The 57,671-nt window shown below is 64.8% G+C and carries 49 protein-coding genes and 4 pseudogenes (1 of these 53 running past the window's edge); 27 read left to right on the top strand and 26 right to left on the bottom strand.

All coding sequences use genetic code 11. The annotated features are described in order from the left end of the window. A protein-coding gene (locus tag CK206_RS19360; RefSeq protein WP_096907633.1) for a hypothetical protein crosses the window boundary here: on the bottom strand, positions 1-403 show its 5' portion. It extends 278 nt beyond the left edge of the window; only the first 403 of its 681 coding nucleotides appear in the window; it begins with the start codon at positions 401-403; its stop codon lies off the left edge, out of view. A gap of 114 nt (positions 404-517) precedes the next feature. Then, complete coding sequence (locus tag CK206_RS19965) at positions 518-673, bottom strand: hypothetical protein (protein ID WP_159981229.1); 156 nt, start codon at positions 671-673, stop codon at positions 518-520. A 356-nt stretch (positions 674-1,029) separates the two neighbouring features. Here CK206_RS19965 and CK206_RS19355 point away from each other — a divergent pair, with 356 nt between their 5' ends. After that, positions 1,030-2,493 carry an N-6 DNA methylase gene (locus tag CK206_RS19355; RefSeq protein WP_096907566.1) on the top strand — a complete coding sequence of 488 codons (1,464 nt, stop codon included), beginning with the start codon at positions 1,030-1,032 and terminating at the stop codon, positions 2,491-2,493. Between the two features lie 98 nt (positions 2,494-2,591). Here the strand turns inward: CK206_RS19355 and CK206_RS19350 are convergent, their stop codons facing one another. Continuing rightward, the gene (locus CK206_RS19350; RefSeq protein WP_096905723.1) at positions 2,592-3,992 is read right to left on the bottom strand and encodes an IS1380 family transposase; all 1,401 of its coding nucleotides are present in this window, start codon (positions 3,990-3,992) and stop codon (positions 2,592-2,594) included. Between the two features lie 492 nt (positions 3,993-4,484). Between CK206_RS19350 and CK206_RS20580 the strand changes: the two genes are divergently transcribed. Continuing rightward, positions 4,485-4,724 (top strand): hypothetical protein, encoded by a 240-nt coding sequence (locus CK206_RS20580; RefSeq protein WP_254050717.1) that lies wholly within the window; start codon positions 4,485-4,487, stop codon positions 4,722-4,724. A 90-nt stretch (positions 4,725-4,814) separates the two neighbouring features. Next, positions 4,815-5,321, top strand: a complete 507-nt coding sequence (locus tag CK206_RS20575; protein ID WP_254050716.1) for a helix-turn-helix domain-containing protein — start codon at positions 4,815-4,817, stop codon at positions 5,319-5,321. A 408-nt stretch (positions 5,322-5,729) separates the two neighbouring features. Here the strand turns inward: CK206_RS20575 and CK206_RS19335 are convergent, their stop codons facing one another. The 3 genes from CK206_RS19335 to CK206_RS19325 all read right to left on the bottom strand — a co-directional run bounded on the left by CK206_RS19335 (position 5,730) and on the right by CK206_RS19325 (position 9,913). Beyond that, positions 5,730-7,139 (bottom strand): IS1380 family transposase, encoded by a 1,410-nt coding sequence (locus CK206_RS19335; RefSeq protein ID WP_069389547.1) that lies wholly within the window; start codon positions 7,137-7,139, stop codon positions 5,730-5,732. A gap of 123 nt (positions 7,140-7,262) precedes the next feature. Continuing rightward, the gene (cydB, locus tag CK206_RS19330; RefSeq protein ID WP_096907666.1) at positions 7,263-8,312 is read right to left on the bottom strand and encodes a cytochrome d ubiquinol oxidase subunit II; all 1,050 of its coding nucleotides are present in this window, start codon (positions 8,310-8,312) and stop codon (positions 7,263-7,265) included. Positions 8,313-8,332: 20 nt separating this feature from the next. After that, complete coding sequence (locus CK206_RS19325; protein ID WP_096907664.1) at positions 8,333-9,913, bottom strand: cytochrome ubiquinol oxidase subunit I; 1,581 nt, start codon at positions 9,911-9,913, stop codon at positions 8,333-8,335. A gap of 143 nt (positions 9,914-10,056) precedes the next feature. Between CK206_RS19325 and CK206_RS19320 the strand changes: the two genes are divergently transcribed. Further along, positions 10,057-10,416: a BlaI/MecI/CopY family transcriptional regulator gene (locus tag CK206_RS19320; RefSeq protein WP_070719688.1), complete on the top strand. Its 360-nt coding sequence runs from the start codon at positions 10,057-10,059 to the stop codon at positions 10,414-10,416. Positions 10,417-10,430: 14 nt separating this feature from the next. After that, positions 10,431-11,222: a M56 family metallopeptidase gene (locus CK206_RS19315; protein ID WP_096907662.1), complete on the top strand. Its 792-nt coding sequence runs from the start codon at positions 10,431-10,433 to the stop codon at positions 11,220-11,222. 33 nt (positions 11,223-11,255) lie between these two features. Here CK206_RS19315 and cydC read toward each other — a convergent pair whose 3' ends face one another. Both cydC and CK206_RS19305 read right to left on the bottom strand, forming a co-directional pair. Further along, positions 11,256-14,690: a thiol reductant ABC exporter subunit CydC gene (gene cydC / locus CK206_RS19310; RefSeq protein WP_143337798.1), complete on the bottom strand. Its 3,435-nt coding sequence runs from the start codon at positions 14,688-14,690 to the stop codon at positions 11,256-11,258. A gap of 266 nt (positions 14,691-14,956) precedes the next feature. Further along, positions 14,957-15,653 (bottom strand): annotated as a pseudogene (locus CK206_RS19305) (IS3 family transposase); the annotation flags it as partial. Positions 15,654-16,049: 396 nt separating this feature from the next. On the opposite strand from CK206_RS19305, the gene CK206_RS19300 reads away from it, so the two are divergent. The 4 genes from CK206_RS19300 to CK206_RS19285 all read left to right on the top strand — a co-directional run bounded on the left by CK206_RS19300 (position 16,050) and on the right by CK206_RS19285 (position 17,544). Then, positions 16,050-16,301, top strand: coding sequence for a toxin HicA (locus CK206_RS19300; RefSeq protein WP_096907677.1), 252 nt, complete (start codon positions 16,050-16,052; stop codon positions 16,299-16,301). Beyond that, complete coding sequence (locus CK206_RS19295; RefSeq protein ID WP_096907659.1) at positions 16,298-16,633, top strand: type II toxin-antitoxin system HicB family antitoxin; 336 nt, start codon at positions 16,298-16,300, stop codon at positions 16,631-16,633. Before CK206_RS19300 ends, CK206_RS19295 begins: the two co-directional genes overlap by 4 nt. A gap of 117 nt (positions 16,634-16,750) precedes the next feature. Continuing rightward, the gene (locus CK206_RS19290; protein WP_096907657.1) at positions 16,751-17,017 is read left to right on the top strand and encodes an XRE family transcriptional regulator; all 267 of its coding nucleotides are present in this window, start codon (positions 16,751-16,753) and stop codon (positions 17,015-17,017) included. Continuing rightward, positions 17,014-17,544 carry a GIY-YIG nuclease family protein gene (locus CK206_RS19285; RefSeq protein ID WP_096907656.1) on the top strand — a complete coding sequence of 177 codons (531 nt, stop codon included), beginning with the start codon at positions 17,014-17,016 and terminating at the stop codon, positions 17,542-17,544. Before CK206_RS19290 ends, CK206_RS19285 begins: the two co-directional genes overlap by 4 nt. 104 nt (positions 17,545-17,648) lie before the next feature. On the opposite strand, the pseudogene CK206_RS19280 reads toward CK206_RS19285, so the two are convergent. Both CK206_RS19280 and CK206_RS19275 read right to left on the bottom strand, forming a co-directional pair. Next, positions 17,649-17,892, bottom strand: a pseudogene (locus CK206_RS19280) (sensor histidine kinase); the annotation flags it as partial. Between the two features lie 146 nt (positions 17,893-18,038). Continuing rightward, positions 18,039-18,428: a heavy metal-responsive transcriptional regulator gene (locus CK206_RS19275; RefSeq protein ID WP_096907655.1), complete on the bottom strand. Its 390-nt coding sequence runs from the start codon at positions 18,426-18,428 to the stop codon at positions 18,039-18,041. A 92-nt stretch (positions 18,429-18,520) separates the two neighbouring features. Between CK206_RS19275 and merA the strand changes: the two genes are divergently transcribed. The 6 genes from merA to CK206_RS19245 all read left to right on the top strand — a co-directional run bounded on the left by merA (position 18,521) and on the right by CK206_RS19245 (position 24,369). Next, positions 18,521-19,915, top strand: a complete 1,395-nt coding sequence (merA, locus tag CK206_RS19270; RefSeq protein WP_096907653.1) for a mercury(II) reductase — start codon at positions 18,521-18,523, stop codon at positions 19,913-19,915. Between the two features lie 81 nt (positions 19,916-19,996). Then, a complete protein-coding gene (gene lspA, locus CK206_RS19265; protein ID WP_254050726.1) occupies positions 19,997-20,560 on the top strand; it encodes a signal peptidase II in 564 nt (187 codons plus the stop codon). Between the two features lie 606 nt (positions 20,561-21,166). After that, positions 21,167-21,730: a copper chaperone PCu(A)C gene (locus tag CK206_RS19260; RefSeq protein ID WP_254050643.1), complete on the top strand. Its 564-nt coding sequence runs from the start codon at positions 21,167-21,169 to the stop codon at positions 21,728-21,730. A 6-nt stretch (positions 21,731-21,736) separates the two neighbouring features. Then, positions 21,737-22,975, top strand: coding sequence for a Dyp-type peroxidase (locus CK206_RS19255; RefSeq protein ID WP_096907652.1), 1,239 nt, complete (start codon positions 21,737-21,739; stop codon positions 22,973-22,975). A gap of 118 nt (positions 22,976-23,093) precedes the next feature. Further along, positions 23,094-23,738 (top strand): thioredoxin domain-containing protein, encoded by a 645-nt coding sequence (locus CK206_RS19250; protein ID WP_096907651.1) that lies wholly within the window; start codon positions 23,094-23,096, stop codon positions 23,736-23,738. Further along, positions 23,722-24,369: a vitamin K epoxide reductase family protein gene (locus CK206_RS19245; RefSeq protein WP_096907650.1), complete on the top strand. Its 648-nt coding sequence runs from the start codon at positions 23,722-23,724 to the stop codon at positions 24,367-24,369. The genes CK206_RS19250 and CK206_RS19245 overlap by 17 nt, the downstream gene beginning before the upstream one ends. A 174-nt stretch (positions 24,370-24,543) precedes the next feature. Here CK206_RS19245 and CK206_RS19240 read toward each other — a convergent pair whose 3' ends face one another. Next, complete coding sequence (locus CK206_RS19240; protein WP_216824198.1) at positions 24,544-25,506, bottom strand: SURF1 family protein; 963 nt, start codon at positions 25,504-25,506, stop codon at positions 24,544-24,546. A 223-nt stretch (positions 25,507-25,729) separates the two neighbouring features. Between CK206_RS19240 and CK206_RS19235 the strand changes: the two genes are divergently transcribed. Continuing rightward, positions 25,730-26,872 carry an Ig-like domain-containing protein gene (locus CK206_RS19235; protein WP_254050725.1) on the top strand — a complete coding sequence of 381 codons (1,143 nt, stop codon included), beginning with the start codon at positions 25,730-25,732 and terminating at the stop codon, positions 26,870-26,872. A gap of 122 nt (positions 26,873-26,994) precedes the next feature. On the opposite strand, the gene CK206_RS19230 is transcribed toward CK206_RS19235, so the two are convergent. After that, complete coding sequence (locus CK206_RS19230) at positions 26,995-27,744, bottom strand: M23 family metallopeptidase (RefSeq protein ID WP_254050724.1); 750 nt, start codon at positions 27,742-27,744, stop codon at positions 26,995-26,997. Positions 27,745-28,245: 501 nt separating this feature from the next. On the opposite strand from CK206_RS19230, the gene CK206_RS19225 reads away from it, so the two are divergent. Beyond that, entirely contained in the window at positions 28,246-28,950 is a 705-nt protein-coding gene (locus CK206_RS19225; RefSeq protein ID WP_096907646.1) for a M23 family metallopeptidase, read from the top strand. A gap of 76 nt (positions 28,951-29,026) precedes the next feature. Here the strand turns inward: CK206_RS19225 and CK206_RS19220 are convergent, their stop codons facing one another. The 7 genes from CK206_RS19220 to CK206_RS19190 form a co-directional block, all read right to left on the bottom strand. Next, the gene (locus CK206_RS19220) at positions 29,027-29,530 is read right to left on the bottom strand and encodes a hypothetical protein (RefSeq protein ID WP_216824197.1); all 504 of its coding nucleotides are present in this window, start codon (positions 29,528-29,530) and stop codon (positions 29,027-29,029) included. Between the two features lie 39 nt (positions 29,531-29,569). Beyond that, a complete protein-coding gene (locus CK206_RS19215; protein ID WP_096907644.1) occupies positions 29,570-31,612 on the bottom strand; it encodes a cytochrome c oxidase assembly protein in 2,043 nt (680 codons plus the stop codon). 192 nt (positions 31,613-31,804) lie between these two features. Next, positions 31,805-33,205, bottom strand: a complete 1,401-nt coding sequence (locus CK206_RS19210; RefSeq protein ID WP_096905723.1) for an IS1380 family transposase — start codon at positions 33,203-33,205, stop codon at positions 31,805-31,807. A 241-nt stretch (positions 33,206-33,446) separates the two neighbouring features. After that, positions 33,447-34,388, bottom strand: a complete 942-nt coding sequence (locus CK206_RS19205) for a cation diffusion facilitator family transporter (RefSeq protein WP_096907643.1) — start codon at positions 34,386-34,388, stop codon at positions 33,447-33,449. A gap of 7 nt (positions 34,389-34,395) precedes the next feature. After that, complete coding sequence (locus CK206_RS19200) at positions 34,396-34,773, bottom strand: helix-turn-helix transcriptional regulator (RefSeq protein WP_143337797.1); 378 nt, start codon at positions 34,771-34,773, stop codon at positions 34,396-34,398. Positions 34,774-34,899: 126 nt separating this feature from the next. After that, a complete protein-coding gene (locus CK206_RS19195) occupies positions 34,900-36,894 on the bottom strand; it encodes a heavy metal translocating P-type ATPase (RefSeq protein WP_371607177.1) in 1,995 nt (664 codons plus the stop codon). After that, positions 36,891-37,253: a helix-turn-helix transcriptional regulator gene (locus CK206_RS19190; protein WP_096907641.1), complete on the bottom strand. Its 363-nt coding sequence runs from the start codon at positions 37,251-37,253 to the stop codon at positions 36,891-36,893. Before CK206_RS19190 ends, CK206_RS19195 begins: the two co-directional genes overlap by 4 nt. Positions 37,254-37,552: 299 nt before the next feature. Between CK206_RS19190 and CK206_RS19185 the strand changes: the two genes are divergently transcribed. From CK206_RS19185 to ccsB, 4 genes are all read left to right on the top strand, one after another. After that, the gene (locus CK206_RS19185; protein ID WP_096907670.1) at positions 37,553-38,173 is read left to right on the top strand and encodes a TlpA disulfide reductase family protein; all 621 of its coding nucleotides are present in this window, start codon (positions 37,553-37,555) and stop codon (positions 38,171-38,173) included. Beyond that, positions 38,170-39,069 carry a cytochrome c biogenesis CcdA family protein gene (locus CK206_RS19180; RefSeq protein WP_096907640.1) on the top strand — a complete coding sequence of 300 codons (900 nt, stop codon included), beginning with the start codon at positions 38,170-38,172 and terminating at the stop codon, positions 39,067-39,069. Before CK206_RS19185 ends, CK206_RS19180 begins: the two co-directional genes overlap by 4 nt. Before the next feature lie 73 nt (positions 39,070-39,142). After that, a complete protein-coding gene (locus tag CK206_RS19175) occupies positions 39,143-40,837 on the top strand; it encodes a cytochrome c biogenesis protein ResB (RefSeq protein ID WP_096907639.1) in 1,695 nt (564 codons plus the stop codon). Further along, positions 40,834-41,871, top strand: coding sequence for a c-type cytochrome biogenesis protein CcsB (gene ccsB, locus CK206_RS19170; protein WP_173674857.1), 1,038 nt, complete (start codon positions 40,834-40,836; stop codon positions 41,869-41,871). Before CK206_RS19175 ends, ccsB begins: the two co-directional genes overlap by 4 nt. Positions 41,872-42,177: 306 nt before the next feature. Here ccsB and CK206_RS19165 read toward each other — a convergent pair whose 3' ends face one another. The 3 genes and pseudogenes from CK206_RS19165 to CK206_RS19155 all read right to left on the bottom strand — a co-directional run bounded on the left by CK206_RS19165 (position 42,178) and on the right by CK206_RS19155 (position 44,797). After that, positions 42,178-42,738: a cadmium resistance transporter gene (locus CK206_RS19165; RefSeq protein ID WP_096907561.1), complete on the bottom strand. Its 561-nt coding sequence runs from the start codon at positions 42,736-42,738 to the stop codon at positions 42,178-42,180. A gap of 131 nt (positions 42,739-42,869) precedes the next feature. Next, a pseudogene (locus tag CK206_RS19160) lies at positions 42,870-44,270 on the bottom strand (IS1380 family transposase). 167 nt (positions 44,271-44,437) lie between these two features. After that, positions 44,438-44,797 carry a helix-turn-helix transcriptional regulator gene (locus CK206_RS19155; RefSeq protein WP_096907563.1) on the bottom strand — a complete coding sequence of 120 codons (360 nt, stop codon included), beginning with the start codon at positions 44,795-44,797 and terminating at the stop codon, positions 44,438-44,440. Positions 44,798-45,013: 216 nt separating this feature from the next. On the opposite strand from CK206_RS19155, the gene CK206_RS19150 reads away from it, so the two are divergent. Together CK206_RS19150 and CK206_RS19145 are read left to right on the top strand one after the other, a co-directional pair. Further along, a complete protein-coding gene (locus CK206_RS19150) occupies positions 45,014-45,373 on the top strand; it encodes a helix-turn-helix transcriptional regulator (protein WP_096907560.1) in 360 nt (119 codons plus the stop codon). Further along, positions 45,370-45,969, top strand: coding sequence for a cadmium resistance transporter (locus tag CK206_RS19145; protein ID WP_096907559.1), 600 nt, complete (start codon positions 45,370-45,372; stop codon positions 45,967-45,969). The genes CK206_RS19150 and CK206_RS19145 overlap by 4 nt, the downstream gene beginning before the upstream one ends. 244 nt (positions 45,970-46,213) lie before the next feature. Here the strand turns inward: CK206_RS19145 and CK206_RS19140 are convergent, their stop codons facing one another. The 3 genes from CK206_RS19140 to CK206_RS19125 all read right to left on the bottom strand — a co-directional run bounded on the left by CK206_RS19140 (position 46,214) and on the right by CK206_RS19125 (position 51,873). Then, positions 46,214-47,281: a hypothetical protein gene (locus CK206_RS19140; protein ID WP_143337782.1), complete on the bottom strand. Its 1,068-nt coding sequence runs from the start codon at positions 47,279-47,281 to the stop codon at positions 46,214-46,216. A 184-nt stretch (positions 47,282-47,465) separates the two neighbouring features. Beyond that, positions 47,466-50,549, bottom strand: coding sequence for an N-6 DNA methylase (locus CK206_RS19135; protein ID WP_096907638.1), 3,084 nt, complete (start codon positions 50,547-50,549; stop codon positions 47,466-47,468). A 469-nt stretch (positions 50,550-51,018) separates the two neighbouring features. Beyond that, positions 51,019-51,873 (bottom strand): TIR domain-containing protein, encoded by an 855-nt coding sequence (locus CK206_RS19125; RefSeq protein ID WP_254050715.1) that lies wholly within the window; start codon positions 51,871-51,873, stop codon positions 51,019-51,021. A 261-nt stretch (positions 51,874-52,134) separates the two neighbouring features. Here CK206_RS19125 and CK206_RS19120 point away from each other — a divergent pair, with 261 nt between their 5' ends. From CK206_RS19120 to CK206_RS19110, 3 genes are all read left to right on the top strand, one after another. Continuing rightward, positions 52,135-52,380 carry a type II toxin-antitoxin system Phd/YefM family antitoxin gene (locus CK206_RS19120; protein WP_033098516.1) on the top strand — a complete coding sequence of 82 codons (246 nt, stop codon included), beginning with the start codon at positions 52,135-52,137 and terminating at the stop codon, positions 52,378-52,380. Positions 52,381-52,401: 21 nt separating this feature from the next. Further along, positions 52,402-52,659 carry a type II toxin-antitoxin system RelE/ParE family toxin gene (locus CK206_RS19115; protein WP_032375740.1) on the top strand — a complete coding sequence of 86 codons (258 nt, stop codon included), beginning with the start codon at positions 52,402-52,404 and terminating at the stop codon, positions 52,657-52,659. Positions 52,660-52,832: 173 nt separating this feature from the next. Next, positions 52,833-54,233 (top strand): IS1380 family transposase, encoded by a 1,401-nt coding sequence (locus tag CK206_RS19110; protein WP_096905723.1) that lies wholly within the window; start codon positions 52,833-52,835, stop codon positions 54,231-54,233. 849 nt (positions 54,234-55,082) lie between these two features. Here CK206_RS19110 and CK206_RS19105 read toward each other — a convergent pair. Continuing rightward, a complete protein-coding gene (locus CK206_RS19105; RefSeq protein ID WP_096907553.1) occupies positions 55,083-55,658 on the bottom strand; it encodes a ParA family protein in 576 nt (191 codons plus the stop codon). 843 nt (positions 55,659-56,501) lie between these two features. Here CK206_RS19105 and CK206_RS19830 point away from each other — a divergent pair. Then, positions 56,502-57,671 (top strand): annotated as a pseudogene (locus CK206_RS19830) (hypothetical protein); the annotation flags it as partial.

Genomic DNA, 57,671 nt, shown 5'->3' with positions numbered 1-57,671 from the left:
CTCGGCCAGCGGCGAGTTCTTCCGCTAACGATCGATAGCAGGCGCGACGAGCGTCTTCTGCATCATGGTCGACAGGGTCTACGGACACCTGATGGGCAATCACGCAGGTCTCCTTCCCGTCAGCGAGATACCCGAGCATGTCCTCAGTGGCCCGTCGCCCTCCTGCCGTGAGCAGAGCCTCGGTGGTGTGCCAGTGCGGCGAGCCCGCAATCTCGAGAAGCCCTCCACGCAACTCGTCCATGTCATCTTGAGCAACAACAACCGCGGTGAAGAGGTAGAACGTCTTGCGGTGGTGCTCTATCGGGTCCGGCGCCTGATAGGACTCGTCGAGGTAGGCGACGTGACTCTTCGTTCGGCGGTACGCCTCGGCGACAATCGACGCCTTGCGGTCAGAGAAGCCCATCTGGGGCATCTTAGACGCGCGCCGGCAGCACGCCTTCGACTTGGCCGCAATGTAAACGACGACAACATTAGAACGGCAGACTTCTCCCTACGAGAGTGTTAGGTGCGATTTTTCCTAGTCGTCCTGCTTCTTCTTCGCCTCAATCAGTCGGATGGCGCGTGCGTTAACGCGATCCGAGATCAAGGGAAGGAGGCGGAGCACAAAGTGCCCGGCCCCAAGGAGCAGGACGGCCGCGAGGTCCAGCTTGTCGACGATGTCGAGAACCTGCATATCGCAACCTCCCGTCATGGTGGAGAGATGCCACACCTGGCCGATTGCCAGGCTGAGTGCCGCGGCCAGGTATTGGCCAGCGACCTGAATTGCGCCTAGGCGCGGACTGCCAGCGTCATGGCCAGCAGGTTGCGGCGGGCGAAATGACGAAAACCCGGTCTGTGACCGGGTTTTTGAGCGCACGAATCCGCAACAAGAGAAATATAGCATTTTCGACTGTCAGGCTCGGCGAATACTCTAAGCCCAGTCGTTGCGCGAGAATAGGCAGTCTCTAGCGGTGCGTCCACGAACTTCCCGACGGGGAATGAAGGACAATCGGAGCAACCCCACCGCTTGCATCCTGAAAGGTTGCTCACGTGTCATCGCCTTGGCTCACTACTGCTGTTTCGGAGTTCGGGCAGCGTTGCAAAGCCAAGTTGGCCGGTCCGGGTGAGGCAGAAGCAGCGATCCGGGCTCCGATCGAACAGCTACTCGCCGCCGCTGGCGAGCACCTTTCCTTGGATGTGGTCCCACACGACGAGGTCCGCGACGACGACCGTGGAGTTCGTCCCGACTACGCGATCAGCGTCGGCGGTGCGATCACTGGGTACGTCGAAGTCAAGAAGCCTGGTGCCAACTTGGACCCGGACTCCATGCGAGGCCACAACCTCAGACAGTGGACGAGGCAGAAGGACCTGCCGAACCTGATCTACACCAATGGCACGGAATGGCGGCTCTACCGAGATAGCGAGCCGGTCGGAGATCCGATACACCTTGCCGGCGGGCCGCTCCGCACGGCTGGAGCGGAGCTTTCCGCGCCCGCAGAGTTCGAGCAGTTCCTGACCGACTTCCTGCGGTGGGAGCCAGCGCCCATCACCAGCGTGATCGCTCTTGTTCGGGCTATCGCGCCGCTGACTCGACTTCTGCGCGGTGAAGTCTTGGACCAGCTCGCCACCGAGCAGCGCAAGATCAAGGCAGGAGCTCGACGCGAAGATCAGCCATTCCATGGACTCGCCAGGGACTGGCGACACCTGCTATTTCCGACCGCTGACGACGCGACCTTCGCCGACGGCTACGCGCAGACCGTCACGTTTGCCCTCCTCCTTGCCCGAACCGAAGGCATCACACTCGCCGATGCCGGCGGCCTGCACGCAGTGGGCACGAAATTGGCGGGACAGCACTCCCTCATGGCCCGGGCGCTTCAGCTGCTGACTGACTACGTCGCAGCTGACTTCAAGGTCACCATCGACCTCCTGGTGCGTGTCATCGACGCCGTGCAGTGGCCGAAGGTCCGCGCCGGCCGCCGCGACACCTATCTCCACCTGTACGAAACCTTCCTCGACGTCTACGACCCGCAGCTGCGGCAAAAATCCGGCTCGTACTACACACCACGTGAAGTGGTCGAGCAAATGGTCCGCCTCACCGAAGAAGTACTCGAAACACGATTGGGTAGAACCGCAGGATTCGCAGACCCGGATGTGGTCGTGGCCGACCCCGCGATGGGCACGGGCACATTCCTACACACGATCATCGAGCACGTCGCGGCCCGAGTGGCCGAGCGAGACGGGCAGGGAGCCGTTGCGGGGGCAGTAAGCCAGCTCGCCGAGCGGATTGTGGGATTCGAGCTCCAGACGGGCCCATTCGCCGTCGCCGAACTACGAGCCACCGACCTACTCGCCGATCTTGGAGCCAGCCTCCCACCGGCAGGCCTGGGAATGTACGTCACCGACACCCTCGACGATCCCCACGCCGAGCAGACCCAGCTCGGATCCGGTCTTGAGTTGATCAGTCGGTCTAGCCCCGCTGATTCACGGGCCGGTGTGACTGCTGCTGTCGGGTGACGGCGGGCTTGTTTTCGCGTAAGGGCGTGCGGGGGTGCCGGCTGGCGCTGCCGGTGGGCGGGTCTCCGGGTGGTGATGTCGAGGGCGGGCAGGTGAGATCAGGCTGGTTTGGGGATCGCGGCGATCTTGTTGAACGCGGCGACGATGGCGGTGGCCCAGGGCCACGTTTCGGGGATCTTCACCCGGCGTCGCCGGCCGCTACGGGTCAGCCGGGCTGCGACGTGCAGGAAGCGGTAGCGCAGCGCTTTGGGCTCGCACAAGGCCAGAACCGCAGCCTCGCCGGTACAGGCCAGCATCCGTGTCCACGCCACCAGATCTGCGGCGAGCATCACCGCCACCAACCAGGCCTGGTTGAGCGCGAACTCGCGTGAGGGCAGACGGCCAAGACCGGTGTCCTTGGCGTGACGGATCCGGTCCTCTACCCGGGCGTGCGCCCGATGCCGTGCTTCAAGAAACTGCAGTTGCCCGGTGGTGGTGTTGGTGGCAAACGCCTGGTAGCGCCACCCGTCGATCTCCTCGAACATCGACAACTGGGCGCCGGGGTGGGGTCGTTCGCGGCGGACGATGACCCGCATCCCGTCTGGCCACTTGGCGAGCATCCCGGGAGCGAGAAATCCGGTCAGCTCGGCAACCTCGGCCCCGTCCCGGATGTCACCGGAGGGATTGAGCGCTGGTCCCCACGCGGCCTCGGGGCAGGTCACGATGGCCCGGCGAATCGGGGCGGTGATGGAGAACCCGACCGAGTACTCCACCCGTCGACCACGGACGCGGTTCTGCTCGGTGATCCAATCCAACAGGTCGTGAGAGGCGCCGGCGCCGTCCGAGCGGATCAGCAGGTCACGCCGGTGAGCAGCGGGGATCTGCGCGATTGCCTGGCCCAGGACGTCGATGTGGTCGGCAGCGGTGTTGGAGCCAGCATTGCCCGGGCGCAAGCTCGCGGCGAGAAACTCTTCTGTGTTGTCGCACCACACGCCGATCGGGTGGTAGCCGAACGTGCGCTTATACGTCGGAGCTGCATGTTCCTTCTCGCTGTGGGTGACCACGATGGTGGCATCCACATCGAGCACGACCGTCGATCCCAGATCCCGCCCCGCACACGCCGATGCGGGCACCCCGCCGGGCAGGTGCGACCACACGTGCCGCCGGGTGCGGGCACGCGCGACCTGGATCTTCTTGCGCTTGCCGGCAGTGACCTCATCGAGCGTGCGCCACACCGTCGGCGCCGACGCCACTGGGCCCAGGGCCCCGGACTGGTGGCGCAGGACGCCGATGTCGGAGATGGACTCGCCGCCATCGGCGAGCATCACCGCGGTATCGATCAGCACACGGCCGCGGTCGTGGATCGGGATAAATTGTCGGCGAGCCATGGCCCCTGACAGCTCGGCGGTCAGACCGACCTGATCAGCCAGAAGTCGAGGCGCGATGGCCCCGGCGTGGGCGATCACCCCGACACCATCAGCAGTAACGGACAGACCGGCCGACCACGAAGTACGCTTCACCTACCGAGTGCTTTCTGCTGGAGAACATGGAACCTTAGACAAGTCCCAGTTTCCCCTGTTCAGGAAGCACTTCGGTCTATTTTCGCCCAGCGATCCGCAGATCCCCGTGAATCACCGGGGCCTACGGGGAGGATTCCGTATGCGCGATTGGTGAGCATCGGTGCAATGAGCCGTTGTGCGTTCGCGTCGACCAGGAGCACGTCATCGTCTCCACCCAAAGAGCGAATCTGCGCTATGCCGTCTCGCTCGGTCGCGCCGGCGCACACCGCGCCCCGACCGATGGACGCACTCGTGTCGAGCGGTCCCTCGCCGTCCGTGCCGCCCTCGCGGGCGGCTGGGACCCCATCGCCTACGCACAAGCGGCCGGAGAAACTCTGCCCTCACCGACACCGCGACTGTTCTAAAATCGCTATCCTCACAGAAGCAAAGCCCCGCCGGCCGGGCGGGTTCACGTGATCGTCGCAACACTCTCAACGAGAGGTTGCGGCGATCATGTCGTTTCAGCAGGACTGTGCTCGGTTCGGCGACGAGCTCGCCAGGCTCGTCGACGGCGGCACATCGGTGAAGGACGCAGCGATCCTGGTCGATCAGGGTCTGGTGCCCAGCGAGAAAATCCGTCCGCGAGGCAAGAGCGAGGCCAAACGGCGCTTCGATGAGCTAGTGGTGCAAGGCTGGTCGACAGCGCGAGCTGCCCGCGAGGTGGGCGTGCACCCGCGTACCGGCCGTGACTGACGCAAAGGCATCCGCAAGGTCGGCGACACGCGAGTCCACCCTGATGGCAGGGTTGTGGACTACCGGCGCGAATCCGGCTACACACAGACGGTGACCAGTGCGATCTGTGAAGCTGTCGTCAGTCCCGCGGTTAGTGACCGCTACTTGTCGATCGAGGACCGGGTTGCCATCGCCGACGGTCTCGTGGTTAAGGACTCGCTTCGCACGATCGCGGCACGAATCGGCAAAAACGTCTCCACGGTCTCGAGGGAGGTCCGCCGGCACAGCAGCACCGGCCGGCATCTGCCGTACCAGGCCGATCGAGCTGCTGCCGTGGCCAGGTCACGGCCCAAGCAGGCCAAACTGGTGACGAACGCGGTCCTGAGGGCAGCGGTCGAGGAAGGTCTGTTCCGAAAGCTGTCCCCGGAACAGGTCTCCAATCGTCTGCGCCGGGATCACCCCGACGACGAAAGCATGCGGGTGAGCCACGAAACGATCTACCAAGCGCTGTACTTCCAAGCCCGGGGCGGCCTCAAACGTGAGGTGAAACTGGCACTGCGGACCGGTCGCACCAGGCGGAAACCGCAGCGCAAAGAAGGTGAACGGTATCAGCGGTGATAGTGCCCCATAGAGTGGGACCTTATAGGAGCTTGTGCAGCGGCCCCATCACTGTCTTGTCCACCTCGTGGTCTGGAGTGTTCCCGCTACCGAGTGCTATTGCCAGCCTCAGCAGCCGCGCCCTGATCTCACCAACCCGCCCGCACTACCGGAGAACCTCAAGTGGACGAGCCGGACCCGACCGGCCGATCCCGCACGCCCAAAACCCCTCGACCGGCAGACCGAGAGTCACACCGCCCTCACGCTCGACATCGGTGGAACGAGTCTCTTAGCCTCAATTCACCGATGAAGTAGCCGGGGCGGTCGCTGGCATGGTCGTGGGTCGTGACCGTATGGAGGGCGTGTGAGGTCCGCCGGTCTGCCCGGCTTTCCACTTTGGTTCCTGGTCGTAGGTGCTGGAGTTGGGAGTCAGATCGGCACGTTGGGCCGGCGCGGGGAGAAGACGGTGTCGTAGAGCGCCTGCCAGGCTGTTTGCCATGGCCAGCTTTCGGGTAGATGGAGTCGGAGCCGCCGGGCTGAGGAGGCGATCCGGGCCGGGATGTTGATGAGTTTGCGGCGGATCGTCGCGGTCGTCGCGCGTGCCAGGCTCGAGCTTGTGGTCAGGGTGGCGGCGGCGCGGGTGAGGTTGAACGCCATGACGGCGCAGGTCAGCCAGGCGGCGTTGGCGTTGAACACGCCCGAGGGCAGGTGCGCCAGCGCGGAGGCTTTCAGGTCAGCGTGGACGTTCTCGATGATCGCGTGTGCGCGGTGGGTCTTGTCGGCCGCCACTGTGTCGTACTGCTCTACGGATGTAGTGGTGAAGAACGCATGGAACCGCCAGGTATCGAACAGGCTCGCCTGCCCACTTGCAGCCTTGGGATTCAGGTCGGGGATACGGCGCACCACGAGCCGACCCGGCACCTGGTCGTTCTTGGGCTTCGAGGTGAATGCGGTGAAGTCGACCTCGGCGACTTCGGCGCGGGAGATCCAACGGTTGGTGTGTTCGTCGAAGATCGCGTCGGTGTAGTTGATCGTGGTCCACGCGTCGTCGTCGATGGTGGCGATGGCACGTTTGACCGCCGGGTCCATGCGTACGGTGACCGAGACCTCGGCTCCGGCGGCCAGGCAGGCGGTGACCATGCTGTGGGAGTAGAACGCCGAATCGCCTCGGACCAGCACGTCACGGCCGTGAAGGTGGGTGCGGCGGATCAGTGCCAGCGTGTCGGTGGCCAGCCGGGCAGCCCCTCGCGGGGACCCGGCAGAGCCCTTGCGCAGCCGTTGAGCGGCGATCACCGGAGCAGCCTGCTCGGTGGAGACCGTGGCCAGCAGCGCGTTCAGGCCACGTACCCCGGAGTAGCCGAACGAGGCGCCCTGCTTGGCGTGTCCGTAGACCTCCACGATCGTGTCGTCGATATCGACCATCACCGTCCCGGTGTCCGACTCATGACCGAGCAGTCCGGTGTGTTCGGCCAGTGCGCGCACGAACCGCGAGGCGATCGCATCGGTTTGGCGGACGTGGCCGAAGGTGAACTGCCGCAGGAACGATCCCAGCGTCGAAGGGGCGTACGGGCGGTCGAAGAGTGTGCCCATCGCCCCGTGGCGCAGCAGGGCCATGTCGTCGATGCTATCCGCGCCTGCGGCCATCCCGGCCACGAGCGAGGCCAGTTTCACTCCACCGTTGGAGCCCTTGTCGGTGGGCACGCTCAGATGCTCGTCACCGAGCCGGTGCAGGCCCGCCCGGTCGGCGAGTTTCATCAGCGGCACGAGGCCGGCGCCCGACACGAGGTTGGGCTCATCGAACGTCGCGAAGCTTACGGGCAGAGTGTGAGATAGTTGCATCTGCGGGATGCCCTTCTTGAATTGGCGATACGGACCTTAAGCAAGTCGTATCTTGCCAGTTCAGAAGGGCATTCTCGCGTTCCCACACCGCGCTAGAAGTTCATCTCATCGGTGGATCCAGGCTTAGCGCCCGCCGGTCTCGGCCCGCAGAATCGCCGGCAGAACCACGTGTGGCTCGGGGATCATCCCGGGTGTGACGCGGTGCCGGAATACCCAGTAGCTCCATGCCTGGTAACAGAGGATCACGGGCAGCGCCACGACCGTGATGGCGGTCAACACGCCGAGGGTATACGTACTGTGCGCCGCGGACTGCACCGTGATGTCGAAGGCACTGTCGATTGTGGACGGCAGCAGAACCGGGAACATGGCCAGGAAGATCGCGGCCAGCCCGAACAGGCCGGTGCCGGCATAGCCGGTAAACGCGAGCCCTTCCCGGCCCGCGCGTGCCTGAGCCCATCCGACGCCACCGGAGACCACGGCGAGAAGGGCGACCGTCCACCCCGCCGGTCCGGCACCGTGCTCGAATTGCACCATCGCAATCCAGACGAGCAGCGGCAGCAGGCAGAGGGGAGCCCACCGGACGGCGAAACCGGATGCGCGCCGCCGCACTGGGCCGTCGGCCTTGAGCGCCAGGAACGTGGCGGAGTGGGCCAGGGCAAATCCCACCACGGCGAGGCCACCGACGAGGGCGGGCCACGAGAGCCAGGCAAAGGGACCGCCGACGCGGTCGCCGTTGCCGTCGATAGGCAGTCCGATCGAGGTGAGCGCGAGCAGCGCGCCGATGAAGAACGCGACGGCCGCGGAACCGAGGCCGATCATGTACGTCCAGAACGTCGCCCAGACCCTTGTGCCGACCTTGCCCCGGTACTCGATACCGACGGCCCGCACGATGAGTCCGAGCAACGCGAGGGTCAGCGGCACGTAGAGGGCGGACAGTAGCGCGGCGTACCAGGGCGAGAACGCGGCGAAGAGGGCAGCGACGGCGGTGATGAGCCACACCTCGTTGCCGTCCCAGACGGGGCCGATGGTGTTGAGCATGACGCGGCGGTCGCGTTCGCTGCGGGTCGAGAAGATCATGTGCATGCCCACGCCCAGATCGAATCCCTCGAGCAGGAGGTACCCGGTCCACAGGAGGGCGATGGCGACAAACCAGATGATTGCAAGGGGTTCCATGGTTGTTCCTCGTCTCGTGGTCAGTAGGCAAACGACAGCACGTCGTCGTGCTCGCCGTCCGGGTCGTCGACGTCGTCGTCGTCCTGACCAACGAGTTCGGGCATCGCACTGGCGACTCCACCGCGCGTATACCGCACCAGCAGGTACACCTCGACGACCAGCAGAACCCCGTAGACGGAGCCCAGGGAGATGAGGGAGAACAGCAGCTCCCCGGCGGTCACACCGGGAGATACGGCGGCCTGGGTGTACATGTACACGGAGTCGGCTCCGGTCACGGCGGGGTTCGGGGCCACGACGAACGGCTGTCGGCCCATCTCGGTGAAGATCCATCCGGCGATGTTCGCGGCGAACGGTGCGAGGATTCCGGCGAGCGCGAGTCGCATGAGCCCGCGGGATCCGGGGACGGTGCCGCGCCGGGTGAGCCACAGGGCAACCGCTCCGGCGGCGGCGACTATCCCGCCGAGGCCGATCATGAGGCGAAAGCCCCAGTAGGTCACCCACATGACGGGGACGTACTCGATCTGCGCGCCCGCCCGGTCGCCGTACAGGGCGTCGTCCGGAATCGTCTCGCCGTAACGGTCCACGTACTCGGGTTCGAGGTCGCGAATACCCGGCATGTCGACGCCCCACTCCCCGGTGGCGAGGAAGCCGAGAACGCCGGGGACCTCGATGAGAGTGGTGACGTCGCGGCAGTCCGTGGATCCCGGGTTGCCCAGCGAGAGCACCGAGAAGGAGGAGCCGGAGTGGCAGGCGGCCTCTGCGGCAGCCATCTTCATGGGCTGCTGCTCGTACATGAGTTTGCCCTGGATGTCGCCGGTGACGACTGTGCCGAGGAACCCCACCATGGCGACTATCGCGCCGAATCGCAGGGACCAGATCCAGACGCCGTGGTCGGTGCGGTCGCGTCCTGGTATGTCCTGGGCCTGCCCCACGATCACGTGCCCGCGCTCGTCGACGGTGTCGATCCCGTCATGCCGGCGGCGCCACAGGTGGTACCAGGCGATCCCGAGCAGGAACATCCCTCCCACCACGAGCGCACCAAAGACGGCGTGGGTGAACGCTGCCAGTGCGGTGTTGTTGGTGAGCACGGCCCACACGTCAGTCATGACCGGCCGGCCGTCCTCGCCGAGCTCGACGCCCACGGGGTGCTGCATCCACGAGTTGGCGACGATGATGAAGTACGCCGAGACCCAGGATCCGATCACCGCGCACCACAGGGCCGCGAGGTGCACGCCCTTGCGCAGCCTGCCCCAGCCGAAGATCCAGATACCGAGGAAGGTCGATTCGAGGAAGAAGGCGAGCAGACCCTCGAGCGCGAGCGGGGCACCGAACACGTCCCCGACGAACCGGGAGTACTCGCTCCAGGCCATTCCGAACTGGAACTCCTGGACCAGGCCCGTGGCCACGCCGAGGATGAAGTTGATGAGGTAGAGCTTTCCCCAGAATTTGGTCATCCGGAGAAATTTCTCCTGGCCGCTGCGCACCCAGGCGGTGTGCATCACGGCAACCATCGCCCCGAGTCCGATAGTGAGCGGGACCATGAGGAAGTGGTAGACGGTCGTGATGCCGAACTGCCAGCGTGCGATCTCGACAACGTCCATAGGACGCCAACCCCTTTCACCGGATCGGGTGTCGTGTTCACCCGCCATCGGCATTCTACATAGCGTAGAAATATTTCTACCGAGAGTCGAATTTCTTTCGCCACTGATAGAATCCGGCTACAAAGCAGGAGGAGAGGATCACCGTGGCGACCCTGGGCGAGTTGGAGCGTGCCGTTATGGACGTGATCTGGGACCACAGTGGGCCGGTGACGGCGTACGACGTCAAGGGCGTGCTCGACAGCTCCCGGGAGCGCCCACCCGCCGTGACCACCCTGCTCACGGTCTTGAGCCGCCTTGCACGCAAAGGTCTGGTCGTCTCGGATCGCACCGCGCGCCCCCACCGCTACCGCGCTGTGGCCTCGCGGGAGGAGTACACCGCGGAACTCATGCACGAAGTCCTTGGAGACTCCCGGGACCGGCACGCGGTACTTGCACGGTTCGTCGGCGGGGTCTCCAACGATGAGGCGGCGGCGTTACGCACGCTACTGAAGGGAAACGGCTGATCCCCCAGTCGGCGATGTCCACCGGCGCCGTGGGGCTCCTGTTGGCCGGGGTCGCCCTGGCCCTGGCCTGGCCGGTGCCGGTTCTGTTGGCTCGCGCGCGCTGGCCGATGCACGCCCCGGCCCGCGCGCTCCTTCTCTGGCAGGCCATCGGCCTGGCCGGCGGGGTCTCGATGATCGGGGCACTCGCGCTGATCGGCCGCGCGGTCGCGCCGGAGCATCCCCTGGCCGCGGTGATCCCTGCGATCCTGCTGGGCTGTTATCTTCTCGCTCACCTCGGTGCGACCGTCGTCCAGGTCACGCGGCAACGGCGCCGACATCTGACGCTGCTCCAACTACTCACGGCGCCCCATCCGACCCGCGCGCGAACGCGCGTGATCGACGAGGCCGCACCGGTGGCATATTGCATCCCCCGTGGCGCCGGTTCCGTCACGGTGCTCTCCCAGGGGCTGCTCGACAACCTGGATCCCGACGAGCTCGCGGCCGTGATTGCCCACGAACGCGCGCACGTGGAGCAGCGGCACGACATCCTGCAATTGGCGTTCCGGGCCTGGCGGTCCGCACTACCGGGACTTCCCACCGCGGTCCTCGCGGAGACGGAGGTCGCCGCGATGGTGGAGATGTTGGCCGACGACCGAGCCCGCCGAGAGGTACGGGACGAAGTGGTGGCCCGCGCGATCCTGAGGGTTGGTGCGGCCGACGGTAGCGGCTATGGCGACCACGACGACCACGACGACTACGACGACGGCGGCCGCATGAGCGATCGACTCCGCCGTCTCGGCGCGCCGGCTCCCGGCCACGAGTCATGAACAGGGCGGGCCAAGCGGCTCGCTCCGGCCCGTTCAGCTGAGTCGGCCCGCCTGGTCCTCGGGCCGCCGGTCATCGTGGCGGTGCGAGACCAGGATCACCACCTTGTCATCGGCGGCGGTGCGGAGGTCGCTCATCATGGCGTCGGCTGTCGGCGTGTCCAGGTGCGCAGTCGGCTCGTCGAGCAGGAGGACGTCGGCGCGAGTGAGCAGTGCTCGCGCCACCGCCAACCGTTGACGCTCCCCTCCCGACAACGCCCGACCACCGGCTCCGACCCGGGTGCCCAGACCGTCCGGGAGCGCGTCGAGCAGCGGGGTCAGGCCGACCTGCTCGAGGACCCGTCGCATCGCGGCGTCGTCGGGGGCCTGCGCGGACGGCCTGGACAGGAGAAGATTGCCGCGCAGGGTGGAGTCAAAGACGTAGGCGTCCTGCGGGCACCAGGCCACGCGGGATCGCCATGCCTTTTCGGCGAACGTCGTGATCGGAGAGGTGTCGGCCCGGATCGTTCCGCCGCTGAGGGGCAGTGCCCCCATCACGGCGGACAGGAGTGTGGACTTTCCCGATCCGGACGGCCCGTCGAGGAACAACCAGCGCCCCGTGCGCGCAACAGCATCCACACCCGCCACGGCCGGGCGCGCAGAGTGCGGATACCGAACACTCACTTGCTCCAGCGTCACCGAATTTACGGGCCCGTTCGGCGCACCAACGCCCCACGTGGCCTGCGGGAAGGGTCCCAGTACGGAGCCGAGGCTGTGCAGCAGTGAGCGCACGGACGGCACACGGTGCACTGCCGCGACCCACGCGGCGAGAGGCTCGCCCAGCGCCAGGCACAGTAGAGCAATCACACTGGCTCGTTCCGCGTCCACCGCCGGATCGGTCACTGCCACGAGCACCGCCAGGATGCCCGTGCCTGCTGTCACCGCCGCCGTGCCGAGCCCGGCGCCGCGGGTCGCGCGCCGTTCGTCGGCGGACTGCTTCCGGTTTATCTCGTCGAGTCGGGCGACCGCCGCCGCTGCCACCCCGTTACCGCGCAGGTCCGCAGCCGCTGCACTCAATGACGCCGATCCCCGCACCAGACGAGACCGACCCGCGACCCTGGCTACGTCACCCCCACGTTCGACCGTTGCCACCAGGCCCGCTCCGAGTGCCATGGTCGTGACCAAGCCCGCCCCCACCAGCACGGTGAACTCAGGAGTGACCAACCAGGTGGTGAGCGTGGCCCCCAGCAGTACGGCCACTCCGGAGATCAGGGGCGTAACGACCCGGGGGAGTTGATCCCGCAGTTCATCGGCCTGGGTCACGAGGTAGTCCAGCGGCGCCCCACCTTCGAGCAGTCGCCGGGACCCGGTACCTCGTGCTGCGATCGCCCGCCAGAGCCGCAGTCGGAGATCGTCGATGGTCCGGAAGGCGGCGTGGTGGGTGAGCAACTGCTCAGCGTATGTGGCCACCGAGCGTCCGATCCCGAACGCTCGGACTCCGACGATCGCCACCAGGAGATACATGATGTATTCCTCGACGCTCGATCGGACGATCAACCATCCCGAAAGCGCCGTGAGAGCCAAGCCCAGGGAGGTGGCGAGCACCGAGAGTCCTACCGCCCCCGCCCAGAGCCCGCCGTGGGCACCGATCAGCGCACCGAGCGACAGACGCCCGGTGCCGCCTACCCCGCTAGACATCGGATCGCCCGCCCCCTCCCGGACTCCCTGTTCCGGGCTCCGCTCGTGGCGGCCCGGGTCGGCATTGCCGTCCGCAGCGGGGATCCGCGAGACGCCGAGATCACTGCCCGGGACGGCCTCGGGGTCCTGGAACTCGGGGTGCCGGGCCATGGGGAGCGCAGATGCGTCGCCGCCTGCACGGCTGGTCGGGCCACAGATCCGGACGGTGCTCGTGGCGAGGTCGAGTGTCTTCGGTTCGTGGCTCGCAAGCACGATGGTGGCACGCTCGGCTCGGCGCAGGATCGCGCCCCGGACCAGCTCAGCGGCATGGTGGTCGAGGTGGGCGGTCGGCTCGTCGAGCACGAGCAGGCGGGCGCCGGCGTCCACGCGGGCCAGTGCACGCGCCACAGACAGGCGCCGGAGTTCCCCCGGGCTTAGTTCGGCGGCAGCGGACTCGTCGACCCGGGATAGTCCGACCTCGGCGAGCGCGGCCGCGGGATCCGCGCCGTACAACTCGAGTTCCTCCCGCGGGGTGGCACCGAACACCCGCGGCGACTGGGGTGACCACCCCACGAGGTCCGCTTCGATTCCCATGACTCGCCCGCGCACTGTCGCATCGTCCGGCAGCGCCCCGACCAGAGCCGAGAGGAACGTGGACTTACCGGCTCCGCTGGCCCCGGTAACGGCGACGATGCCGCTCAGCTCTGCATCGAGGCCAGTCAATGCCGCGGCCCCACGACCGGAATAGCGAACCTCGAGCCCTGCGACGCGGACCGTGGCCCCGTGGGCTTCTCGCAGGTCAGTCCCGGGTGCTACCTCGAGATGTTCGCGCACTCGGTGCAGAGCCGCGAGGCCATCCTGTGACGCATGGAATGCCACCCCGACCCGGCGAAACACGGTAAAGCACTCTGGCGCGAGCAGCAGCGCGAGCAGTGCGGGCTGTAGGTCCATCGACCCGCCAAGCAAGCGGAGACCCAAGAAGACCGCTACTACCGCCACAGAGATCGTCGCGATGAGCTCAAGTGCCAGGGCGGACAGGAACGCCCACCTCAGCGTCTCCTGCGTGCGACGGCCGTAAATCCGCTGGATGGCGTCAAGTGAGTCCGTCTGCTCCTCGACGCGGCCGAGCCCGACCAGAACGGGCAGCCCACGAGCCAGTTCGACCAGATGGTCGGACAGCCTGGTCAGCGCACTCAACGCCGCGTCCGTGCGTTGACCGGTGTGCCGGCCGATCAGGACCATGAACAGTGGCACCAGTGGGATCGTCACCACGATCACCAGGGCACTGACCCAGTCGGCGGCGAGGATGCGTACCAGCAGTAGCGGGGGCACCACGATCGCCGCGATAATGGCAGGCACGGACTGCACGTAATACTGGTCCAGATCGTCCAACCCATCTGTGGCGAGCACCGCGGTCCCGCCCCGGGGGTCGTGCGCTCGCACCGTCCGGCGCCACAGCCTGCCCCGCAGGCCGTGCTTGACGGCGGTGGCTACCCTGCGGGCACTCGTCTCGGTCGCCCATTCGGCAGCGGCCCGCAGCAGCGCACCGCCCAGACCGAGTATCAGGATCGCCCGCACCGACCCGGCGGGCAGGGTGCCGGCCGCCAGTCCCGCGATGCCTCGCGCCACAGCCTCCGCCACCAGCACTAGCCCCAGTGCCCGGAGGGCAGCCAGTAGTCCCAGCGCCACGAGGGCGGAACTCGGCGCGGGCCCGAGGTCCGGGCGTGCGGAAGTCCGCTTCACAGTCCGCTCGGCCTCGAGCACCCAGGGGTCGATTCCCTCGGCGGGCCGCGCCGTCGACCTGCGCATCATCATCCACACACGTCCTCACCGGCAGGTTCACCGCAGACGATTCCCGCCTCAGCCGTCTAAATTCTACATACCGTAGAAACACTGGTGTGTGCCCCCGCGCGCGGGCGCACCGTTGACTCGGCCACGAACGCTCTACGGCCCGCGTCGTCGGGTGGCAGGTCTCGAAGATCCGGGAAACCGACTTGGCACCGGACGCGTTGAACATGGCGATCTGGCAACGCGCTCACGCCGGTGCCGACTGAATCGCACTGGGTCTGATGGAGGCTCGGCTATTGGATTCCGACCAGGGTCTGGTCGGCCCGTTTCGTAGCGTAGAACGTCTCCTCGAACTCTGCTGGCGGCACGTCATTAAGATAGCCGTGCAGGCGGTCGTTGTTGTGCCAGTGGACCCAGCTCAAGGTGGCCAGCTCGATGTCCTCGACGGTCTTCCACGGCCGTCCCTCGCGGGCAGGGCCGCGGATGAGTTCGGCCTTGTAGTAGCCATTGACCGTCTCAGCGAGCGCATTAATCGTAGGAATCTGCGATGGTGCCGATCGAGGGAGTTGCTCCGATTTCGGCGAGGCGTTCGCCGTAGCGAATCGACGTGAACCGCGACCCGGCATCGCCGTGACACCGCAGGCCGGTCAGCTGGGTGCCGCGTGACCAGCGGGCCATCTCGATCGCGTCGAGGACCATCGTGGTGCGCATGTGCGAGGCGACCCGCCACCCGACGATCGTTCGTGAGAAGGCGTCGATGATGAAGCAGACGTAGGCGACGCCAGTCCAGGTCGGGACGAATGTCAGGTCGGTGACCCACAACTGGTTCGGCGCGGTGGCAGTGAAGTCGCGACGCACGAGGTCAGGGCGGCGCGGCATCCCCGGGTCGGGTTGTGTGGTGCGCACTCGCTTGCTGCGCCGGACGCCCTCGATCCCGCCAGCCCGCATCAGCCGGGCGACCTGGTCCCGGCCGATGTCGCGACCAGCACGCCCGCGGAACAAAGCCCGGAACACTGTCCACGACGACCCCCAACCCGTGGAAACCTGCATCTAATGCAAGGGACCTGCGGCACGCTGCAGCAACCCGCACGCATCACCCTCCACAGCACCACCCTCGCCGTCCGGGCTCTCCGGGGCGCCCACCAGCACAAAGCACGTTATCGCAGGTAGCCGGCAGTAATCGCAGCTGATGACACTCCCGATAAATATGTGCCGATAATGTTGCATTACGTCAGATTCGCAGGCCAGAACAGCGACGTGGGCCTCCATGCCAGGGATGCCCCCGCGATCGCCTGCCCACTCCCCGCCGCGGACACACAGTCCACGTGCACGCACCAGGCCGCGCCAAGGGTGGCCTCATGCTAGCGCATGCGCTAGCATGAGGTGGTGACGAAGGCCGATAAGCTCCGGGCAGCAATCGAGCGCAACCCGAAGTCGGTGTCCTACAACGACCTGCACACACTGTGCCTGCGGGTCTTCGGTGAGCCTCGCCAGCAGGGCACCAGCCATGCGGTGTTCAAAATGCCCTGGCCAGGCGATCCCCGGGTGAACATCCAACGGGGCAAGAACGGCCAAGCGAAGCCGTACCAAGTCAAACAAGTACTCGCCGCGATCACAAAGATGGAGGAGCAGTCATGAGCGATATCGATGTCCACCACTATTCGTACCGAGTCCAGTGGTCCCCCGACGACAACGAGTACGTCGCCACCGTGCTGGAGTTTCCTTCGCTGTCCTACCTCGAGCAGGACCAAACAGACGCCCTCCAGGGCCTGGTGGAGGTCGTGGCCGGCGTCGTGGACGACCTCACCGCCGCAGGCGAGGCCGTGCCGCAACCGTTCGCCGAACGCTCCTACAGTGGCACCATCTACGTCCGCACCTCAGCAGAGGTCCACCGTCGACTGGTGATGGAGGCGGCAGAAAACCACGTCTCCCTCAACCAATGGGCCGCGCAGCGACTCGCCAGCGCATAACCCGACACCTGCAACTGGGGAGCATGCGCCGATAAGACGCGTTATGTAAAGTGACGCTTGTCGTAACCGTTAACTGTCCCTTGACGACACTCGTGACACAGGCTGACACTCAGGGCCATGGAGACTCCTCGACTGGTCGAACTCATCGACGCCCACAAGCACACCTACGGCGTCAGTGAGGCCGAGCTGGCCCGCCGAATCGGGATCACCCGCCAGAATCTGCACCTGTGGCGCACCTTCGGACTGCGCGGCCTGCCGGCCCGAACGACTCTCGACGGCATGGCTACCGAACTGCATCTTCCGTATGTCCGGGTTCTCGAGGCGGCCTTGCGCGATGTCGGCTACCTCGACGTCACCGACGGATTATCAGGCGTACTGGCATGACCGCCCCTGACCCCCTCGGCCCGGCGGCCACGATTGCGGCCCTGAGTTCCACCACCCACCCACTCGGAGACCTGACCACGTTACCCGCGGTATCCGGGCTATATGCGTGGTGGGCAGCCCCAGAGATACTGCCGCACCTGCCCGGCCCCGCCCATCCGCACCACGACGAACTGCGGTTGCTCTACATCGGGATCGCCTCGAACCTGCGACGCCGGATCATCAGCAACCACCTGCGGCGTAGCGGAAGCTCGGCCCTGCGTCGCACCCTCGCCGGCCTGCTACTCGCCGAGCACGGCTACCGCACTGAGCGCACCGACCGCGTCGTGCTGATCGCCCACGACGAGGCCAGGCTCACGGACTGGATGCACATCCACCTTCACCTGACCTGGTGCGAGCACCCCGACCCCGCTGCGGTCGAAGCAGCCGTCATTGCGCAATGGGCACCGCCGCTGAACCTCGAACATGCCACCGGCGCGATCCGCGACGTCGTAGCCGCCGCCCGCAATGCATTCAACAGCAGCGCCTGAAGCAGACCACCCTCCGCCATCCAGGCGTTCTGTAAAGCCGACGATGCCGAGTTGTAGATTGCGCACCGCTTGAGCTTCCTACAGGCCCCTACACCGGGGTCGTCTTAGCCAGGCTTCGGAATTGTGACGGTGAAGCTTGCCCCTTGGCCGGGCCCGTCGCTGTGTGCTCGAATGTGCCCGGCGTGGGCTTCGACGAGTGCGCGAGTGATGGTCAGGCCGATACCGCTGCCGCCGCTGTGGCGGCCGCGTGAGGTGTCGGCTCGGTAGAAAGCGGCCGAAGAGGTGGCCGAGGTGGTGTGGGGCGATTCCTTCGCCGGAGTCCGACACGCTGATCTTGAACCTCCCTGGATCTGTCGGAGGGTTCCGATCGCCACCGGAGACCAGGACCTCACCTGCCTGACCACCATGAGACTCACCTGACAACCCCCCGCCGGGTCGCGGCCACCGGCCGGCAGGGAAGGAGGTGCGTCCCGCGTGGACCACAGCACCGCCAGTCAGAGGTAACGGCAGATTGTCTCGGCTTGGCAGGTCGCAGGGTCCACTGTGCGGCTGGCGGACTGGAGCTGGGCCACTGCCTGACGCAGCTGCAAAAGGTCGGCTATCTGCTGGTCGATCTCATCCAGTCGAGTCACCAGGAGTGTATCGACGTGAGCGCAAGGTGCCTGTCCGTCATCGCGAATCCGGAGGATCTCACCGATGCGGGCAAGCGATAGCCCCGCGCTCTGGCCCCGCCGGATGAAATCGAGCCGGGAGATCACGTGCTCAGGGTAGTCACGGTAACCGTTGAGGGTTCGTTGTGGAGGCGGGAGAAGGCCCACGGATTCGTAGTAGCGAAGGGTTTTCGGAGTGGTGCCCGCCGCGGCAGCCAGTTCGCCGATCCTCATTGAAATTACCGCTCCTTCAAGACCGTCTGGTTTGACCTTCCAGTGCACTGGAGGGTCCATCCTAATGAGCGAAGAAAGAGAGGGGCCATCTGATGGAACTGGGTTTCGAATTCGATTTGGCGGTGGTGGGCTCCGGCGGGGCAGCCATGGCGGCCGCTATCACCGCTCGACAGGCCGGCAGGACGGTGCTGGTGATCGAGCGCGGCACCATGGGCGGCACCTGCGTGAACATCGGGTGCGTCCCGTCCAAGACGCTGCTGGCCGCTGCCGGCACCCGCCAGGCCGCACTGACCAATCCCTTCCCCGGGGTCCCCACCCTTGCCCGGGACGTTGATCTGGGAGCGCTGGTCAAGCAGAAGGACCAGCTGGTCACTCGACTGCGAGAGACCAAGTACGCCGACGTCGCGAACGCCCATGGCTTCGAAATCCGCCGTGGGGAGGCTTCCTTCCTCGATCCCGACACTCTGGTGATCGATGGGGATCCGGTGGCGGCCGGTTCGGTGGTACTGGCCACCGGAGCAGAACCGGCACTACCGAAGGAGGTAACCGGGCTGGACGAGGTGGAGCATCTGACCTCGACCACCGCCATGGAATTAACTGAACTGCCCGACTCCATGATCGTCATCGGCGGTGGCTACGTCGGTATCGAACAGGCCCAACTCTTCGCCCATCTGGGCACCCGGGTGACCATCATCGGCAGGATCACCCCTGCTGCCGAGCCGGAACTGGTCGCCATCCTTCGCCAGGCCCTGGCCCAGGACGGGATCACGGTGGTCGAAGAGCACGCCACCTCTGTCGACCGGCAGCACGCACAGGTCACAGTCCGCACCGCTTCGGGCCGCAGCCACTGCGCAGAGCGTCTACTGGTGGCCACCGGGCGTCGCCCGTCCACAGACCGCCTCAACCTGCCAGCCGCAGGAATCACCACCGACCCGGACGGATTCATCCTCGTCGACGAGCATCAGCGCACCACCAACCGGCGCGTCTTCGCCGCCGGTGACGCCACCTCGGCACCCCAGTTCGTCTACGTCGCTGCTGCCACCGGAAAAGCCGCCGCCGCCAATGCCCTTCGCACCGATCCGCAGGGCCCAGGCGAGGTCGTCGACTACACCGGACTGCCAGCGGTGATTTTCTCCCGCCCCCACCTGGCCACCGCCGGGCTCACCGAGGCCGCAGCCCGGGCCGCCGGGCACCGCTGCCAAACCCGGGTGATGAGCTTCGAAGACCTGCCGCGCGCCTTAGTCGACCAGGACACCCGCGGGGCGATCAAAATGGTCGCCGAAACAGAAACCGGAAGAATCCTCGGACTCAGCGCCATCGGAGACCACGCCGGAGAAATCATGCTCGCGGCGACCTACGCCATCACAGCCCGGATGACCACCCGCCAGATTGCCGACATCTGGGCCCCGTATTTGACCACTTCTGAAGTCCTGCGCCTGGTCGCAGGCACCTTCCACACCGAACTACCCACCTCCTGCTGCGCCTGAACACCGCCTCCACGTGGGGGCTTGGTCATTCGCGATCGAGGTATCCTGCCGCCTGGGCTTCGAGTCGAGGAGGATGACGTCATGCCGAAGGACGTCAATCCCGTTACTGAACCACCCCACCAAAGCGAACAAGGTGCCCTGGCGCGAACTGCTCTGGTCGTCTCCGTCGTACTGCTGGCCACGGCGGACCTCGGAGCTAAGACTTGGGCGGGCGGAGCACTGGCCGACGGCCATACGGTGGACCTGGGACTAATGCAGCTGCGCCTGGGCTTCAACTCCGGGGTGGCGTTCAGCCTCGGCGATGGCCTTCCCGCCGGCGTCGTTCTCGCCATCACTGGACTCATCATCGGTGCGCTGGCGATCTTCGCCTGGCGGGCCACCCGCACCGCAACGCGCACAGTACGACTGGCGCTGGCCCTGATCCTGGGCGGAGCTGTGGCCAACTTCATCGATCGCGCCACCGACGGGGTGGTGACTGACTACCTGCACACCGGTTGGTTCCCTACCTTCAACCTCGCCGATGTCTTCATCACCGGTGGCGCCGTGGTGCTGATCGTGGCCACCCTCACCGGTCGCGACAAGGCCGAGGCCTTGGAGATGCCAGCAGCTTCGGCCCGGCAAGCCAGGGGACCTCATGACCACTGAGGTGGCCGTAGCAGCGTTGGCTCTATATTTGTTCGGCCTGGTGGCCGCTGTCGGGGTGCGCTCCTAGCGCCACCATCAGAGCACCGGTTCCACCGCTTGCGCGGCCTGAGCGGTGCGCGCCCGGATCAGTCGGGAGGTGGGGTGAGATCTGGTGGCGGGTCAGCGACGATCACGACGCGCGATGTCAGGACCTGCGCGCCTTCCGCGACAGAGAGTCCGAGTTGCACCGATATTCTGCGGCAGATGCCTGGCAGCGGCTGACCCGGCAGGTCTATCCCCTGCCCGCAGAGCGCGAGCCCGCTTGGTCGGCAGCCAGTCGATGACGTCGCGCTCGCCTCTAGTTCGGTCGTACCTGTCCGACTAGGTGACGACGCGGCCGTACCCGGCCGATGCGGCCCGGCTCTGTCTCTTCCACCGCACGCCACGACCGGTGGGCCGGACCGAAGCGCCACATTATAGACTCTTGGCTAGCCGTTGCAGTCCGAACTGCGCCGTAACTTTTCCACGCCGGTGCGGCGCTCCGTTTGGAGATAGGGGTTGTCTCGGTTCAAGTGCGTGGAGCTAGATGGATGCGAGTGAGCTATGCGTAGGACCCCCTTCGTCGCGGTGATCGCCGCGGTCGCCCTGGGCCTGGCCGGGTGCACCTCGGAGAACACCGAGACCGAGACGGAGACGACCGCAGCCGCGACCGCTGGCGCGGCGCCCATTGTGGTGGAGGATGCGTGGGTCAAGGCCACTGACGTCAATGGGGGTACTGACCACGGCGAGGTCACTGGTGACCCCGGTTCCGGTGATTCGAACGCGCACGGCGACGGCGGCGCGATGGCACCGGTGTTTGGAATCGTGCGAAATCAATCCGATGCGGATGTCCGCCTGGTCGAGGTGACCTCCGCGGTTTCCGGTGAGGCCGAGTTGCACGAGACCGTCTCGGGGGCGGCGGGTGGCTCGATGATGCGGGCGCGAGAGGGCGGCTTTGTCATCCCGGCGGGCGGAGAGCTTGTGTTCGAGCCTGGCGGGAATCACATCATGCTGATGGGAGTGCACGAAGCGATCCGCACGGGCCAGGAAGTCACCGTGACCCTCACATTGGAGAACGGCGATACGAGCGAGATCGTCGCCTCGGCACGGTCGTTCGAGGGGGGCAATGAGCAGTACCAGGGCGGGGAGTGACGGGACATGGGCGACCAAAACCATCGCTCGGCGTTGAATCGCAGATCCTTCCTGGTCGGCGGGGCCGCCGTCGCCGGAGGTGCGGCGGGGTGGGGAGTTGGTGAGCGTACCGCCACTGCGCGGACCCCTGATCGCGACGCGGTGGCCAACTCTCGGGCCGTCGGCGCGGCCACCGAGCCCTTTTATGGTGACCGTCAGTCCGGCGTCACCACGGCGCCGCAGGCGCATGCGGCGTATGTGGCATTCGATCTGCGAGAGGGTGTTCGCGGCACCGACCTCATCGGCGTACTGCGAGCGTGGACGCAGGACGCGGCCCGGCTCACGCAGGGGCGCGGCGGTCTGGCCGACCTGCAGCACGAGTTGGCTGATGGACCGTCCCGGTTGACGGTGACCATCGGTTTCGGCCCGGAGCTGCTCGGCAAGGTCGGTCTTGGAGACCGCACTCCGGAGTGGTTGCAGCCGCTGCCGGACTTCCCACAGATCGACCGGCTTGAGGACCGGTGGTCCGGCGGCGATCTGCTGTTGCAGGTCTGTGCCGACGACCCGCTCACCGTCGCACACTCGGCCCGAATTCTGTCCTCAGGTGTTCGCGACGCGGTCACTCAGCGGTGGGCGCAGCGAGGGTTCCGCCGTGCCGTGGGCACCGACCCGTCCGGGCAGACACAACGCAACCTCTTCGGTCAGATTGACGGCACCGCCAATCCCTCACCGGCCGATGCCGACTACGACCAGTTGCTCTATTCCGATGGCGCCGACCGGCGATGGATGCGGGGCGGCACCTCCCTGGTGCTGCGCCGTATCCGGATGACGATGGACACCTGGGAAGAGATCGAACGAAGTTCCCGCGAGCTCTCGATCGGACGGAAACTCGACTCAGGTGCGCCACTGACCGGGACCGCGGAACACGACCCCGCAGACTTCGAGGCGATAGACCACACCGGGTTGACCGTCATCCCGGCAGAATCACACATCGCCCGGGCCCGGCCGCGGGTCCGGGCCGAGACGATCCTGCGACGACCGTACAACTATGACGATGCCCCCGATCCCGGCCAGATCAGCAACTCCGGCCTATTGTTTGCTTCCTACCAGGCCGACCCGGTACGCCAGTTCGTGCCGATCCAGCAGCGACTGGCAGAACAGGACATGCTCAACACCTGGACGGTTCCGATCGGCTCTTCCGTTTTCGCGATCCCACCGGGGTGCCAAGAGGGCGGCTACGTCGGCGAGAGCGCAGTGGAAGGATAGCCAGCTCAACCGTCAAGGATTAACGTTTCCGCCCAGCCTCACCGCCGAGCCAACAACTGACCGATTATCATCGAGTGATCACGTCAGGGCACGCACAAGTCGGGAAGCGACAAATCTGTTGACTAAAAACCTGAAACTCTCGCTAGCGCTGATCACGATTGCTCTGGTCGCCCTGGTTGTGGCGTTACTGGTTGCCGGGAATGATCCAGTTTCCGAGCAGGCAGCCACCGACGACAACCCGGACACCGCGCAGTTGGTTCGTGAGGACAGCCCCCGACTGTCCGAAGGCGGTGACGCTGTCTTCGTTGAGTTCCTCGATTTTGAGTGCGAAGCCTGTATCGCGCTCTACCCGACGGTCGAGGACCTCCGCGAGCAGTACGGGGATCGGGTGACGTTCGTGGTGCGTCACATGCCTTTGCACGACAACTCCATGGCGGCGGCCCTGGCCGCCGAGGCCGCCGCCGAGCAAGGCCAGTTCGAGGCCATGTACAGCAGATTGTTTGAAACGCCCGAGCAGTGGGGCCACCAACAAACCCCGCAGAGGGACACATTCTTCGGCTACGCCGAGGATCTGGGGTTGGACATGGACCGCTTCGAGCGCGCATACAACGACCCCGCCACCCTCAGTCGCATCGAACAGAGCAAGCAAGACGGCCAGCGCCTCGGGGTCACTGGCACGCCGACGTTCTTCCTGGACGGGGAGCGCCTCGACCCGACCAGCGTCACCGATCTAGAGAACAGCATCAATGCTGCCCTCGAATAGCCCTGCCACCCCGGTCGTACTATCTACCGACGTCGATCCGGATCAGGCCCCCCGTCGCAGACTCGCTGTTCTGCTGATCGTTGGTGGGCTCATCGGCCTGGTCGCGGCGGTTGTGCTGCTGGTGGAGAAGGTCGCGCTGCTCGAGAATCCTGACTACGTTCCGTCCTGCAGCATTAACCCGGTCCTGTCCTGCGGGTCGGTGATGACCACGGCGCAGGCCGAGGCTTTTGGTATCCCCAATCCGATCATCGGCATCGCCGGATTCGCCGCCACCGTGGCCCTCGGCGCCGCCCTCCTGGCAGGGGGAGCATTCCGGCGCTGGTTCTGGGCCGGCATCCAGATAGGTGTCACCTTCGCGGTGGTGTTCATCCACTGGCTGATCTATCAGAGCCTGTACAGCATCGGTGCCCTGTGTCCGTACTGCATGATCGTCTGGGCGGTAACGATACCGATCTTCTGGTATTGCACTGTCCACAATCTTCAACCTTTGCGCCGCAGCGACTCGGCCGCTCTCGCACGAATTGTCGCCACGGTCACCGACTATCGCGGTGCGATCCTCACCACCTGGTACCTACTAATCTTGCTGCTCATCACTCACCGCTTCTGGGACTACTGGATCACTCTCGTCTAGAGACGCCCACCGGTTAGCTGACCGGTGTTTCCGAGTCACTTTTCGGGGTCAGTCGGGGCGGCTCACCGCAGCCTGCGGCGGCCCAAGTTCAGAGTTTCGCGCCCTGGACATATTTCAGCCCTACTGCCCGACTCCGGTCCAGTAGAGGGCACCACTGCGGGCGATCGCAGACGATCAGATGTCGAAGCGGCTTCGCTGTCGCAAGCTGCGCCGACGCTCGGCGGCGAACCGGTCACCATAGCGATCCCGCATGGCTGCCGCCACGAGCCGGTCCGAGTCCACGACCTCATCCAGCGAGCCCTCATCGACCGTGGCTGTGGAAAGGCCAGGCCCGCCCTGTGAGCTCGTGCTGTCCTCGCCAGGGCGGACGGGGCGGTTCTCGGACCCGCCCGGCGGCACCGTGCCGGTGTCGTTCTCGTCGTCTTTCAGACGACGGCGTTGGCGTAGCTCACTCCACACGAAGTAGCCGAGGCCGACGGGGGCCATGATCCCGAAGGCCATCCACTGCAGGCCGTATGACAAGTACGGGCCCGACTCGAGTGACGGCAGGGGCATCGGTTCCAGAGATCCCGGCTGTTCGCCGGGGAGCTGGAGGTAATAGGGCGACAGTTCTGTGCCGAGGAGGTCAGCGATGGCCGGGGGGTCGATGTTGCGCACCATGTTCCAGTCGTGCAGCACAATAGGATCGGCGGGTGCGTCCATTGGGATCCTGAGGCGAGCAGCGATGGTGACCTCGCCTGGCGGCGCGGGCGGGAAGTCCGGGACCGTGTTGTTCTCGCCGACGCGGACCCATCCGCGGTTGACCAGCAGGGTGTCGCCGCCGTCGGTGCGGAACGCGCTGAGGGCCTGGTAGACGAGTTCGCCGTCGACGGACTGCATCCTCAGCAGGACATCCTCCACGGGTAGGTAACTCCCGGTTGCAGCAACGAGATGCCATTGGGAGTCCTCGAGAGTTCCGTCGCGCCCGACCACTTCCTCCAGCGGGACCGGCCCTGCAACGCCGCCGTCGACAAGTTGGGCGTTGCGGGCCTTGAGATCATCGTATTTGTTCAGCTGCCAGGGGGCGAGCGTCGTCAAGCATAGGTAGACGAAAAGGCCGACGAATAGAACGGTGATCAACCACCCCGGCTTGATCATGCGAGAGATCCGCTTCACCTGGCACATAGTAGTCTTGCCGACTTTCCAATCACCGGCCGCATCGCGGTGGCGCGGGGCTGGTGCGCGGCCCCGTTAATCCGCCGGACCGGTCCACGAGCTGGGACTGGCTGAGAGATATCTTGTAAAGATGAGCAACTTAGCGCGTACCTACCACACGAACGTCGGGGCGCCAGCCCGCAAGGCTCTGCTAGTAAGTGTGCTTGTGGCCGTGTTTGGATTGGGCGCCTGCACGGTCGAGGATGCTGAGAACGACGCGCAGGCGGATCAGCAGCCGGTCGAAGTCGTTCCCGCAGCGATCGCGACGTCCTATGAAGACGCCGAGTCGCAGGCGAACCCCTCGGAGCCGATCGTCCTGGACGTGACCGATGGCGTCTTCGACGAGGTCACCGCTACCAACGAACAGGGTCGCGAGGTCGAGGGGGCGTTCAACGAGGAGCGCACGACGTGGCGCACTACCGAAACTCTCGGGTACAACCGCACCTACTCGATCGAGGCCACAGCGACCGGCGCCGGGGGCGAGCAGATTTCTGATACCTCGTCCTTCAGCACGATCGTCCCAGGTGACACCGCCAACGCCTCTCTCGTTACCGGTCAGGAGACCACAGTGGGTATCGGGCAACCGGTCGCAGTGCTCTTTGACAAGCCGATCAAGGACCGCCGCGCCGCCGAGGCGGCCATCGAGGTCACCACGACCCCCGAAGTGGAGGGGGCGTTCTATTGGGTGTCGCAGTCCGAAGTCCGCTGGCGACCGGCCCGGTACTGGGATCCGGGCACCGAGGTCACCGTCGACGTCAACATCTACGGCGCTCATCTCGGTGGTGATCTCTACGGCGCCCAGGACACCGGTAGCGACTTCTCGATCGGTGACGCTGTCGTCACCACAATCGACGACGACACCAAGATGATGACCACCACTGTCAACGGCGAGGTCACCAACTCGGTGCCGGTCTCACTTGGTAAGAGTTCGACGCCGACCCCCAACGGCGTCTACTACGTCAGCGACAAGCACGCGTCGATGATCATGGACTCCTCCACGTTCGGGGTCCCGGTCGATTCACCGGAGGGGTACCGGACACCGGTCGACTGGGCGACCCGCATCTCCTACAGCGGCATCTTCGTCCACGGCGCCCCCTGGTCGGTCTGGGCGCAAGGCAATACCAACGTCAGCAACGGCTGCATCAACGCCACCAACGCAGAGGCAAAGTGGTTCTACGACAACCACACGCTCGGAGACGTCGTCGAGGTGGTCAACACCGTCGGTCCCACGCTGGAGGGCACCGACGGCTTGGGCGACTGGAACATCCCGTGGCAGACCTGGAAGACCGGCAACGCCGACCAGCTGTGACAACCCCGCCCGAAGAAAGAAAACCACTGCGTCGTCGCTGACTGATCCGAGCAGATCTCCCGCAGCGACCAGACCCGCCCGGCGTTCCCCCGCCAAACAGCGCCACCCTGCGGAGGTCAGATCTAGACTCGCACTCCTTGTGCCGCGAGCCAGGTCACCGGGTCGACCCACTGACCGGTAGCGGCCTGTACGCGAAAGTGCAGGTGGGGTCCGGTGGAATCACCGCGGTTACCGACGGTCCCGATCACGTCACCGGCGTTGACCCGCTGACCGACGCTGACGAAGTTCTGGTCATTGTGGCCGTACTCCAACAGCTCGCCGTCATCGGTGCGGATGCGGATCCAGATGCCGTACCCTGCGGCCGGGCCCGAGGCTTCGACAACGCCGCTCTTGGCGGCGTAGAGCGGTGTGCCGATGGGGGCACCAAAATCGGTGCCGTTATGGAAACTACCCCAGCGCGGGCCATACCCAGAGGTGAGCGTGCCCGTGGTGGGGGCATGTGCACCCACCACCTGTGGGCTACCGGTGCTGTCGCCGAGGGAGCCGAACCCGAGCCCGGCGGCGTACTGCCTGACCTCATCTGGGGCGACTCCGAACTGGTCCCCGATCATCTGGATCTCGGCGGGCCCGATGCCGAACTGGGCGGCCGCGGACTGGATCGCCTCGACGATCTGGGGTTGATCGATCGCGGCGGGCTGAGCGGCGGCGGCCGGGGCGAAAGCCAGACCAACACCGCCCGAGAGCGCGGCGCCGACAACGGCGCTGCCAACAAACCGCGATACCGTCGAGTTCGAGTTGGCCACACGATGGCGCCCGCCGGCCGCAGTCACGTTGTGCACGCCCAAACGCTCGCAGAGCTCTGCGACGGTCACCCGGGTCGAGTCGGTCATGGGCTGTCTCCATCGTTCGTGGTTTCGTGATCCCGCGCCACGAAAACGACGCAGGTGACCGATCTCATCGGCAACACGAGCGAATATAACAAACCGATATCGATCTTGTCACCCTTAACAGAAAATTCGTGACCATTTCCGGCTTCCTGAACCCGGTTAGAGAACGCGCTCGCCAATCTGGGCGCCCCCGACCCAGAAGAAGCTTGGCAGCGCCCGTCTTACGCGAGAGTCGGCACACCCCCGTGTGTAGTTATGACGATCGTCACAAGCATGCGATCGCCTTGCGGCCGCGACTAGTCAGCAACTACCTTTGCCCGAGTACAGATCACGAAATGATCACGGTTGGGCGACGACAGGATGCGGGGGACGGTGGAGAAGCGAGCAGGACCTAAGCACGCCGCTCGGTCGGCCAGCTCACCCCGGCGGCGTCGCGGAGCCCATCGTCGGCCTTCCCGGCACAACCCCCAGGGCATCGCCGCCGTTATGGCCCTGGCCGCGGGTGCTTCGATTGCCGCGGCGGCGAACCCCGCCGACGATCAGCAGATCGTCCTCCTGGCGACCGACGAGCCACCGTCTGGTAGCGCTGAGGCCCCGCGCGCCGAAGATGTCCCGGTCGCGACCCCCTCGGTGCCGCGCTTTCTCGCCTCCGATGACGCGGGCGAGTCAAACGAGCCCGGGCCTGACTCCTCCGCTGCAAGTTTTATCGACACCTTGCAGGTGGGCACCGAGCTCAACTACCAGCGTGAGATCGCCGAGGAACAGGCGCGACGCCCCATTGTGGCCCTCCCGGCCCTCGGTCTGACAACATCCTCATTCGGCCCCCGGTGGGGTGCGACCCATTCGGGTCTTGATGTGGCCAACGCCATCGGTACACCGCTGTTCGCCGCGACCGATGGGGTCGTCATCGACTCAGGCCCGGCTTCTGGCTTCGGAAATTGGATTCGGATCATGTCGCCGGACGGCTTTATGACCGTCTACGGCCACAACGACAGCAACATAGTCCAAGTCGGCGACACTGTCGTAGCTGGTCAGCAGATCGGCCTGATGGGCAACCGCGGTTTTTCCACCGGCCCACATGTGCACTTCGAGGTATGGGGCGACGGTGGCTCGCGGGCTGTCGATCCGGTGGCGTGGCTGGCAGAACGGGGCGTCACGGTCGGCTCGGACTCGACCAACAGCGCCGTGTGAGGGCCGCAGCCGCCCCTCCTGGCCCGGACTGGCAACGGACGCACCGCTGCCCGGCGCACCCCGCCGGCGCTGGGCGTCAGCTGTGCCGGACCACCGACAAGACGACGCCCACCGGAACACTCACTACCAGGGTCGCGATAATTATCCGGTAGAGCACGAGATGCCACGTCCGCCCGCGCAAGTGCCGCACTGTGACCAGGAACAACATGAGTGATATCAGCAACAGCACTCCGCCGGTGGCCACCGTGACCACAGATCCGGCCAGGGTGCCAACCAGTACCGCACTGTTGGCCAGGTTGTAGACCAGAAGTTCGACCACACGCACGCGACGGGACAGTGTGGCGCCAGCAAGCAGTGCCTGCCCTCCGCCCAGCCCTGCCTGGGCCACCCCCGCAACGAGCACCAAGTAGGCCGCCGCCCACGAGCCATCGGCGAAACCGGTGGGACCGGTGAGCGCAGCCACCAGACCGCCCACGATGATCGCGGCGATTCCGACGAGCACAAACTCCCGCATCGCCCGCCAGTGCACGCCGGTCAACGCTGCCTCAGTAGGCCCACCGTTGCCGAGCATGTCGCCCATTTCCGATCTCCATCGTCGACTTTGCCCGCTCGTGCCGTTTCACGCCCTCCGGTCGGTCTGGGACATCTCGCGGAGCATCTCGTTATAGGCCTTGAGTTCGGTGTCGTCGTCACGGTCGGCCTGCCGTTCACCGCGCCGGGCCTCACGCATGTCGGACTGGAACCACTGCCAGGCCAGGGCGAGCATGACGATGAACAGCGGGATCTCCCCCGCCGCCCACGCGATGCCGCCGCCGACCTGCTGGCTCTGCAGCAGATCTGGGATCCAGGGCAGCCCGATCCCCGAGTACCAAGACTCGGCGAGGACGGTTTTGTAGTTCATGACCAGGATGCCGAAGAAAGCGTGGAACGGCAGCGAGCTCAGTAGCACCATCAGTTTGTAGAGCGGGGAGAAGTGACGCGGCGCCGCGTCGACTCCGATGATCACCCAGTAGAACAGGTAGCCACTGATGAGGAAGTGCACGTTCATGAACATGTGGCCCATGTGATCGGAGGCCAGTGCCTCGTAGAAGCCGCCGAAGTAGATCAGGTAGAACCCTGCCACGAACTGCACCGAGGCCACGATCGGGTGAGTGAGAAACCGCGACAGCGGGTTGTTGATGAACTCGACGATCCACTCGCGCGGTCCCGGCGGGTTGCCGCGTCCCGCCGCCGGCAGCGCCCGCAGGGCCAGGGTCAACGGTCCACCGAGGGCGAGAAGGACCGGGACGAGCATCGAGATGAGCATGTGTCCGAGCATGTGGCTGGCGAAGTCGGCCATCATGTACATCCCCATACCGGAGCTGGTGGTCAGGAACAGGATCACGCAGCCCGACACCCACGCCACGGTCCGGCCCACGGGCCAGGCATCGCCGCGCCGGCGCAGGGTGATGAGCCCCCACACGTAGAGCCCCAGCAGGATCACCGAGGCCAGGCCGAGCACCAGGTCGAAGCGCCACGTCCCGAACACCGTGGCGAACGAGAAGGGGCCGGGCAACTCGAAGCCCAGCAGCGACTCCTGGCGGGTGGGGATGTAGAGCGGCGCCGGGGGCGGGGTGCGGCCGAGAGAGACCGATAGGCCCAACGTTCCCGCCATGACCATCGTCTCGACTAGCCCGATCCGCAGCAGCGTGCCCCGGTCGACCGGGGCGTTGGCGGACCTGGACTCAATCCGCGAGATGATGCGCCGGCGGATGGCCAGCCCGAACACCGCCAACAGTGCCAAGCACAGTGCTTTGGCCACCATGAGCAGCCCGTAGGTCGAGGACAGCAGGTCCGAGGGGTGCAGGCGCACGATCGCATTGATGATCCCGGAGAATCCGAGCGCGACAATCGCCACCGTGGCCACCACCGAATATCGACGCAGCGCCAGTGCCACCCGGGAGCCGCCGCGCATCGCGTGGGCGATCACCGCAACGAGCCCGCCGACGTAGAACGCGGCAGCGAACAGGTGGATGATCAGCGAGTTGGTCGCGATGTCGTGGGCGGTGCCGCCCGAGGCGTGGCCTGTAGCGGCAACGGGTAGGAGCGAGAGCACCGTGACGCCCAGCCAGATCACCGACCAGCGCCAGCTCATGGTGAGCCGTTGCCCGACTGCGGCGACCAGCGCGAGGATCGCGGCCCAGCGCCAGGAGGATGCCACGTCGATCTGCGTGATGGCCACGATCCACTGGTCCGGTGGCAGGGACTGCCAGAGCGTACGCCCGGATACGTCCGACAGGGTCAGCGGGATGAGCAGCGCCGCTGCCACAGCCCATGTGATGTTGGCCCACGAGGAGATCTGTTGCGCGCGGTAGCCGTCGACGTCGAGGGTCTTGTCCTTCTGCGGCGGGGTGAAGAACGCGGCGAACAGCGCCATCCCCACCGCCACCGACGCCAGCAACTCGGCGATCGCGCGGACCGCCGGTAGTCCGGCCGTGGTGAGCAGACCCGGGTCCGGCACCCCGATCAGCTCCAGCGCCAGTTCGGTAGACATCCGCGAAAGCGGGATCACCACCCCTGCCGCCACCACCGCGAGCAGGAGAACGACGGGCACCACACTGCGAGTCCGCAGCGCTCCGACGGTGGCAGCGGCCTTGGACGAGGGTGCCTTCAACGGCGACATGACCTCTATCGTAGGAAGCTGCTGCCCCCGGGGTCGATTCGCGCCTGCTAACCCCGCTGATTCACGGGCCGGTGTGACTGCTGCTGTCGGGTGACGGCGGGCTTGTTTTCGCGTAAGGGCGTGCGGGGGTGCCGGCTGGCGCTGCCGGTGGGCGGGTCTCCGGGTGGTGATGTCGAGGGCGGGCAGGTGAGATCAGGCTGGTTTGGGGATCGCGGCGATCTTGTTGAACGCGGCGACGATGGCGGTGGCCCAGGGCCACGTTTCGGGGATCTTCACCCGGCGTCGCCGGCCGCTACGGGTCAGCCGGGCTGCGACGTGCAGGAAGCGGTAGCGCAGCGCTTTGGGCTCGCACAAGGCCAGAACCGCAGCCTCGCCGGTACAGGCCAGCATCCGTGTCCACGCCACCAGATCTGCGGCGAGCATCACCGCCACCAACCAGGCCTGGTTGAGCGCGAACTCGCGTGAGGGCAGACGGCCAAGACCGGTGTCCTTGGCGTGACGGATCCGGTCCTCTACCCGGGCGTGCGCCCGATGCCGTGCTTCAAGAAACTGCAGTTGCCCGGTGGTGGTGTTGGTGGCAAACGCCTGGTAGCGCCACCCGTCGATCTCCTCGAACATCGACAACTGGGCGCCGGGGTGGGGTCGTTCGCGGCGGACGATGACCCGCATCCCGTCTGGCCACTTGGCGAGCATCCCGGGAGCGAGAAATCCGGTCAGCTCGGCAACCTCGGCCCCGTCCCGGATGTCACCGGAGGGATTGAGCGCTGGTCCCCACGCGGCCTCGGGGCAGGTCACGATGGCCCGGCGAATCGGGGCGGTGATGGAGAACCCGACCGAGTACTCCACCCGTCGACCACGGACGCGGTTCTGCTCGGTGATCCAATCCAACAGGTCGTGAGAGGCGCCGGCGCCGTCCGAGCGGATCAGCAGGTCACGCCGGTGAGCAGCGGGGATCTGCGCGATTGCCTGGCCCAGGACGTCGATGTGGTCGGCAGCGGTGTTGGAGCCAGCATTGCCCGGGCGCAAGCTCGCGGCGAGAAACTCTTCTGTGTTGTCGCACCACACGCCGATCGGGTGGTAGCCGAACGTGCGCTTATACGTCGGAGCTGCATGTTCCTTCTCGCTGTGGGTGACCACGATGGTGGCATCCACATCGAGCACGACCGTCGATCCCAGATCCCGCCCCGCACACGCCGATGCGGGCACCCCGCCGGGCAGGTGCGACCACACGTGCCGCCGGGTGCGGGCACGCGCGACCTGGATCTTCTTGCGCTTGCCGGCAGTGACCTCATCGAGCGTGCGCCACACCGTCGGCGCCGACGCCACTGGGCCCAGGGCCCCGGACTGGTGGCGCAGGACGCCGATGTCGGAGATGGACTCGCCGCCATCGGCGAGCATCACCGCGGTATCGATCAGCACACGGCCGCGGTCGTGGATCGGGATAAATTGTCGGCGAGCCATGGCCCCTGACAGCTCGGCGGTCAGACCGACCTGATCAGCCAGAAGTCGAGGCGCGATGGCCCCGGCGTGGGCGATCACCCCGACACCATCAGCAGTAACGGACAGACCGGCCGACCACGAAGTACGCTTCACCTACCGAGTGCTTTCTGCTGGAGAACATGGAACCTTAGACAAGTCCCAGTTTCCCCTGTTCAGGAAGCACTTCGGTCTATTTTCGCCCAGCGATCCGCAGATCCCCGTGAATCACCGGGGTTCGTGGGCGGCTCTGGGACCGGCAAATCCCGTTGATACCGCCACGCCGAGCAGCCCCGCAGGCCGGACCCCCACTATAAGTTCGTCAAAGTGTGAGCCGCCCATGGCCGCTTATCGCACGTCAGGCGTGTTGGACTGCGGGCGATTCCCGGTCTCGCACAGCGGCGGTTTCCAGTTGGATGGTGGCGTGGTCGAAGGAGACGGGAAAGTGTTCCTTGACGCAGGTGAGGATCTCCTCCAAGATCTGCGGTGCGTGACCGGATTCGAAGCACTGATCTTCGACCACGACATGCGCGGAGATGACGGGCAGGCCAGTACCGATCATGGAGGCGTGCAAGTCGTGCACGTCCCGAACATGTTCCAGCTCCAGTATGTGGTCTCGAACCTCATTCAGATCGAGTCCCGGGGGGGTGTACTCCATCAGCACCCGAACCGTCTGGCGCAGTAGCGCGACCGCGCGCGGGATGATCAAGGCGGCGATGAACAGCGCGGCGATGGTGTCGGCTCGCTGGAAGCCGGTGGTGTTGATGACGACCGCGGCGATGATCACCCCGACCGACCCCAGTGCGTCGTTGAGTACCTCCAGAAATGCTGCACGCATGTTGAAATTGGCTTCGCGTCTGGAGGCGAGCACCATAATCGCGGCGACATTGGCGGCCAGGCCGATCACGCCGAACACCAACAGTTCGGTGCCGGGCACCACCGCCGGTTCAAATAGTCTGCGCACGCCTTCGATCGCGGCGTAGCTACCGACAACGATCAGCAGGACGGCTTGCCCTAGCGCGGCGATGACCTCGATCCTGGCGAACCCCCAGGTCCGCTTACTACTGGGTGGACGCAACATCATCGTCGCGGCAATGACCGCGACCAGCAATCCCGACGCATCAGCCAACGCATGGGCCGTATCGGTGAGCAACGCCAGACTGCCAGTGATCACACTGCCGACCGCTTGCGCCACCACGATGATCGCGGTGATGCTAAACGCGATCAGCAGCCGGCGACGCATCCCGCGATCGACCTGCTGAGAACCAACCCCATGATCGTGGCCATGACTATGTCCCATACCCCACTCACCCCTGCCCGAGGTTCAGTTCATCGTGATCTCGATGATCACGCAAAGACGGCGACACCCCGGAGGCACCGAGCACAGCATCCGCGGCCTCCACCAGATCCGCCAGCCGGGCCGGCTCAGCCAACGAAAACCACGAGGAACGCCCCTCGATCCGCATCCTGACCAACCCGCAGTCGCGCAGGCACGCCAGATGCTTACTCACCGTCGACTGCGCCAGATGCATATGGTCGACCAGATCCCGCACCCGATGTTCGCCACTGATCAGATACTCCAACAACGCCAGACGAGTCGGCTCAGCCAGAGCATGGAACAACACTGCATAGGCGCTCCGATCCTCCAACGTCACCGCATCAGGCACCCTAAAATTAATCGCCATATAGCGATATTAGCACCATTTAGCGATAAGTGGGCAGGCCCGCTCGTGCCTCGGCTGCGGCTCACAACGGTTTGGCTCACCCTTCCGCGCCAGGGGGATGACGCAGGACCGGCACCCGGTGTGGTGTCAAAGAGGTAGCGGCGCCGGCCGGTGTGCGTGTCGGACTTCTTCATGTTCGACAGTGTGCCCACTCGGGGGTCGCGCGAGCTGCCTCGTACGTGCGGCACGCAGACCATTGAGTATGACGAAGACTTCGGCGACCTCGTGGACCAGGACGACGGCCGCGAGCCCCAGGATTCCGGTGATCGCGAGCGGGAGCAGCACGATGATGATCGCCAAGGACAAGATGATGTTCTGAGAGATGACGCGACGGCCATGGCGGGCGTGGTCTATGGCCCGCGGGATCAGTCGTAGATCGTCGCCTGTGAACGCGACATCCGCTGACTCGATCGCAGCGTCGGAGCCTGTGGCTCCCATAGCGATTCCGATGTCCGCAGAGGCCAGCGCGGGAGCGTCGTTGACACCATCGCCGATCATCGCCACCGGCCCGCAGCCACGGTCACGCAACTCGGCGACGGCGTGCGCTTTGTCCTGCGGACGCAGTTGGGAACGCACATCGGCTATCCCTGCCTCGGTGGCCAGAGCGTCAGCAGTACGGGTGTTATCGCCAGTGAGCATCGATACGCCCATGCCCTGCAAGGCCAGCGATGCCATAACCTCCCTGGCCTCCGGACGCAGTTCGTCGCGCACCCCGATCGCCCCGACCGGGTGATCGTCGCGGTGGACGATCACCACTGTGACGCCGCTGCTCTCCATGGCGTGAATGCGCTCTGAGAAAGGGCCCGGGTTGAGCCAGCGTGGGCTGCCGACGGCGGTGCGGACGCCATCGATGAGGCCGGTGATTCCCTCGCCGGCGGTCTCGGTGACCTCCCGCGCGGCGGGGACTTCGGTTGCTGTGGCGGTGATCGCCGCGGCCAGCGGATGGGTGCTGTGGGCCTCGAGAGCGGCCGCCCAGCCGAGGACCTCACCCTCGGACGCCTCGCCGCTGGTGAGAACCTGCGTGACGGTGGGCTGATTTCGGGTCAAGGTGCCGGTCTTGTCCACGGCCACGTGCCGCAGGTAGCCCATGCGCTCGAAAGCGGCACCCGATTTAATAATCACCCCGAACTTGCTGGCCGCACCGATCGCGGAAACGACCGTGATCGGCACCGAGATCGCCAGCGCACACGGCGAGGCGGCGACCAGAACCACCAGTGCTCGCTCGATCCACAGCCCGGGATCGCCGACGATCGAACCGATCAGGGCAACCAAAGCAGCCAGGACGAGCACACCCGGCACCAGCGGACGAGCCAGACGGTCAGCGATACGTGCCCGCTCCCCCTTTTCTGCCTGTGCCTGCTCAACCAGTCCCACCACCGTGGTCAGGGAATTGTCTGTCCCCGGGGCAATCGCCTCCACCTCCAGAACACCGGAGGTGTTGATCGATCCGGCCAACACCTCATCGCCTGGGCCAACCTCGACGGGAATCGATTCACCGGTGATCGCCGAGACGTCAAGACTGCTCTGCCCAACACGAACGATCCCGTCGGTGGCCAGGCGCTCCCCGGCGGCCAGACGGATGACGTCGCCACGCTCCAGCAACTCGACGCCCACGGTGCGGGCGACGCCGTGGGTGCCGAGGACCGTGGCACTGGACGGGATCAGCGCCAACAGCGCCCGCAGGCCCGAGCGGGCCTTGTCCATCGCCCGATCCTCCAACGCCTCGACGATGGAGTACAAGAAGGCCAAAGCGGCGGCCTCCTCGATGAACCCCAGCGCGACCGCACCGGCGGCGCTGATCGTCATCAACAGCCCGATGCTCAGCCGACCCCTCGCGAACAGGCCCCGCACAGCGCCCGGAACAAACTGCGAAGCACCCAGAAGTAGAGCGATCCAGAACAGCCACGCTGCCGCAGTCCCAGCCCAGGCGCCACGGACGAACCATTCGAGGACCAGACCCAGCACAAGTGTGAGCCCTGAAAACACCGGAATGAGCACAGCGCTGTTGCGCCACCACGAAGCATGCTCCTCAGAGCCAGTCACCGGCTCGGCTGGCTCACAACCACACGCGGACGTCGTCACCGCCGACCCCCCTCGGAACCGCAGCACCCCTGGACCGGACACTGCACATCCAGACAGGGTGCGTTCTCGTCGACGGCCAGAGTCGTCTCGACCAGCGCGTTCAACGCGAGTGCCAGATGGGCATCGACGATCTCGTACCGATGCTGTCGCCCTTCCAACTCGGCGACGACAATCCCGCAATCCCTGGGGCAGGCCAGATGATTCGACACATTCGACCGCGTCAACCCCAACCCCTGGGCAATCTCGGCCGGATACACAGGCCCCTCCAGCAGCCTCAGGGGAATACGAGACCGAGTCGGATCAGCCATCGCGCGACCAAGCCGGTTCATCACGTCCTGGCGCGAAACAACAGTCAGCATACGCTGAACAGTACAGCGTCGAGTGAACCAACCCTGGCTGCGGTATCCGAACACAAGAGGCGCTGAAGCCACGGGGCAACTTAAGATGGGCGGGTACGTCCCAGTCGACCGCAGATCTACAGCTCTGACCGAGTCGTACAGGCCGTTTCAAAGGTCGGGTATCGGCTATGGCACGATCAGACAGTGGGACGATCTCGCTGGCGCCAGTCACCTCACTGGTGTTCGAGAGAGCCACCCCGTGCGGCACCGCCGGTTCGGAGCCGAGGGGCATTGACCCGTCGCAGACCGGAGTGAGCAGCATGGGCAGTATCCGAAACGTTGGTTTCCGCGCGCGACTGTGGGGGGCCCTGTGTGGCGGCGCACTAGTCCTCACAGGTTGTGGGACCGGCACCGATGCGGTCGCGCAGGGCGGCACGTTCGAGTTTGTTAGCCCGGACGGACAAGTCGAAATTCACTACGCCGAAGAAGAACGGAAGCCGGTCGCCGAGCTCGCCGGCCCCGATCTACTTGATCCAGACCAGACCATCGGGCTCGCCGACTACGAGGGCGAAGTGGTGATCCTCAATACGTGGGGCCAATGGTGTGCGCCCTGTCGCACAGAGGTCGATGATCTTCAGCGTCTTCACGAGGAGTTCGAACCGCAGGGAGCGACCGTCCTCGGCATTAATCTGCGCGATCCCAATCGCGACAAGCCGGTCGACTTCGTGCGCGACAACAGCGTCACCTACCCGTCGATCTGGGACCCCACCAACAGGGTCGTGGGCGCACTTCGCGGTTTCCCTACCTCGATCGTGCCAGCGACCCTTCTGCTTGACCGGCAGCACCGGGTGGCCTCGGTGTATCTGGCAGAAATCACCGATTACCAACTCCGGGACGTTGTAGCCGAGCTGGTGGCCGACGATGCAGGTGTCACGTCGTGACGGGCGTTGTCGATCTAGTCGTCGCCGGCGCCGTGTCGCCGGCAGATGGGCTGGTGCTCGCGCAAGGTATCGGTTCTGCGTTCCAGCAGACTGCGGCCAGCGGGCCCCTTCTGTTGGCACTCGGTGCGTGCCTTCTCGCCGGTCTGGTGTCGTTCGCCTCGCCCTGTGTAATCCCGCTGATCCCCGGTTATCTCGCGTACCTGTCCAGCGTCGTGGGCGCCGAGCGGCCACCGGTCACCGTGGCGCAGGCCGAACAGCGCCGCAGCGAGTCTCAAACGATCACCCTTGAGGAAAAGAAGGCCAGGAAACACTCGCGCTACCGGGTCGTCGGGGCATCACTGCTCTTCGTCGGCGGGTTCACGGTCGTGTTCGTCTTACTCAGTGCGATGGTGCTCGGCACCGTCCAGTACCTCGCACCGCACGAGATGCTGCTTCAGCGCATCGGCGGGGTCATCACCATCGTCATGGGGCTGGTCTTTATCGGCTTCGTGCCGGCACTGCAACGAGATACCCGATTCCAACCCAAGGCCGTCTCTACCTGGGCGGGGGCTCCCCTACTCGGTGGAGTGTTCGCGCTCGGCTGGACCCCATGTCTGGGACCGACGCTGGCGGCCGCACTGTCCGTCGCCGCGGGCAGCGGCTTTAGCGGCACACGCGGCGTCATGCTCATCGTGGCCTACTGCCTCGGGCTGGGATTGCCGTTCATCCTCGTCGCCTGGAGCTCCACCTGGGCACTTCGAACTGTCGGCTGGCTCCAACGCAACAGTCGACGAATTCAGATCATTGGCGGCGTCTTGCTCATTGCAGTGGGAATAGCGCTGTTCAGTGGCGTGTGGGCGTTGTTCATCGCCTGGCTGCGGGACTTCGCGATCACCGACACAGTGCTACCGATCTAGCGTGCCCAACGGACTTGTGTTGACAACCGCGCCCTAGCTGCAGGCTCACCAAGGCCTGAGTCAGAGAGAGACGATGAGTGACCCCTCGGCTGCGCCCAGCAGCACCTATCGCAGGACCCTGCTGAATCGGATTATCTCGCCGCTGCGCAACGCCTGGCGTGTCCTGACCAGCATGCGAACCGCGCTTGTTCTCCTTTTCTTCCTAGCCATCGCTGCCATACCTGGCGCGTTACTTCCCCAGCGCAGCCTCAACCAGGGCAACGTCAACGACTTCATCGCAGAGAATGGGTTTATCGGTGAGATCTACGACCGGCTTCAGCTGTTTGACGTATTCAGTTCGTGGTGGTTCACCGCGATCTACGCGCTGCTGTTTACCTCTCTGATCGGATGCCTTCTCCCGCGGTCCTTCGACCTGGTACGGCAACTGCGCGCCGCGCCACCAGCCACTCCCAGAAATCTTGGACGACTGCCTCATTCGGCCACACTGGTCACCACGGCCACGCGCCAAGAAGCGTCAGCGGCCGTGGACCATCAGCTCAAGAGGTGGCGCCGCACAGTGAGAGAAGGCGACGGGCGAATCCCCGGCGCAACCGAGTTCTCCGCCGAACGCGGATACTCACGCGAGATCGGGAACATCGTCTTCCACTTCTCGCTGCTTGGACTGCTCATCGCCTTCGCGGTCGGAAAGTTCATCTACTACGAAGGCATGCGGGTCATCATCGCCGAACCAGACTCCCCCGCCTTCTGCAATACCACGCCCGCCGCCTTCGACTCGTTCCGCGCAGGCCTGCTCGTGGACGGCACGAACCTGCACCCATTCTGTTTCAACGTCAAAGACTTCGCGGCCGACTATCTTCCGACTGGTCAAGCCGCGATGTTCCGGTCCAACATCGATTACACCACCGATCTGACAAATACCGATCCGACGACCTGGGACAAAGTTCAACTACGGGTAAATCACCCCCTGCGTCTCGACAATGTTCGCGTGTACCTGCAGGGCCATGGGTTCGCTCCTCGGTTCACTGTCACGTTCCCAAACGGCGAGGTACGTACGGACATCCAGCAATGGCAACCGGATGAGCTAGTGACTTTTCTATCCTCCGGGATTCTGCGCTTTGACCAACCTGCCGGCATGTACCCCCGTCTCGAGGACCGCCGCAAGAACCAGATCGTGATCCAAGGGCTCTTTGCTCCGACCGCACAGTTTGACGGCAACCTCCTATCCTCTAGGTTCCCCTCGATGACCGATCCGGCCGTCGCGATCGATGTTCTTCGGGGCGACACAGGACTCGACTCTGGGCAACCTCAGTCAGTGTTCTCCCTCGACCCGGCGCTCATCGAGTCCGGCGCTCTAGAACGCGAAGCCCGCGTCAATCTTCGCCCGGGCGAATCAACCGAACTGCCGGACGGCACAACGGTGACATTCGACGGAGCCGAGGAATTCGCCAACTTCCAGGTTTCCTACGATCCGGCACAAAACTGGGTCGGCATTTTCGCTCTCACGATGGTGGGAGGGCTCGTGCTCTCACTTCTGGTGACCCGTCGCCGCCTCTGGGCGCGCATCACCACCGCGCAGGACGGCAGGACCGTCATCGAACTGGGCGGGCTTGCCAAAACCGATCGCGCGGGGTGGGGTCGAGAATTCGACATCATCCGCGATCGGCTGACGGACGCGGCGGCCTCCACGCCGACCAGCATGAACGACCAGGAACACTCGAACGGCACGGCGGCAGCCGCCGGCGCCCCAGGAAGGGACAGGAATCAATGATCGTCCACTCTTTGGCACAGCGAGTGCTCGCTGAAGTGCCCATCGACGAGACGTTATCGTCCTACAGCGACACGACTTACCAGACCGCGTTCGCGCTCTACGCGGTGGCTATGATTGCGGCCATCGTCTACTACGCGATGTATCGAGAGCCCCGCAGTACCACGCACATGTCAGCAGACGTTCGCCAAGCAGAATCTCAGGAGGCGCCGGACGGTACGGTGCTCGTCCGTTCGACGTCACTTACCGGAAGCGGCGAGGAAGACAAACGCTCGGACCGCGGCACCAGCTGGGCGAAAATCTCCCTGCTATTCACCTCAGCCGCCTTCCTTTTCCACGCCGCTTCAGTGCTGCTTCGAGGGCTCGCGACAGACCGAGTGCCGTTGGGCAATATGTACGAGTTCATCTCGTTCACCTGCCTGCTCGCGATTGGCACATCGTTGGTCGTGCTGCGAAAACCAGCGCTTCGCACCGCCTGGCCGTTTGTTCTTGCGCCAGTTCTGGTTCTGCTCTTCTTTGGTGGGACGAGTCTGTATTCAGATGCGGCACCTGTCGTACCTTCGCTCCGCTCATACTGGCTGCCTATACACGTGTCGATTATCGGCCTCGGCGCGGCACTGTTCCTCCCGTCCGGAATCGCCAGCATCCTGTACCTGTTGCGCACGTGGCAACCAAAGGGCCAAGAACAAGGTCGATTCGCAGGCCTGGCCAGGCCACTCCCGGGAGCGGAGGTACTCGATCGCGTCGCCTATCGAACGGCGATCATTGGCTTTCCCATCTTCAGTGTCGGAATCATCCTCGGCGCAGTATGGGCAGAAGGAGCCTGGGGCCGTTTCTGGGGCTGGGACCCAAAAGAAACGGTCAGCTTCATCTCGTGGGTCATCTACGCCGGCTACCTGCACGCGCGCAGCACCAGCGGATGGGGACCAAAACGAGCGGCGTGGATCAATATCCTCGGTTTCGCAACCACCGTGTTCAATCTCTTCTTCATCAACATCGTCGTCTCAGGCCTGCATTCCTATGCCGGACTGAACTGAGTCAGACCCTGTAAACCTCTAGTCCGGTGAGGGAACCTTGTACGATCCGCCGCGCCCTTCGCCCACCGCTCGGGAGTCCCGCAGCCTTGAGCCAATGGGGCCACGTCACCAGCGCTACCTCCGAGCTCGCCGAACTCGCAGCCCGTGGGCAAATGATGCCTTTCGCCACCGACCGCTACATGGAGACTTCGGTCGCCTCTGACGTCAGGCTGCTTACTCCCAAACGAGTTGGTGCGCTCCGGTGTGGAGTTGGCCTCTCGGTGGCGGCCTTCTGTGATTGTTCACTTGCGGCAGGGAAGAGCGCCGTTAGAGTCCGAAAGCTCCGCCGCTGATCAGAATGAAGACGCCCAAGCCGATCAGGACAATCGGGAACAGGATGTGCTCCCAGCGCTCCAGGACTTCGGCGATCGGCCGGCGGGTGGCGACGAACTTGGCCAGGCCCACCAGTCCTGCCACCAGCACTAGGAACACGACGCAGTAGGCGACCACGGCTCCCGGGCCCACGTTAAGAAAGACGGGGACGTAGACGCCGATGTTGTCTCCGCCGTTGGCGAAGGTGACGGCGGCCACGGTCCACACGGTGACGTTCTTGCCGTCGATTTTTGCGTCGTCGTCATCATCGTCCCCGCGCCAGGCCTGCCACGCGGCCCATAGTCCCAAGCTCAATGGGATCAGTCCGAAGTAGGGGATGGCCCCTGGGGGCAGGAAGACCCCCGCGCCCAGGGCGACGAGTACAGCGGCGCCGAGGATGCCGACGAATCCGAGATACTGGCCGGCCAGGATGCGGGTAGTGGTGCCGCGTTGGCCTGCTCCGCGGGCGAAGAACAGTGAGAGGACGATGATGTCGTCGATATTGGCCCCGCTGATTCACGGGCCGGTGTGACTGCTGCTGTCGGGTGACGGCGGGCTTGTTTTCGCGTAAGGGCGTGCGGGGGTGCCGGCTGGCGCTGCCGGTGGGCGGGTCTCCGGGTGGTGATGTCGAGGGCGGGCAGGTGAGATCAGGCTGGTTTGGGGATCGCGGCGATCTTGTTGAACGCGGCGACGATGGCGGTGGCCCAGGGCCACGTTTCGGGGATCTTCACCCGGCGTCGCCGGCCGCTACGGGTCAGCCGGGCTGCGACGTGCAGGAAGCGGTAGCGCAGCGCTTTGGGCTCGCACAAGGCCAGAACCGCAGCCTCGCCGGTACAGGCCAGCATCCGTGTCCACGCCACCAGATCTGCGGCGAGCATCACCGCCACCAACCAGGCCTGGTTGAGCGCGAACTCGCGTGAGGGCAGACGGCCAAGACCGGTGTCCTTGGCGTGACGGATCCGGTCCTCTACCCGGGCGTGCGCCCGATGCCGTGCTTCAAGAAACTGCAGTTGCCCGGTGGTGGTGTTGGTGGCAAACGCCTGGTAGCGCCACCCGTCGATCTCCTCGAACATCGACAACTGGGCGCCGGGGTGGGGTCGTTCGCGGCGGACGATGACCCGCATCCCGTCTGGCCACTTGGCGAGCATCCCGGGAGCGAGAAATCCGGTCAGCTCGGCAACCTCGGCCCCGTCCCGGATGTCACCGGAGGGATTGAGCGCTGGTCCCCACGCGGCCTCGGGGCAGGTCACGATGGCCCGGCGAATCGGGGCGGTGATGGAGAACCCGACCGAGTACTCCACCCGTCGACCACGGACGCGGTTCTGCTCGGTGATCCAATCCAACAGGTCGTGAGAGGCGCCGGCGCCGTCCGAGCGGATCAGCAGGTCACGCCGGTGAGCAGCGGGGATCTGCGCGATTGCCTGGCCCAGGACGTCGATGTGGTCGGCAGCGGTGTTGGAGCCAGCATTGCCCGGGCGCAAGCTCGCGGCGAGAAACTCTTCTGTGTTGTCGCATCACACGCCGATCGGGTGGTAGCCGAACGTGCGCTTATACGTCGGAGCTGCATGTTCCTTCTCGCTGTGGGTGACCACGATGGTGGCATCCACATCGAGCACGACCGTCGATCCCAGATCCCGCCCCGCACACGCCGATGCGGGCACCCCGCCGGGCAGGTGCGACCACACGTGCCGCCGGGTGCGGGCACGCGCGACCTGGATCTTCTTGCGCTTGCCGGCAGTGACCTCATCGAGCGTGCGCCACACCGTCGGCGCCGACGCCACTGGGCCCAGGGCGCCGGACTGGTGGCGCAGGACGCCGATGTCGGAGATGGACTCGCCGCCATCGGCGAGCATCACCGCGGTATCGATCAGCACACGGCCGCGGTCGTGGATCGGGATAAATTGTCGGCGAGCCATGGCCCCTGACAGCTCGGCGGTCAGACCGACCTGATCAGCCAGAAGTCGAGGCGCGATGGCCCCGGCGTGGGCGATCACCCCGACACCATCAGCAGTAACGGACAGACCGGCCGACCACGAAGTACGCTTCACCTACCGAGTGCTTTCTGCTGGAGAACATGGAACCTTAGACAAGTCCCAGTTTCCCCTGTTCAGGAAGCACTTCGGTCTATTTTCGCCCAGCGATCCGCAGATCCCCGTGAATCACCGGGGTTGGTGGCGATAAACAGGCCGATCGCCTGGAGTGCCGAAGTTAGGGATCACGCGCCTGAACCCGCATCGCAACAACCCGGCACTGAGCAGGAGGGATCCAGGCAGGGGGCGTTCTCGTTGACGGCGAGGGTGACCTCAACCAGGGAGGCCAGTGACTGCGCCAGGTGCGGATCCGCGATTTCATACCGGGTCTGGCGGCCTTCGGGCGCGGCGACCGCGATCCCGCAGTCGCGGAGGCACGCCAGATGGTTCGACACGTTCGACCGTGTCAGCTCCAAGTCCCGGGCCAGCTCCGCCGGGTAGGCCGGCCGCTCGAGCAACGTCAGCAGTATCCGGGACCGCGTCGGATCGGCCATCGCCCGGCCTAAGCGGTTCATCACATCCACACGAGAAGCAATAATCAGCACTTGCTGAACTATACAGTGAACGATGAACTGCACCGAAGGCGACTTAAGAACCTACAGGTTGTCAAGACGACTTAGTGAGACTCCGGTGGGTGCCTGTAGCGCCAGGAAACCTGTTCAAAACTGGCCGTAGTCCTGGACGAGATTAAGTGTCTTGACAACCTTTAGGTTTTTAAGGCGCTGTCCCAACAGTTCAGCAGACGCTGTATAGTTCAGTAAGTGCTGATTATTGTTTCTCGTGTGGATGTGATGAACCGGTTAGGGCGGGCGATGGCCGACCCGACGCGGTCCCGGATACTGCTGACGTTGCTCGAGCGGCCGGCCTACCCGGCGGAGCTGGCCCGCGATTTGGAGCTGACACGGTCGAACGTGTCGAACCATCTGGCATGCCTGCGCGACTGCGGGATCGTTGTCGCAGTGCCCGAAGGCCGCCAGACCCGGTACGAGATCGCAGACCCGCACTTGGCGCGGTCGCTATCCTCCTTGGTCGAGGTCACCCTCGCGGTCAACGAAAACGCCCCCTGCTTGGAGCCCGACTGCTCAGTGCCGGGTTGTCACGCCACGGAGGTGCAGGCGTGATCCTGTCCTCGGCCCTGCAGGCGATCGGCCTGTTCATTGCCACCAATATCGACGACATCATCGTCCTGTCGCTGTTTTTCGCCCGCGGAGCAGGCCAACGCGGCACCACCGCACGCATTCTGGCCGGCCAGTATCTTGGCTTCGTCGGCATCCTCGGCGCCGCAGTGCTCGTCTCCCTGGGCGCGGGAGCCTTCCTGCCCCCGGGGGCCATCCCTTACTTCGGGCTGATCCCACTGGGCTTGGGACTGTGGGCCGCGTGGCAGGCCTGGCGCGGGGACGATGATGACGACGACGATGCAAAGGTCGAGGGCAAGAACGTCACCGTGTGGACCGTGGCCGGCGTAACCTTCGCCAACGGCGGCGACAACATCGGCGTCTACGTCCCCGTCTTTCTCAACGTGGGCACGGGAGCCGTAGTTGCCTACTGCATCGTGTTCCTGGTGCTGGTGGCGGGACTGGTGGGCCTGGCCAAGTTCGTCGCCACCCGCCGACCGATCGCCGAAGTCCTAGAGCGCTGGGAACTTATCCTGTTCCCGACTGTCCTGATCGGCCTGGGCGCCTTCATCCTGATCAGCGGCGGAGCATTCGGACTCTGACAAAACCGACGCAAACCCCACCACGCACCCGTGAGCCGCCGACTCACTCTAATTCTTCCGGCCAGAACGCCCGATTGGTACGTCGCCGCCAAGAAGTAGCCACAGAAGACCGCCACAGAGCGATCAAGTCCACACGATGACCGGCGGCAACTCGTCCCGCATGGGTGTACCTCACAGAGAAGGTGCAGACGGTGCTACGGAGACGCCAGCCGCAACCCGGGAACTCGTGCGCTCAAGCGCGAAGTCACCCGGCGTTGCGGACCAGCCGAACCCTCAGGTATTCACCCGAGCGGCCCTGGCATGCTTCAACCGTTGTCACTTCCCAGCCCAACCTAACCGCTTCAGGGTGCAGTTCGGCACATACTTTTCCGCTGGCGATAAGTGCAGACCCAGTGAACTCAGTGACGTCGGGAACGTTGGCGGTGAAGGTGTACTCCTCGGCAGAGATGCGTAGTTTGATCAACCGGTCGTTCAGATCGTGCTCGCCCGTAAAGAACTCCGATCCCCACGGAAACCGGCTCGCCGGAAGTGGGGACGGATCCTCGGAAAAGAATGCTTCAAGCTCCGAACGCCACTGCTCGCGAGGAAGCGCGTCCAGTCCCACGTCCGCGACAAACTCGAGGTCCCATCCGACGCCTGCGTACAGGTTCTTTCCACCGTCCAGCAGTGCATACCGTGCGCGCTTCCCGGAGTCCTGGAGCCAAGACACATACCAACCGGCTTCGTACTGGTGCTGACCGATTGCACCAAGCCGCGAAGCCTGTTTCCGCTGCGGGGCCCGATCCTTCGGAATGAACCGGACAACCCCGCTACTGCCCGCAATCGCCGTCCTCACTGCTTCGACAAGCGCATCGATGGCAGCGACGGTCACGTTGACGCTTTCCGTCTCGACGTCAAAAGGACCGATGGCGCTCCCTTCCCCCAGCCCCAGCCGTAGACGCACCAGCGTCCAACCAGCCTCAGCCATGAGCCGGTTTCTCTTCTCGTCGGCAGCTCGCTTCTTGTCGTGGCCAGCCGGCCCATCCGGCGACCCGGTCGGATCGACCTCAATGGCAACACGGTGCCCCTTGAGGATGAGGTCCGGTGTGAGAATCGGCCAGTAACCAGCTTCTGGATCCAACCCAGCCTGAACACCGTGATGAGGGTCGAGAAGTTCGATTCCGCGGCCCTGCAACATTGTCCGAACTCGCTCCTCCACCTTCGAAGAGTGAACCCGCTTTCGCGGCATGATTTCGCCAAGTGGATACTTACGCGTCGCGGCCCGCCTGGGTGCAGGCGCCGCGTGGTGTCCGGCATCGAGTTCTTCAACCATGGGTAGTCTCCGATCACTGAGCACCAGACTGAACTAGTGCGACCGCTGCCTTGACCGCGCAGCTCACGTCTCTGCCACCCTTGCATCCGTCTACGACAACTGACCCGCCACCGGGGTACAGCCCGGCAGGAGGCACCAGTAGACGCCGGTTGATCTTCCCACCCCGCAGGTGAACCCCCCGGTTCTAATCAGTCTCCGAAGGCAGCACGGCTTCCAGGGGCACTAGTTCCGCAACAGCACCCTCGATCTCTTGGGAGATGCCGGCCGCCACCAGAGCAGCGGCAACTGTCTTGCGAGCGGCCTGGAACGTGCGGGCTCCGGCAATGTCTACAGCGGCTGCGATCTCCTCGGATTGCGCGCCCAAACTTGCAAGTCGCGTGTGGAGGTTGTCCGTAGCGTCGTACTTCGGGAAGGGGACTGCGAAGACGTTCTTGTCAAAGTCGCGCGTGCCGAATAATCCGAGTGCCTGCAATGGTTTGACACGCTCTAGCAGCGTCGCGGAGTTGAGGATTGCACATAAGTAGTGCCCTTCCGCTTCGGCTGCTACCGGTGCCCAGTACAGCTTGTGCTCGACAATTGCGGAGTCATCTCGGACCAGGGCCGCCGCTAGAGAATTTCCGGAGGCCGTGTATACCACCCTCCACCGGGACGTAGGAAGTTGCGCAGAGAGCTGGCCGTGATAGTCGATACGGTCGAGCAGTTGCGACTTGTCGGCTGCCGACTTATTGCCAGCCCATACCTCTTCCGCTTGACCCCACCAATCTGCGAGGCCCGGGTGCTCGGCGATCTCGTGCGTCTTCAGGATCGAAGAACCCACAATCGGGAGGACTGCCTGACGAGGCGTCACGCACCGGTTCGGCAGTACTGTCTCACCGAGATACACCGGCCGCACGAATCCCCGTTCTACCCTCCCTGCCAGGGATGGCTGACACTTCCACGGCTTTTTCTCCTGGGTGGAGCGGAAGGACTCCACCGCGATTCGGCCGGCGCCCGCTCCTAGCGGGCCTGCATCGGTTTCGGCTACGAACAACGTCATCCGCGGGGCAAGGACAGCCCCCTGCCGAAACCGGGACTTGTAGGGAGAGGGCGCGGGGCCGGCGTCGTCGCCGAGCGCCGCCACCGTTCCCGGTGACGTAGCGGTGCGTTGTGCAGCTTCGCTCCATGGGAGGTCCGCGCTGGAAAGCCTGTTGGACCATTTGACTGTCTGGGCCGGTAGTGGGGTTGCAACTTTAGCTCGGTGTCCGCGGATGACGCACGAGACCATGGGGAACCCAGTCGTGGTTTCGGCCAGGTCCCAACTGTGTTCGAATGCCACGGTGAGGTGGTCACCGGTTCCCGCTGCCCATTTCCCGCTGCGGAATCCTGAGTGTGGTCTGCGAGTGATGGTGCCGTGTGGCATAACGAATGCGAACTGGCCACCCTCGCGCAGATACAGCTCCACTGCTCGTACAACAAACAGCGTGGACAGGTCCCGAGCGGAGGCGCCGAGTCCGTTGTTTAGCAGATTGCGTGTCTTTGCAAGCGCTTTGTACCGCGTCTGCATTACCTCGGTCATCTTCGAGTAGCGCAGCCACGGTGGGTTGCCCACGAGGAGATCTACCCGGTTGCCTGGTTCGGATAACCACAGCGGGCGGATCAAGTTACGGACGTAGTAGCCCCAGATATGGTTTCGGCCTGAGCGGTGGAGAGCTCGCATCGTTGAGAACGTAGTTCTCAGAATTGTCGCTTCCGCATCGGTGACCGCGAACCTGCGCAGGACCGGATCGATCAGCGTGCTGTCCTTCTTCCCACTGAGGTCGAGCGCATTGTCTGCCATTGCGGAAACAAGTTGGTCGAATCTTTGGGCATCGCCGAGGATGCTCCGGGGGAACACTAGGTCGTCACCGAAGAGGACGCCTCCGCCTTCAACGAGTTCGTTGCCGGCTGTGACGATGGTGACCCTGTCCGTTCCACCGAACAGGTCGCGATTTTGTTCCCACTGCACCGAGTCACCTAGATAGACGGGAATGGTCAGCGGCCCACGGTCCGCGGAGTTGATGCGCTCGATCCCGATTGCGAGCAGGTAGGTCACGCGGGCAAGGGTGACCGCGACGGGGTGCACGTCCATGCCAACGACGTGTCGGGTGACGTCGAGAACTGCTTCTCCAGTGGTTGTTCCGTTAGCTTCCGCTGCGTCGAGGTAGCGGCGAACGGCGTGGAATACGAAGGTTCCGCTGCCGCAGCTCGGGTCAGCCAGGCGGGTGGTGAGGGGGTCGGTAACGCGATCATCGACGATGCGGTCCGCTAGCCAATCCGGGGTGTAGTACTCGCCCAGTCCTTCCCGTTCTGCCTTGGGGATGACCGACTCATAGAGGACTTTGAGAACGTCGTGCTCGACCTTTGACCAGTCGAATCGTGCGATGCGCCGGCCGAGTTCGGTGACGAATTGCTCTCCGCCAGCGATCTCGACAACCCAATCGAAGAAGTCGGCCTCGACAACGCCGTGGATCTGGGAGTTGGCAAACTCCGATCCCGAGGTCATCTGTGCCGGGGTTAGGGGTCCGTGCGGGGATACGTCCCAGCCGATCGCCGCGTGTGCGACCAACTCTGCGGTCACAACTAGCAAGGTGTGGTTGATGAACAAGGCTTCGTCATCGACGAACCCGGTGCCAAAAGCCGTGCGCAATAGCTTGGCCCATAGTTCCCGCTTGAGCTTGACCTCGGGATGGTTACGGTTGTCGCGATAGAGCACGGCAAGAGCCGCGTAGTCGAGCTGGTGCGCGGGAGAAGTGGATCCCAGCCGTTGCTTAATCTCAGCCGGGACGGGGCGGATCTTTTCGCGCGTCGCCATTACCGACTCGAGCCATATCAGTAGCGCGTCCCTGTCCGGGTCGCGCGGACTCAGCTCAAGCTCGGAGACACAGGACAGCTGGTCGTCAGCCAGATGGTACAACCGCCAGGCAGTGCCATCGGTGAGGATGCCAACGTAGCGGCCGCCGAGTTCTTTGGTTCGCTGTGCGACGTAACCGGCGAGCTGCTTTTCCGCGTCAGTCAGATCGCCAGCACGGAGGTCCTTCTTGACCTCAATTACGACGTGACCAGCTTCGATGTCAATCCGGCGGCGTGTGCCATCCGCGAGCTGCGACTCCATCGTCACCACGTCATCGGTGTCCAGCCCGAGCGCCGCAGTCGTGAGCAACATGTAGATGTCGGCCTGCGTCGTGGCCTCCGGTCGCATCGGCTTACGCGAGGCGAGGCGCCTGATGATCGCCTCAATACTGGATGTCATAACCGCAATGTATCCGGGAACTTGCTCTCCATTGCATCCAGACTCTCGGCACCCTCGGGCTAGACAGCGAAGGCCGATCCGCACACTAGGCAGTGAATCGGTTGTTCGTGTCCCGCTGGCACCTTGATTGGCTCGTACGGGTGACATGGTGACTGCACGATGTCCATGTCGTTGGGTTCGGTCATCGCTTCCGGGACTGTGGACATTGAAGCGATGCGTAGTCCTGTCTCATTCGATAGCTGTTCGAGGACCTCTGGCATAGCACGGGCTTGGGCGTACTCGAGCTGCTCTTTGGTCCACCAGTGGCCGGTGCCGGCGGCGACACCGCACAGAGGGCAGTAGTAGACGTCCGGAGTTGGCTCAGCGGCGGCGAGGGCGTTGATGGGGCCGAGGTGCCACTTGAACTGCCGTTCGCAGGTCGGACATTCCCGACGAAGGAAGTTGTCGTCGTCGGTAGGGATGGACACATTCATGTCATGCTCACGAACTCTTCGTGATCGAACTGCTCACCGTCTGCGGTTCGCCCCTTGATGAGCAGTGTGAAGTACCGCTTGTTGTCGCCCGCCGCGATGTTGCCCATATAGTCCATACGAATTGACTTGCCCGCCGGGAGCTTTGGAACCGGGAGCGGTTCATGGTCTCGGAGAAGTCCGCGCCCGGTCGCGTCGACCTCTACGACGTCGACGTCAAATGCATCACCTGGCCCGTTGTTCGTTATCTCAACGAAGTCGAGTTTGTTTCCTCCCCGACGGGAGTGGGTTGCAGAGAATCTCGGGCGGGTAGGGCGCTCGGGCGCTGGAGTACGTATTCCGAGCGGAAGGCCGCCACCTGGAGCACTAGGGGCCGTCAGCTCCGAACTAAGCCAGTCGACGCCTGTTTCGTCGACCTTGCAGCCTGCCGTGGACAAGCGGTTTCGGAGCGCTTGGCGCTTCTCTGGACTACCGTCGAGGCGAATCGTATGGCGGCCGTGGATGTCGCTGAACTGCTTAATCTTGCCGAACTCAACAATGATGGTCCGCTTCGGGTTTCGTCCCATAGCCATGCCAGCTTCGAAGAGAACGTTCGGGCGAGGCTGTGGCTGTGGTGATGTTTCAGTGTCATCGTCTTCGGCTAAATCTGCTCGGAGATACGCGACATCATCGGGTGTCTCCAGCACGACGATCGCCTGCGCTATCTCGAACGCCTTATCAAGCACTTGACCGATGTACGGTGCTCCTTCGCCTGTCTCATGGACTGCCTGATTCCATTCGATTGGGGACAAGCCCAAAGCTCGGAGGAACGTGAAGAGCTGGTTTCGGGCGGCACTATTACGCCCGTGGATCACGAACACCTTGCGAGGATCTGGAGAAGACGTAGTCACGCGCCAACTATAAGTCCGGCTACCGACACAAGCCGCCGTCAGAGACTCGCGCCCCTCAGCCCGATCGCGACGATCCGAGGGCCATCGTCTGACCAGCGAGATCTCGTGCGCCGATAATGTTGAATTCCGTCAAGTGTGCGGATCAGGAGAGACGAGTCGATCCCACTGCCCGCGGCATCTAAGGACCACTAGACCGCGAGTTGTACAAGATGTACTCTTGGCGTCATGGTGACCACGACGCTCAGTAATTTTCGCGCCCATCAGAGCAAGGTGCTCGACGCCGCACAGCGGGCGCCTGTGGAGATCCTCAGCCGTGGCAGCCGTCGTCGCGCCGTTGTCGTCTCGCCGGAGTTCTTCGACCGGGCACTGCAGGCCCTGGAGGATCAGGCCGACGTTCAGGGCGCGGCCGACGCTCGCCGTGAGGGCGGCAGCATCTCCCACGAAGAGCTCATGGCGGAACTGGGCCTGTAAGCCTGCGCGCCCCACTCGCTGATGCCCTATTCGATCACCTATAAGCCCTCGGCCGCCAAAGCCCTCCGCAAAGTTCATCCCACCGAGCAAAAGCGAATCGTCCGCGCCATCGAAGCCCTCGCGGTGACACCGCGACCGCCTGGCGCGATTCAGCTCGCCGGAGGCGACGGCGAACTCCGCATCCGCGTGGGCGACTACCGCATCATCTACGACATCGAGGATGACGCCCTCGTCGTACTTGTGCTGCGCATTGGGCACCGCGGCGACGTCTACAAGTGACTCCGTCCCACTCCGAGTCGCCACGGCTCGCGATGGCAGGATCCAACGCCTAACCCCGGTGATTCACGGGGATCTGCGGATCGCTGGGCGAAAATAGACCGAAGTGCTTCCTGAACAGGGGAAACTGGGACTTGTCTAAGGTTCCATGTTCTCCAGCAGAAAGCACTCGGTAGGTGAAGCGTACTTCGTGGTCGGCCGGTCTGTCCGTTACTGCTGATGGTGTCGGGGTGATCGCCCACGCCGGGGCCATCGCGCCTCGACTTCTGGCTGATCAGGTCGGTCTGACCGCCGAGCTGTCAGGGGCCATGGCTCGCCGACAATTTATCCCGATCCACGACCGCGGCCGTGTGCTGATCGATACCGCGGTGATGCTCGCCGATGGCGGCGAGTCCATCTCCGACATCGGCGTCCTGCGCCACCAGTCCGGGGCCCTGGGCCCAGTGGCGTCGGCGCCGACGGTGTGGCGCACGCTCGATGAGGTCACTGCCGGCAAGCGCAAGAAGATCCAGGTCGCGCGTGCCCGCACCCGGCGGCACGTGTGGTCGCACCTGCCCGGCGGGGTGCCCGCATCGGCGTGTGCGGGGCGGGATCTGGGATCGACGGTCGTGCTCGATGTGGATGCCACCATCGTGGTCACCCACAGCGAGAAGGAACATGCAGCTCCGACGTATAAGCGCACGTTCGGCTACCACCCGATCGGCGTGTGGTGCGACAACACAGAAGAGTTCCTCGCCGCGAGCTTGCGCCCGGGCAATGCTGGCTCCAACACCGCTGCCGACCACATCGACGTCCTGGGCCAGGCAATCGCGCAGATCCCCGCTGCTCACCGGCGTGACCTGCTGATCCGCTCGGACGGCGCCGGCGCCTCTCACGACCTGTTGGATTGGATCACCGAGCAGAACCGCGTCCGTGGTCGACGGGTGGAGTACTCGGTCGGGTTCTCCATCACCGCCCCGATTCGCCGGGCCATCGTGACCTGCCCCGAGGCCGCGTGGGGACCAGCGCTCAATCCCTCCGGTGACATCCGGGACGGGGCCGAGGTTGCCGAGCTGACCGGATTTCTCGCTCCCGGGATGCTCGCCAAGTGGCCAGACGGGATGCGGGTCATCGTCCGCCGCGAACGACCCCACCCCGGCGCCCAGTTGTCGATGTTCGAGGAGATCGACGGGTGGCGCTACCAGGCGTTTGCCACCAACACCACCACCGGGCAACTGCAGTTTCTTGAAGCACGGCATCGGGCGCACGCCCGGGTAGAGGACCGGATCCGTCACGCCAAGGACACCGGTCTTGGCCGTCTGCCCTCACGCGAGTTCGCGCTCAACCAGGCCTGGTTGGTGGCGGTGATGCTCGCCGCAGATCTGGTGGCGTGGACACGGATGCTGGCCTGTACCGGCGAGGCTGCGGTTCTGGCCTTGTGCGAGCCCAAAGCGCTGCGCTACCGCTTCCTGCACGTCGCAGCCCGGCTGACCCGTAGCGGCCGGCGACGCCGGGTGAAGATCCCCGAAACGTGGCCCTGGGCCACCGCCATCGTCGCCGCGTTCAACAAGATCGCCGCGATCCCCAAACCAGCCTGATCTCACCTGCCCGCCCTCGACATCACCACCCGGAGACCCGCCCACCGGCAGCGCCAGCCGGCACCCCCGCACGCCCTTACGCGAAAACAAGCCCGCCGTCACCCGACAGCAGCAGTCACACCGGCCCGTGAATCAGCGGGGCTAAGCAGACAAGCCGAAGCTGCTAGAACTGCTCGTTACCCAGGGTCTCGACGCCACCAAAGGCGGCCCACCAACGGCATGAACATCATCCAGTCACCGACTACACCGATACGCGGGAACACAAGTGGGGCAACGCGGCCCGGCCACCAAGAGTTCTGCCAGCGGGAAGGCGACCCAGAACCACGGGAGCAGCTCCGGCCGGCACGACTGGCAGCACGGCCAACCATCAACCGGGCTCAAGCCACAATTGCCGGTGAACGCGAACATGGAAAGTTCGCAGTTCAGACGCTGATTGCCAACTCCCCCTCATCACAGGGCGGGCTCGTCACGCGGCTCGGCGCCCGTGCTCGATGCTCGCACCGGACTTGCCTACCAGCCTGAGAATCACGATCTCTCCGGTGACCGACACCGTCAGCGGTATATACCTCGATCCGTATTCACCGACGACGGTATCTACCTCTGGGCGCAACTACTCAGGAAGCGCATTTCGAATAGCTGCCTCGATAAACTCAGACACGGTCTCCCCTTGTTGGATGGCCGCGATCTTCGCTCTCCGGTACACCTCAACGTCAAGCGCTAGCGATGTCTTCGTACGCCGAGGACCGGGCGGACGTGCGGCTTCAGAAGCAGAGAACGTTTCCGAGACCGGCCGGATGGGAGCTGCGGCCCGTGGGCGCAAACTACGGCTCACCGGTTCCGATTTGCCACTCATTTAGTCACCTCAACGATCTCGTCCATCAGGTCTCGATAGCCGAAGAAGCTTGTTGGACATGTGCCGAATGATTGGCGTATCGCCTGTCGCTTCCCAATCACATTCTCGAATACGAACACCCCTTCCGATTCAAGGGCCTCCTTTGTGAGCTCGAGCAGCTTAGTGCCGAGCTCAACGCTCGTGAGAAGGACGCCAGCTGGCTTATGCGCAGCAGCCTCCAACGTTGGCCAGACGCGCTGGAGGTCCAAACCAGACGGCGCAGTGGGGACCACGACAACATCAGCCGCATCGATCGCGGCCTGAATGATGTCAGCAGCACCCGGAGGCGTGTCGATCACTGTGAGGTCGCTACTAGATGCGCGCGAAAGCGTGATCTTGTTCGCGGGCGAGACTTGAAACGGCAAAGGCACACCCCCCTCCGTCGCAATCTCAGCCCAACTAGTGGCCGACCCCTGAGGGTCCGCGTCTAGCAACTCAGTCGACTTGCCCTGCGCGCTCGCGACCGTCGCTAGGTAGATGGCGGTGGTCGTCTTACCGACGCCACCCTTGGTGTTAACTACCGCAATCTTCAAAACCCGCTACACCTCAATCTTCTAACACCGCGATACCGCTGTACCAATTGTGGTCATCACCTTGATACCAAAACTGCAGCGCAGGGGCGCGCCAGCCACGCCGAACATCCCGAAATACCCTTGAACCGTTAGCGGTACTTCGGTACTCACCGTTAGACCGGTGATGGTGTTGCGGTATGTACCGATACTGGTTTTGCGGTGTCTACCGATACTGGTGTGCCGCAGCCGCTGACCGCCGACAGAGCCGTAGACGGCGCCAAAAAACTCCACCTCACCTAGGCGTGTCGATAGGATTTGTGGCGCCAAGTGTGGGAGTTTTCCTCACATGGCGACGAAGCAGCGGGGCCCCGGGCGACCGTCATTCGGCGAGCGCATGCGCGTGCCCGTCCGTATGGCCCCTGAGGTGTACGAGGCACTTCGGGTGGAAGCCAGGTCTAGAGGCGTCTCGATGTCTCAGTACTTGGCTGACCTCGCCGCCATCAATCTTGGCCTGCCCGAGGCCGTAGTTCCACCTGCAGATGAGGAGGCAATTTCAGCGTGAAGCGGTGGCCGGTCCGTGCCCGGCCGACAGTTGAACACCCCGCAACCCTGAAATGACTGATCCCGGCCCACTGGCAGGTGGACCGGGATCGAAAGTCAAGAGTTCGAGTTGGCGCTCAAACTCGGTGTTGCTCACCAATTAGGAGAGCTGTGCTTCCAGGCACCTCTCAGAGTAAGTCATACCCATCGGATGGTCCAGTCGATCCGATCGGCGTGTCTCGCTCTGACCTCGATAACCTCACAACCCGAGATTCCACCTGGTGGTGGGACTCTGTGGTGTGCGCGTGGAGTCCGCGCCCGTATGTGCGTGTCGACTCGCACAAGGCGCATACCTTCGCCGTCACGCGACGTCTCACCGACGGAGTGCCGGGGGAGGGGACACCTTTCGCGCTGCACTTGACCGATGAATCGGGCAAGTTTCGGCTCCTCGCCCTCGATTTCGACGCCCACCATGCCGGCTCAACCGCGGACAAAGACCTCGCAGCGTGCACATCTGCCCTGACTGCCGCGGGCATCGAGCACCTGGTGTGCTCGTCAGGACCTGCTGGGGGATACCACGTATGGATCCGGCTGAGCACCGCCGTCTCCGCGCACCGCCTGGCACCGCTCATCGACGCTTTCAGCGCCGCGTGGCCCTCGCTGGACCGGGGCCCGCTGGCTAATTCGCGCACGGGTTGTGTCCGCGCCCCGGGCTCGCCCCACCGCGCCGGCGGCACATCGATGCCCCTGACAGATCCCCATATCCGGCCGGTGTCCCTGCGGGCCTTGCGCACAGTTCTCACGCAGCTGACACAACCCCCTCAGAGCAAGGGCGCCTCCGCCACCGATGCTGGGATCGCCCCGGTTCCTGTGCACGTCGATGTGCAAGGCCATCCATACCTGGCCGGGCCCAGACGTCCCCTGAACCCACAGATTCGTGCCCTTGCCCGCGCCCCGATCACCGACCGCACGGATGCCTCCGCGGTGGGGTGGTCGATCCTGTTGGGCTGCGCCCACGCCCGGATGCAGTATCGCGACCTGCACGAGGCTGCCTTAACTGACCGTTGGCCCGGCCTGGAGTTCGTCCGCACCCATCGCATCAACGCAGGGGAGCGCACCCCCCGGTTAGACGCGACCGCCGAGTTGGCCCGCCAGTGGGCCAAAGCCGTCACCGCAGCCAGCTACACCCAGTCCAGCACTGCAGGACCCTCGCCCGCCCGCCGCGCTGCCGAGACCACTGTCGCCGACCTGCTCACCCGCATGGACGCCCGTCCCCGCCGGTGGGCCGGCAAGACCGGAGCCCAAGACCGCCTCGTGCTCCTGGCACTGGCAGCCCGCACCGTCGCAGCCGCAGCCACCGAGGTGCACCTGTCCGAGCGCGACTGGGCCCTGGCCGCAGGTCTGACCAGAGACACCGTAGCCGACCGGCTGAGAGCGCTTGTCCAGCAGGGGTGGGTCGCCCGCGTGCAGCGAGCAGCTGGCCCCTGGGCGGCA

The organism is Dietzia sp. WMMA184, from assembly GCF_002441635.1.
Taxonomy (GTDB): domain Bacteria; phylum Actinomycetota; class Actinomycetes; order Mycobacteriales; family Mycobacteriaceae; genus Dietzia; species Dietzia kunjamensis.
The sequence above is the reverse complement of the archived record's forward strand: the minus strand, read 5'-3'. Positions and strand labels throughout refer to the sequence as shown.

Bases quoted from the DNA above. Each gene is read 5' to 3' on its own strand.
- CK206_RS19240 (WP_216824198.1), bottom strand. From the start codon at position 25,506: ATGATCAAGCCGGGGTGGTTGATCACCGTTCTATTCGTCGGCCTTTTC.
- merA (WP_096907653.1), top strand. From the start codon at position 18,521: ATGGAACTGGGTTTCGAATTCGATTTGGCGGTGGTGGGCTCCGGCGGG.
- CK206_RS19325 (WP_096907664.1), bottom strand. From the start codon at position 9,913: ATGGACGTTGTCGAGATCGCACGCTGGCAGTTCGGCATCACGACCGTC.
- CK206_RS19245 (WP_096907650.1), top strand. From the start codon at position 23,722: ATGCTGCCCTCGAATAGCCCTGCCACCCCGGTCGTACTATCTACCGAC.
- lspA (WP_254050726.1), top strand. From the start codon at position 19,997: ATGCCGAAGGACGTCAATCCCGTTACTGAACCACCCCACCAAAGCGAA.
- CK206_RS19315 (WP_096907662.1), top strand. From the start codon at position 10,431: ATGTCCACCGGCGCCGTGGGGCTCCTGTTGGCCGGGGTCGCCCTGGCC.
- CK206_RS19120 (WP_033098516.1), top strand. From the start codon at position 52,135: ATGGTGACCACGACGCTCAGTAATTTTCGCGCCCATCAGAGCAAGGTG.
- CK206_RS20580 (WP_254050717.1), top strand. From the start codon at position 4,485: ATGTCGTTTCAGCAGGACTGTGCTCGGTTCGGCGACGAGCTCGCCAGG.
- CK206_RS19285 (WP_096907656.1), top strand. From the start codon at position 17,014: ATGACCGCCCCTGACCCCCTCGGCCCGGCGGCCACGATTGCGGCCCTG.
- ccsB (WP_173674857.1), top strand. From the start codon at position 40,834: ATGATCGTCCACTCTTTGGCACAGCGAGTGCTCGCTGAAGTGCCCATC.
- CK206_RS19255 (WP_096907652.1), top strand. From the start codon at position 21,737: ATGGGCGACCAAAACCATCGCTCGGCGTTGAATCGCAGATCCTTCCTG.
- CK206_RS19275 (WP_096907655.1), bottom strand. From the start codon at position 18,428: ATGAGGATCGGCGAACTGGCTGCCGCGGCGGGCACCACTCCGAAAACC.
- CK206_RS19190 (WP_096907641.1), bottom strand. From the start codon at position 37,253: ATGCTGACTGTTGTTTCGCGCCAGGACGTGATGAACCGGCTTGGTCGC.
- cydC (WP_143337798.1), bottom strand. From the start codon at position 14,690: ATGATGATGCGCAGGTCGACGGCGCGGCCCGCCGAGGGAATCGACCCC.
- CK206_RS19135 (WP_096907638.1), bottom strand. From the start codon at position 50,549: ATGACATCCAGTATTGAGGCGATCATCAGGCGCCTCGCCTCGCGTAAG.
- CK206_RS19205 (WP_096907643.1), bottom strand. From the start codon at position 34,388: ATGGGACATAGTCATGGCCACGATCATGGGGTTGGTTCTCAGCAGGTC.
- CK206_RS19295 (WP_096907659.1), top strand. From the start codon at position 16,298: ATGAGCGATATCGATGTCCACCACTATTCGTACCGAGTCCAGTGGTCC.
- CK206_RS19200 (WP_143337797.1), bottom strand. From the start codon at position 34,773: ATGGCGATTAATTTTAGGGTGCCTGATGCGGTGACGTTGGAGGATCGG.
- CK206_RS19965 (WP_159981229.1), bottom strand. From the start codon at position 673: ATGCAGGTTCTCGACATCGTCGACAAGCTGGACCTCGCGGCCGTCCTG.
- CK206_RS19290 (WP_096907657.1), top strand. From the start codon at position 16,751: ATGGAGACTCCTCGACTGGTCGAACTCATCGACGCCCACAAGCACACC.
- CK206_RS19220 (WP_216824197.1), bottom strand. From the start codon at position 29,530: ATGGGCGACATGCTCGGCAACGGTGGGCCTACTGAGGCAGCGTTGACC.
- CK206_RS19115 (WP_032375740.1), top strand. From the start codon at position 52,402: ATGCCCTATTCGATCACCTATAAGCCCTCGGCCGCCAAAGCCCTCCGC.
- cydB (WP_096907666.1), bottom strand. From the start codon at position 8,312: ATGGAACCCCTTGCAATCATCTGGTTTGTCGCCATCGCCCTCCTGTGG.
- CK206_RS19175 (WP_096907639.1), top strand. From the start codon at position 39,143: ATGAGTGACCCCTCGGCTGCGCCCAGCAGCACCTATCGCAGGACCCTG.
- CK206_RS19225 (WP_096907646.1), top strand. From the start codon at position 28,246: ATGGCCCTGGCCGCGGGTGCTTCGATTGCCGCGGCGGCGAACCCCGCC.
- CK206_RS19215 (WP_096907644.1), bottom strand. From the start codon at position 31,612: ATGTCGCCGTTGAAGGCACCCTCGTCCAAGGCCGCTGCCACCGTCGGA.
- CK206_RS19140 (WP_143337782.1), bottom strand. From the start codon at position 47,281: ATGGTTGAAGAACTCGATGCCGGACACCACGCGGCGCCTGCACCCAGG.
- CK206_RS19185 (WP_096907670.1), top strand. From the start codon at position 37,553: ATGGGCAGTATCCGAAACGTTGGTTTCCGCGCGCGACTGTGGGGGGCC.
- CK206_RS19335 (WP_069389547.1), bottom strand. From the start codon at position 7,139: ATGCAACTATCTCACACTCTGCCCGTAAGCTTCGCGACGTTCGATGAG.